Raw genomic sequence first — 55533 nt, forward strand, 5'->3', positions numbered from 1 at the left:
GGTTAAGATCTCGACTATTTACAGCTTGGCAACGCAAGGTACAATTAAAATCGTACTTGGAGCCGTTCAACTGATCGAGACTTGATCAACTTGTGCAGAGAATGATCATGCGTCGGCCCTGACAGTCAACTCGACTGTTCGGCAGGAGCTTTTGGTTTTCGGCGTTTTATAGCAACCATCTACCAGGGCCAGATCAACACGCAGTGTGCGTTTATCCAGGTCGATAGCCTCACGGCTAATTGCCAACAATTCGCTGATCCGCAGTCCAGTGGAAATACCAACCTGGATTATTGCTGCACCAATAGGGTTGATATGTTGATGTGCAATAAATAACTGGATCTCTGATTGCAGGAATGGCTGAGGCTCTACCACCTCAAATCGACAATTTTTGACATGACACATCGGATTGATTTTTATAATGCCATCTCGATAGGCCCTGTTAAATACCTGTCGCATAATGTCAATATACTGATTGACCGTGTTGCCTTTGAGGCGTTTTAGCAGTTTGGCTATATACATTTCGATGTCGGTTGCATTAATATCAATCAGCTTCTTTTTGCCCCATTTACGGATAAGCTGCCTGGCCTTTCTACACAAAACATCATAGGTTGCGTCTGATACCTGTTGATATTTTATGTTCAGGTGTTCCTCTACTGCGGTTTTGAACGTTTTTTCACGAGGATCTGATTTTAGATTTTTGTTGTTTTTCATGTGCACCCTGTTTTTATTATTATAATTTCGCGCAGGATTACACTCAGTAAAAATCAAGTCAAATAAAAAGTGAAACCTAACGAAAACTAATTTAATGTCAACCTTCAATATATTTGAAATAAATAAACTGTCAAATTAATGACCAGTAACATCAGAAGCAAGTCATACTATTTTAATGATGAAAACCAACATGTTACCTTGCCAGACAAGCACGTGAGTGGGTATACCTCACCCACTCAAATGCCTATTTCGCCTGATATTCAAAAATCGACTAAATCGTTGGGGATTGACTCGATTTTTTCTCGCAGCAACGCAATACCTAGTCGCTTGCCGTAGCGCCCAAACGTCAGGCCGTTTTTACTGTGTCCCGCAAGTTCGGCCACAAAATGCTCAGCGACATCCGCCTGCTGTAACTCATCGATGAAGCTATGCCGCAGCCCGTAAAGCGTGGGACGGCCCTGACCTACGATGCCAGCATCATTGAGGTGGCGTTGGAAGCGACAGGTGATGTTATGCGCCCAATCGTCGTCTTTGCCTGATGGTTGGTCATCGAACAAAAATACCTTCCCTTGACTGCGACGACTCTCCACATAGTCCAGGAATTGATGTCCGATCAGCGCACTGTGCAGTGGCACGGTACGGTACGCATTGACGGTTTTGAGCTGCTGATCCGCTTCTCCCGCATCGACCACCAAACACCAAATCCCCTCGACCTGTTTGATGTTGTGAGTTTTGAGTTGACAGGCCTCAGAGGGACGCAGCCCTGCGTACAGGCACAAGAGCGGTACCCACCAGTCCTGGATTTTCAATTTTTTACCTTTCTGGGATTGTTTGCTGCGCAGGCTGGCAAACAGCTGAGCCAGTTGAGGGCGATACCAACGCACTCGCTCCTCATCCGCCCGTTTGTTCGGTTTTTTACCTGCCGTCAGCCCATCGAATGGGTTACGACTGCAATAGTCCAGTGCCACGCACCAACGGAAGAACTGTTTCAGGGCAGCCAAATAATCGGTCTTAGTTTTGAAACTGATGCCGCTCTTGCGAAGCAAGCCGTTGCGATACTCCTGTGCTAGCGCGGGCGTCACCTCATCAATTTTGACGCCTTTGGCCCAGGTGACGAAGGCGTTGATCCGAAGTTGGAGCTGGCCCACCGACCTATGCTGGATCCCCTCACTGGTTTTAGTCTCGATGAATCTCGCCAATGCGTGGGTGAGCATGATCCCACTGCTGGGGCAAGCTGAGGCATCAACAGAAGGTTCACGAGGTGTGGAAGGTGTTTGAGGAGGGATGAACCCAGCAGCTTTGAAAGCGTCAAGATCGGCGCGGATCCAGCGATAGAAACTGCGAGGGGAAGTATCAGCAGGGGTAGCCGCGATCAGTGCGCGAGTGCGAGCTGCCACAGCCAGGTTTCGGTCTACAGCGAGCTGCCTATCTTTGGTGCAAAGGGAAGTACGGATAGCGAAGGGCAAGCCACGGTCACGTAGTGACTTAGGCAGCGGGAGACGAGTGTAGTAGGTGCCGGAGGCATTTTTACTCAGATACATGATTGTTCCACCCAGTTGATCCAGGAAAAAAATCACGTAAGTCTAGAAATGAAAAAACCCGTTGAAATTCAACGGGTTATATTTGGCGGTGAGGGAGGGATTCGAACCCTCGATACGTTGCCGTATACACACTTTCCAGGCGTGCTCCTTCAGCCACTCGGACACCTCACCAAATTTTACTGCTTGAAGTGGCTTTCGGAGCACGCTGTGCGTGCATCTTGCCGACTTCGTCGGTGGGCAGCCTCTCGGATACCGCACCAAATTTTTGTCTGTGGTTTAACGTGTTCAGCCAACACGATGTTCGCTGCGCCGTTGCGCTGGAACGGGGCGTAATTTAGGGGAAAGCCCCGCCGCCGTCAACGGCTTTTTAGCCGCAGCGAACCGTTCGCACATTAAACGCACAGTTCAGGTGCTGAAGTCAGTGAACGGATTCCGGTGCGACCTGGATTTCCGGCAGATTGAGGAAGCCAAGGCGTTCACATTCGGAAACCACTTCATGGGTGGCTGCCGTGGTGCTTTCAACGAACAGCAGGAACTGCTCGACGGTGAGACCCGCCTTGGTAAAGACGGTGTGACCCACAACGAGGCGTGGCAGGTTGTCATCGATGATGTCGAGGAACACCTTGAGGGACGGATATTGCATGTTGAGACGACCCAGTTCGGCCACCAGGGGCAGTAGCGATGAGGGGCGCACCTCCAGCTCGGATGAGAACAGCAGCCCTTCCTCTTCCACGAAGATCCGGCTCTCCTGGATGCCCTCGACGGACTGCAGGGAGACCATGTGGATGCCATGACACTGATCGCACACATAGTGCTCGATCCGGGCCTGTTGCAACCAACGCATTATCATTTCAGAGCTGGGGATATTCATCATTTTCACGACACGGTAGAGATCAAGGGGCGCAGTCTAAACCAATTTTCAGACAACCAAAAGCACACAGGCCGGATCCCCGTCGTCTCGCTTCTTTTTGACAGGCCCTGTGCCTATACTCAGCCATTCTCGTAGCGCACTCGCCTCCAAAGAGCCCGATGACCATCCAAGAAAAGTATCGCCTGCACCTCAAATCCCTCTCGGATGAACTGCTCGCCCTGCAAAAACCCATCCGCATCCTGGATGCCATCAAATGGCCCCGTCACCTGCAAAGCGACTTTCTGGTAAGTGGCGGCAAGGCACTGCCCGCCATCGACAGGCACTTCTATGAATCCCTCCCCCTGGGGTTCGATCCCCGCAACAAGTACCTTGAGCTCAAGGAGTTGAGGGACAGGATCCGCCGGCACCTCGGCCCTCAGGACGATCTCGGCCGGATCCTGCAAGAGACGGTGGATCAGTACATGGTGGTCATCGAGATGCTGCGCCAGCGCGGGCAGCCTGACTTCCAGCGCTACAGCCAGCGGCTCTACGGCTCGGCAAGCGATCACCTGCGCGGGGATCGCAAGACCCTGAAGGAGCTGGGGGCCAGATTGTGCGACATCTTCTCCCTGCCCGGCGCCCGCCACCTGGTGCGCCCCTACCCCAAGGAGTTCGAGGGGGAAGCCGCGGTGGCGAGGCTGCAGGGCAAGCTGTCGAGCTACTTCAGCGACGGCACAGTCCAGGTCAAGCTCAGCGATGGCATTGTCTCCGATGCCGCCGCCGGGGGGGATTACATCAAGCTCAACTCCCACGCCCGTTTCTCGGAACTCGATCTACAGGTGCTGGAGGTACACGAAGGCTGGGTTCACGTCGGCACCACCCTCAACGGCCGCCAGCAATCTTACGCCACCTGGCTCGGTGCCGGCTCGCCCCGCATCACCGCCTGTCAGGAGGGGTTGGCAGTACTCATCGAGACCCTCACGTTCAGCTCCTTCCCGGACAGGGCCAAGCGCATCTCGGATCGGGTCATGGCCATCGACATGGCAGAGCGTGGCGCCGATTTCATCGAGGTGTTCCGCCACTTCGTGGCCAAGGGGGCCAGCGAGCACGACGCCTACAAGATCACCCAGCGGGTGTTTCGCGGTGGCATGGTCGAGGGGGGCGCCTGCTTTACCAAGGATCTCTCCTATGTGAAGGGCTATGTGGAGACGGTGAACTTCATTCGCAGCGCCGTGCTGGAGGGGGTGCCGGAGATCCTGCCCATGCTGTTCGTCGGCAAGGTGACCCTGGACGACATCCCCGTGCTCTATCAGCACTATCTGGAGGGGCTCATCGACGCTCCTCGCTACCTCCCTCCCATGTTTCGCGACCTCACCGGGCTCTACGTCTGGTTCGGCTTCGCCTCCGGCATGTCCCTGGTGGACATAGGCCGGGTACAGCAGCATTTTCGCCAGCTCTTCCACCGCCTGCCGGCGGCCGACCCCATCATCGCCCCTGTCGACATCGAAATCGACTGACTCCCATAGACAAAGAGGGCGCCAGATGGGCGCCCTCTTTGGTGTCCAGGCTGCACGAGCCAGCCACGGGTTACTTGAAGGCCCGCCCTTCCAGATAGTGCTTGCGGCAGAGCGACACATAGCGATCGTTGCCGCCGATCTCCACCTGCTCACCGTCGCGCATCACCTGCCCCGCCTCGTTGACCCGCGAGTTCATGTGGGCCTTGTTGCCGCACCAGCAGATGCTTTTTAGCTCTTCGAACTTGTCCGCCAGACAGAGCAGGTGGTAGGAGCCGGGGAACAGTTCACCGCGAAAATCAGTCTTGAGACCATAGGCAATCACCGGAATGTCCTGCTCGTCGACGATGCGGGCGAGCTGGTAGACCTGCTCACGGGTCAGGAACTGCGCCTCGTCAACGATGAAGACATCGATGTGCCGCTTTGCGTGACGCGCCTTGACCATCTCGAAGAGATCGCAGCTGTCGCTGAACACCTCCACTTTCAGCTCAAGGCCGACCCTGGCACTGATGACGCCGGCACCGAAGCGATCGTCGATGGCGGGCGTCATGGCCAGCGGATACATGCCACGCTCCAGATAGTTGAAGTGGGCCTGGATGAGCTGGGTCGATTTGCCTGAGTTCATGGTGGCAAATTTGTAGTGCAGTGAAGCCATGATGGGGTTCCGAAACGGGAGTGATGGGGCGCATGCTAACCAAAGCCCCTGCCAAAACCAAGGGGCCCGCAGGCCCCTTGTTCTCTTATGCGACTGCCACGGCGCTATACGCCCGGGCTTTGCGCAAATGGTAACCGGAGAAGATCAGGAACCAGAGCCCGCTCACGGTGAAACCGGCCAGCGCGGAGTGCATCAGCCCCATCACCAGGTAGCCGAGCGCCGCGCCAAAGGCGATGGCCAGGGCATAGGGCAGCTGGGTCATCACGTGATCGATGTGATGGCAACCGGCCCCAGTGGCAGACAGGATGCTGGTGCTGGAGATGGGGGAGCTGTGATCCCCGAACACGGACCCTGCCAGTACGGCGGCCAGCATGGGCAGCATCAGACTGATGTCGCTGGCGGCCGCCATGTCGCCGGCGAGCGGCAGCATGATGCCGAAAGTACCCCAGCTGGTGCCGGTGGCAAACGCCATGGCGCAGGAGAGCACGAAGACCACGGCGGGCAGCACTTCCACCGGCAGATTGCCATTGGCCAGGGAGGCTAGGTATTTGCCGGTTTCCACATCGCGCACCACGGCGCCGATGGTCCAGGCGAACAGCAGGATGTTGATGGCGGGCAGCATGGCCATGATCCCCTGCGGAGCCGCCTTCATCCAGTTGCTTGCCCCGAGCTTGAGGCGCATGGCCAGACCGATGGAGACCACCAGGCTGCACAGGGCACCATAGACCAGGGAGGAGCCGACATTGGTGTTTTCGAAGGAGCCGAGCACGCTGAACGGCAGCCCCTTGTCGGCCAGCACCGCAGCCCCGGAGTCAATCATGAAATAGACGGTGGTCAGGGTGAGGGTCAGGATGGGCAGCACCATGTCAATCATGCCGCCATTGCTCTCTTCCGGACTCTCCATGTCGAGCCCGATGGGGCGCCCCTTGGATTCGTCCCACAGCTTGCCCTCCAGTGCCCACTGCTCATGCTGGCGCATGGGGCCGATGTCGAGCTGGAAGGCGATCACCACCAGCACCATGATCAGGGTGAACACCGCATAGAGGTTCATGGGGATCATTTCGACGAAGGCGGAGATGGGGCTCTGGTCGGTCAGACCATGAGCCGCCATGATGCCGCCGACGAGGGCGATGATGTAGGCCCCCCAGGAGGAGATCGGCATCAGCACGCAGACCGGCGCGGCGGTGGAGTCCAGCAGATAGGCCAGCTTGGCGCGGGAGATCTGGAAGCGATCGGTCACCGGACGGCAGATGGCCCCCACCGACAGGCTGTGGAAGAAGTCGTCGATGAAGAAGGCGAACACCATCAGACCGGTCAGGGACTTGGCACCCTTGCGGGTCTTGGCGCGGCGCTCCGCCCACTCGGCAAATGCCCGGGTCGCACCGGAGACGCTCATCAGGCTGATGAGGCCGCCCAGCAGCAACATGAAGAGGATCATGTTGACGTTGTCACGGTTGAGCGCACCGTCGACCCAGAAGATCCTGAGCACGGTATCGAGCATGTAATGCAGGGACGCAAGGGGAGAGAACTGGTTGAGCAGCAGGCTGCCTGCGACTATGCCCACCCCCAGCGACACCAGGACGCGGCGAGTGATGATCGCCAGCGCAACGGCCAGCAGGGGGGGAACGACGGACCAACCGGAGTCGGCGTAATGAACGATGTCCATGATCTCTTTGCACCTAAAGACAACAGGTGGAGATCTACCGAGAGGATCAAAGAAACAAAACCCATGGGGAGGGTATACTCCTCAGCCCCTTCAGGTAGCGCTCCATAGTGGATGACTATGGCAGTCCTGCACCTATTAGATGCAGAACCAGCAACCCGGTATGATGGCCTGGTCACTTCGGCGCCGACTCCTTTCATCGAGCATCGCAGGCATCACCCTCCGCTCGGTTACTCATAGGCAGCGCGCCTCTACTTAAAGGTATTCGCGGCACATTTTATCGAGCCGCCGGGTGATAGCAAGTTTTTTGATTAAATTTCAAGGTTTCTGAGGCACCCACATCTTCAAAGATAGTCAAATGGTTCATCAAAGACTCCACTGGCGATATTTTCATCTGACACGAGTCCATTCGAAGATGTTGGCCCGTCAAACGGATAAAAATATCCTTAATATCTATTTCAAGACTTAATTTATCAGCCTAATTAATTATTTGGCAGGCTTGACTTGGTGCCAAACACCCCTATAAATTATCGAAAAACCAGTTCTTCCCTTAATATTTTGCTCGCGTGGTAGCCAATATGAACGAATTTCTGAAAGTGCTGTTGAATATCCGTAGCCTGCGTGCAGTTTGCCGCGATTTGACGCTGGAACAACTGGAAGAAGGCTTGGAAAAGCTCTCCGCCATCGTCGATGAACGTCGGCAAGATGAATCCGCCGAACGCCAGGCCCGTGAAGAGCATCAAAAGAAAATTGCCGAATATGCCGAAATGCTGAAGGCCGCTGGGATCGATCCCGCCGAATTGGTCAACACCGTGGTGCCCGAGAATACCAAGGTCAGCAAACGTGCGCCCCGCCCCGCCAAATATCGTTATCTGGACAATGGCGTGGAAAAAACCTGGACCGGTCAGGGCCGCATGCCCTCGGTCATTGCCAAGGCCGTTGCTGAAGGCAAATCCGTGGAAGCCTTTGCTATCTGACAGCAATATCAGGCCCCTTTCCACAGCAATAAAAAAACCTCGCAAGGCGAGGTTTTTTTATTGCCGCTTCGAGCGGTTGTCAGCCTCTGTCAGCCGCCTTGACCCAGAGGATCTCCGGGGTGCCTGACGATACCAGCAAGTATCGGGCGATGGTGAAAAACCAGTCGCTCAGCCGGTTGAGATAGGGCAAAACGGCCGGATTTACCCGCTCTACGCGGCTCAACCCAAGCAGCAGGCGCTCGCAGCGACGGGTCAGGGTACGCACCACATGTGCCTGGGCAGCCGCCCGCGAACCGCTTGGCAAAATAAAATTGCGCAGCACCGGCAACCCGGCACTGTAGGCATCTATCTGTTGCTCGAGCCTGTTCGTCCAAGCCTCGTTCACCTGCCACAGCGCATCCGTTTGCGATTCACTGGAAAATGCCAGCTCCCCGCCCAGATCAAACAGCTCCTGCTGCAACAATATGAGATCGGCCAGGAGTGTCGTCTCCCCGGCGGGTATTTCAGCCATCAACAAGCCTATTTGGGAATTCAGCTCGTCGATGGCACCATAGGTCTCGACACGTTTATCGTCTTTGGCCAGGGAAGTGCCATCGGCCAGTCGCGTGAGCCCTTTGTCCCCTTGCCTTGTATATATTCTCATTCTGACATCCTGTTAATAATGGGAATAATCATGGACTCGAGTCCATTGAGCTTTATCTCGTAGGCCAGTGCCAGAGACTGGCCCAGGGTACCGGCCGGAAAACCGCTTCGCGCCATCCATACCAGATAGGGCTCGGGAATATCGATGATGCGCCGCCCCTTGTATTTTCCGTAAGGCATCTTGCTGGCCAGCGTCAGCAAGATGCGCTCATCACTGAGTCCATCCATATCAATCGATATTCAGGTATTTATGGGTCTGGATGGAGAGTCGCCAGTTACGGGCGATGCAGGTCGCCATGGCCAGCTCCGTGGCCCTGGCTTTCTGGCTGATGGGTTGCAGCGCAATCATCACATCGGGGCGCAGCCGGGCGGTGGCCAGCAGGGCATCCAGCTCCTCGATATGGTGCTCGGTGGCCACCGGGTGCTTGATCTCGTTGGCCCGCTCGAGGGCAGAGACCAGCACCGGCAACCCACCCTTCATACCGATCTTGGGGGAAACAGTCACCCAGGTCTGCTCATGGGTCAGCACCTCGCTGGTCCCGCTGGTTTCGATCTGCACCTGATAACCCGATGCCACCAGGGCCGAAGAGAGCTCGCGCAAGTCGTAGAGGCAGGGCTCACCACCGGTCAACACCACGTGACGGGCCCGGTAACCGAGCCGGGTAAAGCTGGCCAGGATATCTTCCGTACTCATCTTGCTCCAGCCGTCGGACTCATTGGAACGATCGAGCACCTCGCCAGGGGCCACCTCACGCTCGGGGTCCACCACCCAGGTGTGGCGGGTATCGCACCAGGGGCAGCCCACCGGGCAGCCCTGAAGGCGAACGAAGATGGCGGGCAGGCCGGTAAATACCCCCTCCCCCTGGATGGTCTGGAAGATCTCGTTGATTGGGTAATGCATCTTGGTCACGACTTGCTGCAAAAGGGGCGGATTATACCCCAAACCCGGGCTAGGCACAGGCTCAGGATCCGCTTTTCTCGCCCAGTCCGCTCTTCTCGTAAAGTCTGGCACGGATGCCGGTCTTGTCAGCCAGATAGTGATCCAGGCCACGGCGACGCAGCTCGCAGGCCGGACAGGCTCCGCAACCATCTCCCTGGATTCCGTTGTAGCAAGTGAGCGTCTGGTGACGCACGGTATCGAGGTGACCGTAATGATCCGCCAGCGCCCAGGTTTCGGCCTTGTCGAGCCACATCAGGGGGGTTTCGAAGCGGATGGGGCGATCCAGCCCCAGGGAGACCGCCTGATTGAGCGCCTTGACGAAGTCGTCGCGGCAATCGGGATAGCCGGAAAAGTCGGTCTCGCACACCCCGGTGATCACCGCTTCGGCACCCACCTGATAGGCATAGATGGCCGCCAGGGTCAGGAACAGGATGTTGCGTCCCGGCACGAAGGTGTTGGGCAGGCCGTTCTCCTGAAGCTCGAAGCTCACCGGTATGTCGTCCCGGGTCAACGCAGAGATGGCCAGCTCCCCGAGCATGGTCACATCCATTACCTTGTGGGCGGCGATCCCGAGCGCCGTCGCCAGATGGCGGGCGGTGTCAATCTCCGCCCGGTGGCGCTGGCCGTAATCGAAGGTGATGGCATGCACTTCGTCATAGCGGGCCTGTGCCTGCACCAGACAGGTGGTGCTGTCCTGCCCGCCACTGAAGACCACGACGGCTTTTTTCATGTTTTCACTCCTCTGGGCAACTCAACGGCGGCGGCCTTGTGCAAAGTCATGCCACTGCCGGTTCAAATGGGTAAACAGGGTCATCAGCGGGGCGAAGAGCTCAGGCTCTCCTTCCCACCGGGACAACAGATGGTAGCCCGCTTCCAGGGTGGACAGTGCCTCCTCAAAGGGCTTCTTGCGAATGGAATATTGCCCGGCAATGGCGCCGAGGGTGATCCGCGGCAACCCGAGCAGTGCAGGCGAGCTGTGCAACATGCGATAGGCTTTGCGCCAGGTACCATCGAGGAGGATGAAGTGGGCTCGCATGGTGCGTCCACGCCTCAGGAGATGCTCCCTTGCCTCTATCAGGGTCAGGGCCTCCTCATCGGGCCACAGCACGTAGCACTGGACAGCGGGGTCAGCAAGCAGGGCATTGAGCCCTTCGTCGTCGGAAAAGTCCTCCCCCACATGAATGCGTACATCGGTCAGGGACGCCGCCAGCAACGCAGCCGTCCCCTTGGGGTGACCTACTTCGGCAGGGTGTTGCAGGATATGGAGCGCAGCCAGGTTCGGCACACGCTGAATATAATCGCACAGGCACGCTTTGAGGGCCCGGGTACAGCGTGTACAGTATCGGCTCTCTTTGTCGTTGGGCTGCTTCATGTTGTCAGGAAAATCGGGTCTGCTCTGGGTCATCGCGCTTTCGCTCGTCACTGCCTTGCTCTTTTTCACCGTGCCAAATCATCAGCTCGCCTTCGATCGCGACCTGATCGCCCAGGGCGAAGGGTGGCGCATCATAACAGGCAATCTGGCACACACCAATGGATGGCATCTGCTGCTCAACCTGAGCGGTCTGGCCGTGCTCTACAGCCTGTTTCAGGAGTACCTGACGGGATGGCGCCTGCCCGTGCTGCTGCTGCTGCTGGGGACGGCGGTCGGACTCGGCATCTGGTGGGGCTGCCCGCAAACCCAGTGGTACATGGGACTCTCCGGCCTGCTGCACGGCTTGTTCGTATGGGGTGCCATGCAGGACATCCGCTTTCGCCGTCACTCCGGCTGGCTGATGCTGGCGGGCGTCGCCATCAAGCTCGGTGTGGACTTTTACAGTGCCGGCGAGAGCCCTGTCTCCGCCTTGATCGGTGCCAGGGTACACATCGAGTCACACTTCATCGGTGCACTCGCCGGCCTGCTCCTCGGCCTCTTCCCCATTCGTCTGGACGCCCAGGCCGTTCACTCCTGAGCTCCCCATAGGCAAGGCCAGCCCACGGCCAAAATGCAGCAGGCCGGATCTGGGATCCGGCCTGCGCTCATTCGCCCATTACGCCGTTACCGGCAAAGCTCGGCATTGATCGCCCCAAGCACGGCGGCGGGATCCGAGGACTGGGTGATGGGACGCCCGATCACCAGATAATCCGCACCCGCCTCCACCGCTGCCAGCGGCGTCATGACGCGGCGCTGATCGCCGGCAGCCGATCCGCTCGGACGAATGCCCGGCGTCACCAGCTTGAATTCGGCTCCCAGCAGCCCCTTCAGCACACTCGCCTCTTCCGCGGAGCAGACCACACCATCCAGCCCGGCCGTCTTGGCAAGGGTGGCCAGGCGGATCACCTGTTCTGCCGGCGTCACATCCAGACCCAGGGGCGCCATGTCGGACTGCTCCATGCTGGTCAGCACGGTTACCCCGATGAGCAGGGGCGCCTTGTCCCCGTATGGCAGCAACGCCTCTCTGGCGGCACGCATCATGCGTTCGCCACCGCTGGCATGGACATTCACCATCCAGACGCCCAGCTCCGCACTGGCCGCCACCGCCTTGGCGACGGTGTTGGGAATGTCGTGAAATTTCAGATCCAGGAAGACGTCGAACCCCTTGGCCACCAGTTGACGAACGAACTGGGGACCAAACAGGGTAAACATCTCCTTGCCTACCTTGAGGCGGCACTGGGCCGGTGAGATCTGCTCAATGAAGGCAAAGGCGTCGGCTTCGTGCTGATAATCCAGCGCGACCAGTACTTTGGGGTCTTGCATGTCACTTCCTATGGATTGTTATGCCACAGCCAGGCGCAGCAGAGCCGGGGCCCGGTTGCACGCTGGCATCTGAAATTCTTGGGTATCCGTGCTCGCCCGGGCGTGTTGGCCTCATTGGCGTTTACTCCCCATCCAGCCCTCGGATCGGCTTGATGGTGCCCCACTGCCGGCAGGAAGGGCATTGCCAGAACAGCGAATGGGTGGCAAAGCCGCACTGACGGCACTTGTGGGTCGACTTGATCTTGATCTGCTCGCCGACCAGCTGTTGCAGCAGCTCCAGGCTCTCTTTGGCAGGCCCCTCCTCGGCACTGGCCAACTGGAAACCGACCAGCTGATAAAAGCCCTTCATGGAGGGGTGGCGACGCAGTTGGCGCAGCACCAGGGCACGGGCCTGGCTCAACCCATCGCGGGCCTCCACCAGATTGGCCAGCGCCAGGGTCACGCTGACCCCCGCATGATCCTCTACCGCTTTTTCAAGCAGCGGGATCAGCTCCTGGCTGCGACCAAGCTGGCGATAGCATTCGAGCAGTTTTGGCATGGCTTCGGAGGCAAAGTCGATATCCTGCTCGAACACCCGCAGGAGCTCCTTGGCCGCATCCTCGAACCTGCCCTCCTCCATCGCCAGATCGGCCAGCCGCAAGCTGGCGCGGGCACAGGCCGGGTGGGCACCGAGCGCACGCTTGAGCTTGGCGATGCCCGCAGGCTTGTCGCCATCGCGCAAGGCACTCTCCGCCTGTTCGCAATAGAAGTGGGAAATGGGCTCGGCCAGCTTCTTGCCCTGGAATTTCTGCAGACGCACCGCCACGGCGATGGCATTGTCCCAGTCACGCAACTGCTGATGAATGATCAGGAGCTGTGCCAGAGCCGTCTCTTCGAAATCGCTGTCATCACACAGCTCTTTCCAGAGTGCTTCGGCCCGATCGAGCAAGCCAGCAGCCAGAAAGTCACGGGCCAGCTCCTGCAAGGCAAGCTGACGCTGCTCACGGGTCAGCTGACGGGCGACCAGGTTCTGGTGGATCTTGATGGCGCGATCGACTTCGCCCCGTTGACGGAACAGGTTGCCGAGGGAGAGGTGGGTTTCGATGGTTTCGCTGTCGACTTCCAGCAGCTGGATAAAGAGATCCACCGCCTTGTCCGACTCGTCAGAGAGCAAATAGTTGAGGCCCGCCACGTACTGGCGGGAAAACTGGTTACTCTGTTGCTGGGTGTCCTGGCGAACACTCCTGCGGCCCATGTACCAGCCATAACCGGCAGCGATGGGCAACAGCAGGAAAAGCAGTTCAAGCATCGAGGGACATTATTCCTTGGTTGTCGACCGGGCAAGCTCCAACTCGCGAGATTGACGACGCATGGTTCGGTTCAGGGTGCGATTTTGCAGTTTGAGACGCAGGAACAGCAGACCAAACACCAGCCAGCCCAGCAGAAAACCGCCGGCGAAGAAGAACCCCAGCAACATGGAGAGCGAGAACTCCCCCTGGGCAATCAGGTAGTTGAACTGCACCAGCTGACCATTTTGAGAACCGATGGCAAGAGTCAGGACAAACACCAGCACCAGTGGAATGAGGGCCAAGATACGCTTCATGGGAGCTCCCTGTCTGTAGCGAATGAGTGACTGATTATCCTTAAAATCACAGGCAGACTCTAGCGCGAATGGGAAAAGAGTGTGAGAAACCCGACAACGGGCAGACTCCAGAACATAAAAATGAAAAAGGCATACTCAGGTATGCCGTTTTCTGCATTATTCGATGATGTTGACGCGTTCGCGCAACTCTTTGCCAGGTTTGAAGTGCGGGACATATTTCCCGGTCAGTTCAACCTTGTCCCCGGTCTTGGGGTTGCGACCCACGCGGGGCGCACGATAGTGCAGCGAGAAACTGCCAAATCCTCGGATTTCAATCCGGTCGCCGTTTTGCAAGGTCGATGCCATCTGCTCAAGGATCTCCTTGATTGCGGCTTCGACATCCTTGGCCGGCATATGCATGCGGCTGGCTGCCAGTTGTTCGATGAGATCTGATTTGGTCATAAGGTTAAATCTCCTTCCCCGATCACATGCAATAATCATTTTGCCAAGATAAAAAAGGGCGGCGCAATGCCGCCCTTTTCTTGCATCAAGGATTACTCACCCTTGGCGGCTTTGAACGCTTCCATCATGGCATTGCTGAACACAACTTCTTCTTGTTGGTTCAGGCTGTCGATGGCAACACGCTCGTCAGCCTCGTCCTTGGCACGGACAGACAGGCTTACGGTACGGTTCTTGCGATCAACGCCCATGAATTTGGCTTCAACTTCGTCACCAACAGACAGCACCAGAGTGGCGTCTTCTACGCGGTCACGAGCAGCGTCGGAGGCACGCAGGTAGCCTTCTACGCCGTCAGCCAGTTCGATCACGGCACCCTTGGCATCAACCTCGGTAACCTTGCCCTTCACAATAGCACCTTTCTTGTTGTCAGACAGGTACTTATTGAACGGGTCTTCTTCGATCTGCTTGACGCCCAGGGAGATGCGCTCACGCTCCGGGTCCACTTGCAGAACAACGGCTTCGATCTCGTCGCCCTTCTTGAATTCACGCACGGCTTCTTCGCCCTGGTTGTTCCAGGAGATGTCAGACAGGTGAACCAGGCCGTCGATGCCGCCATCCAGACCGATGAAGATACCGAAGTCAGTGATGGACTTGATCTTGCCGGAAACACGGTCACCCTTGGCGTGAGTTTCGGCAAACAGCTGCCACGGGTTGGATTTGCACTGCTTCAGACCCAGGGAGATACGACGACGCTCTTCGTCGATGTCCAGAACCATCACGTCAACCACGTCGCCAACGTTGACAACCTTGGACGGGTGGATGTTCTTGTTGGTCCAATCCATCTCGGATACGTGTACCAGGCCTTCCACGCCTTCTTCGATTTCAACGAAGCAGCCGTAGTCGGTCAGGTTGGTCACGCGGCCAGACAGACGGGTGGTCTCCGGGTAACGCTTGGCGATAGCAACCCAGGGATCTTCGCCCAGCTGCTTCAGGCCCAGGGATACACGGGTACGCTCGCGGTCGAACTTCAGAACCTTGACAGCGATCTCGTCGCCAACGTTGACGATTTCGGAAGGATGCTTAACGCGCTTCCACGCCATGTCGGTGATGTGCAGCAGACCGTCAACACCGCCCAGATCTACGAATGCACCGTAGTCGGTCAGGTTCTTGACGATACCCTTAACTTCTTGACCTTCTTGCAGGTTGGCCAGCAGGCTTTCACGCTCGGAGGTGTTCTCGGTCTCGATCACGGCACGACGGGAAACCACAACGTTGTTGCGCTTCTGGTCCAGCTTGATGACTTTGAACTCGAGTTCTTTGTTTTCCAGGTGAGCGGTGTCACGGATCGGACGCACGTCAACCAGAGAACCCGGCAGGAAGGCACGGATGCCATTCAGTTCAACGGTGAAACCACCCTTGACCTTGCCGTTGATGATACCGATAACGGTAGCTTGCTCTTCGTAAGCTTTTTCAAGCTGCAGCCAGGCTTCGTGGCGCTTGGCTTTTTCGCGGGACAGCTTGGTTTCGCCGAAACCATCTTCGATAGAGTCCAGAGCCACGTCAACGGAGTCACCTACGTTGATTTCCAGCTCGCCCATGGCGTTCTTGAATTCTTCAGCCGGGATAGCAGACTCGGATTTCAGACCGGCATCAACCAGTACGAAACCGTTCTCGATAGCAACGACAGTGCCCTTGACGATGGAACCTTGACGGGTTTCAACGGCGTTCAGGGACTCTTCAAAGAGTTGAGCAAAAGATTCGATCATTGTTTATGTCACAAATGAAACATCCACTTGCAATCCGGCACAAGCGGGGTTGTTTTAAATTATCTGCGCCATCCTTGGTGCAGACGACTGACATCAGTTTGCGCTGACATCACCAAGTTGTTGCTCTGCATAGGCAAGCACCGTTGCCAGCACTTCATCTATGGTCATGGACGTTGAGTCTACAACAAGAGCATCTTCCGCGGGTTTCAGGGGAGCGACGGCGCGATTTCTGTCGCGATCATCACGTTCCCGAATCTCGGTTAAAAGACGCTCAAAGTTAACATCAAAGCCCTTATCTTGCAACTGCTTATAGCGGCGCTGGGCCCGCTCCTCGGCGCTGGCGTCGAGGAAAATCTTCACATCCGCCTCGGGGAAAACCACGGTGCCCATGTCGCGACCGTCGGCGATGAGACCGGGGGCCTGGCGGAATGCACGCTGACGGCGCAGCAGGGCTTCACGTACCCGGGGAAACGCCGCGATTTTGCTGGCCGCGTTGCCCACTTCTTCAGTACGAATGGTGCGGGAAACATCCTCCCCTTCGAGGATCACCTTGACCAGCTCCCCTTCTACCTGGAATTGCACATCCAGATTGGCGGCCAGGGGAACCAATGCGGCTTCGGAATCGAGCTCCACATCGTGATGCAGGGCTGCCAGGGAGAGCACCCGGTAGATGGCACCGGAATCGAGCAGGTGCCAGCCCAGTTTTTCAGCCAGCAACTGGCACAAGGTGCCTTTTCCTGCTCCACTTGGGCCATCAATAGTCATCACGGGGGCCATCTGAGCCATAACGTTTCTCCTGCGCACTCGGCATCTTGACTGGTTGCACACATCCCTGTCGGGATGGGGTAATGGGCGCCGATTATACCCGAATGCGCCGTCGCTGGCAGTTGTCAGGGCACACAATTGCGCAAAAGTCGTCGTGATTGCACCTATTCTGACCAATCGGGTTAACCCACTTCTCACGCAAGGTTTTGTTCTTATGGTTGTTCCGGACAATGCGCGCTAAACTGGCCGCCCTTTTTTAAGCAGCTGTAGTCAGGAGCAACCATATGAGCAGCGTTACCCTCGTGGCCAAATCCAAGTTGCCGACCCCCTGGGGCACTTTCACGCTGGTTGGTTTTCAGGAAACCGGCACGGGCAAGGATCATGCCGCGCTGGTGATGGGCGATATCGCAGACGGCGAACCCGTGCTGGGACGCATTCATTCCGAGTGTCTGACCGGGGATGCCCTGTTCAGTCTGCGTTGTGACTGCGGCTTCCAATTGCAGGCCGCGCTGGAAAACATCGCCAAGGCGGGCCGCGGCGTCCTGCTGTATGTCCGTCAGGAAGGGCGAGGCATCGGCTTGCTCAACAAGATCCGGGCCTATCATCTGCAGGATCAGGGGGCCGATACCGTGGAGGCCAACGTGGCGCTTGGCTTTGCCGCCGACATGCGTGACTACACCATCTGCGCCGACATGCTCAAGGCGCTCGAGGTCAAGTCCCTGCGCCTGATGACCAACAACCCGCGCAAGTTGAAGGCGATGGAATCCTTTGGCATCCCGGTGGCGGAGCGCGTGCCCCTTCAGGAAGGTCGCAATCCCCACAACGAGTTTTATCTCTCCACCAAGGCAAACAAGCTGGATCACCTGTTCAAGAAATAAGGTTGCATCCACCTTGTCAGCATACGCCTCCAGATTGGAGGCGTTTTTATTGGTGATACCACTCAATCATTCAGTATCTGTAGCGCAATGGTGAGAAACATCCCCTTGCGCCAGCAAAAAATCCCGCAACGCTCGGTTCGCCATGGAGAGCGGATCCCCCCGTCGCCAGGCTACGCAGAGATCCAGGAAGATAGGGGGTGAAAAAGGGATGCCGGTGAGGGCCGGCTCCTCTTCCAGCGCCATGCGCAGGAAGGTGGTCACGGCGAATCCCTGACGCACCACCGCCTTGAGCAGCGGGATGAGATTGCTTTCGAACGCGATGTCAGGCTCTACCCCCAACCCCTGCGCCAACACCTCCATGTGTTCCCTGTGGTAGAAGCCTCGCCGGAACATGGCGAGCTCCTGGCCGAAGAACTGTGGCAGCGAGACCGACTCAGCGCCGCGCAGCGGGTGCTCCTCCCCCACCACCATCAGCATCTCTTCCCGCAGCAGTTGCGCCCCCTCGAGGGCCGGTGGCAGATCGCTGGTGATGAGGATGGCGAGATCCAGACTGCCATCCACCATGCGGCTGAGCAGCTCGCGGGTGCCCGCCTCCTCCACCCGGATCTTCAAGCCGGGGTAGCGATGCTTGAACGCCATCAGGATTGGCGGGAAGTAATAGGATCCCATCATGTAGGGGATGCCGATGCGCACCTCCCCCCGTTCCAGCCCCTTGAGCTCGGCCATCTCGGCCTCGGTCTGGTGCATCTGGCGCAGCAGCCGTTCGGCGTGGCGGCAAAGGACCTCTCCCTCCGGGGTGAGGCGCACGCTGCGGTCCTGCCGGTCAAACAGCCGCAGATCGAGCTGCTGCTCCAGCTTGGCGATGGCCATGCTGACGGCAGGCTGGGCCACGTTCAGCCCCTGGGCCGCCCTGGTGAAGGAGCCGGCATCGCGCACCGCCAGCAGGTATCCGAGCTGTTTCAGGTCCATATCAATTTCATTTATCAGGGTGATAACTTAAATATATTATATTTATACGTTTCGTCGCACTACCCTGCACAAAAGTCGTCGGGACAACTCCATATGATCGAAGTAGGCAGTCGCGAATGGATACGCGCCACCCTGGCCCTCAGCCTGGGTTCCTTCCTGGTATTCCTCAATCTCTACCAGACTCACCCCCTGCTCCCCCTCCTGGCCGAGGTCTTCTCGGTCAGCGCCCTGTCCGCCAGCTGGACCCTCGCCGGCTGCACCGCCGGGCTCGCGGGCTCCCTGCTCATCTGCGCCCGTCTGGCGGACCGATTCGGACGGCGGCGGATCATGTTGTGTAGCCTGATCGGCGCCATCCTGCTCTCCCTGTGCATCCCCTGGGTGACCCGCTTCGATCTGCTGGTGAGCCTGCGCATCCTGCAGGGAGCCCTGCTGGCGGGGTTGCCGGCCACCGCCATTGCCTACATGGGGGAAGAGTTCAGCAAGCGTGCCCTGATCGTCGCCGTCGGCGTCTATATCGCCGCGAACTCCCTCGGCGGCATCGCGGGCCGGGTGGTCGGCGGCCTGCTGGCCGGCTGGTTTGGCGACTGGCAGCACACCTTCCTCGGCATCGGGGCCATCAGCCTGACCCTGTTGCCCCTGGTCATCTGGCTGCTGCCAGCCCAGACCCGCTTCGTGGCCGTGGAGCCCGCCCCCGGCCAGCTGCGCCGCGCCATCCAGAGTCACCTCGGCAACCCCCTGCTGGCGGGGGCCTACCTCATCGGCGGCCTCAACTTCATGGTCTTCCTGAACCAGTACAGCTACCTCACCTTCCTGCTGGCCAAGGCCCCCTTCTCCCTGCCGACCCAGTGGCTCGGCATGCTGTTCCTGACCTACCTCACCGGCACCCTAGCCTCCTCCCTGAGCGGCCGCGGCGCCCATCGCTTTGGGGCACAGCGCATGCTGCTGGCGGGAATAGCCCTGATGGCGCTCGGCAGCCTCGCCCTGTTGCAGGGAACCCTGGTCGCCATCATAGGGGGACTGCTGGTCTCGAGTTTCGGTTTCTTCCTCGCCCACGCCTGCGCCAGCGCCTGGGTCGGCCAGCACGTGGAGCACGACCGGGCGCTCGCCTCGTCGCTCTATCTGGTGGGGTACTACCTGGGGGCCAGTCTGGGTGGGCTCTATCTGCATCCCTTCTGGGAGCGGGGGGGACTAGGGGGATTGGTGCTCGGCATCGAGCTGGTGCTGGGGGTGACCGCCGCCTTGAGCCTCTGGCTCGGCTGGTTGAAGGGGCGCATGGCGCCGCCCCCTCCCGTCACCCGGCACGGCGTTCGGCCGTCAGTTCACAGGCCGTCGTAATAGTCCTGCGGGACCGGCACCACGGCGCCGGTGCACAGCTCTTCGTCGATCACCTCGCTCAGAGGGCGCAGATGAAACTTGATCTGCCCCGAGGGCAACATCAGGCCCACGTCCGGGTTGCGCCTGTCGTCGATGTTGGCCGTCTTGAAGGCCACGCCGGGATGGGCCGCCACCAGGGCGTGCAGTGACGGCACCACCAGCTCGATATGCTCGAGACCGGCCTGATGGCTGCGACCCGCCTTGGGGGCCGCCAGTTCGATGCAGGGCACGGTGACCTGTTGCCAGCAGACGGGCTGGTGCAGGCGATAGGTGGCAATGGGGCGGTCTCCTATCATCCCCTCCACCAGTAAGACCCCGTGGGCAGCCAGTGCCTCTTTCAAGTCCAGGTATTCCGGCAGGGTGGCAGCCCGGTAGCAGAGGTGATCCACCACGGGGAACGCGGAGCCCCCCATGACGGCCTGCATTTCCGTGAGCAGTTGGCAAACGAATGGGGCCATGGGCCCCAGCGTGGAATCCAGTGGATGAGACATGATCACCATTTCTTCTTCGGTTGGAACAGGACGTCCAGTTCGTCCGCCTCTTTGTCCTTGATGTTCTGCAGCTCCTTCTCGCTGTGCTGCTGCAGGTGTTCTTCCAGCTGCCGCATCCCCTGGCGCATGTCCTCTTCCCGCGCCAGCAGGTAGGGATCCTTGTCGGAGACATTGGCCAGGGCGCCGAGCCCCTTAGTGTAGAGCTGACGGCAGGTGCCGTACTGCCCCTGGATCTGGGCATCCATGGCCCGCTTGAGCAGATTGGCGATGTTGATCTTGAGCTGCATCAGCTCGAGGCGGCGATCCTCCTGGGCGAACCCCTGGGGATCTATCTTGCCCTTGTTGTGCTCGACCCGCAGCACGGCTCGCATCTTCTTGGCCAGCTGCAGCATCTGGATGGCCTGGCGGTCGGACTCCGGCGTCTTGAAGTGCCCCTCGTCCTGGCTGCTGTAATTCTCCTGCACATTCTTGATCTGGGTCTGGACGTCGGCGATGCGCTGCTTGACCTGCGCATTGGGCATCACCAGGGCGATGGCGCGATAGGCATCCAGGATGCGGTGCTGCATCAGCAGTACCATGTTCTTGGAGAAGGGCACCAGGTTGACGTTCAGCAGCAGCTCTTCGGTCTCGTCCGCCACGGCCTTGTGACGGGCGATGGCCTGGCGCTTGTCGGCCTCGGCCTTCTGTTTGTATTGCTGCACCACGTTGTAGGCGATGACCAGAAACAGGAGTGCGCCGATTGACAGCAATATCAAGGTTAAAATCATAGGGTGTTCACACTCCAGTCCCAATCCAATTGCGAGATCCTACAACAGCTTAACCCCGTAGGGTAGCGCCCAGATCCCAGCTTGTCTCACAACAACGCAACCAAGTGACAGCCATCTCCATGGCGTCATGCTCCATATCGCCCGCCGCCTCCATTACTTGAGGCAAAAACCCTTCGACTGCAGGAAGCCCAGCATGAAGGGTCTGGCCTCCTTCCCGAGGATGGCCTTGATCTGCCCGCTCCAGGTCTGCTCCTTGTTGTTGCTGCTGCGCGCCTGGTAGTAGTCGTGGATCTGCCGATCATATTGGGCCAGCAGGGCGCGGTCCAGGGTGGCAGGATAGCGGTTCTCGTGCACCACCAGCGCCCGGGGCAGCCGCGGTTTTTGCTCCGGCCGCTGGGCGGGATGGCCCAGGCAGAGGCCAAACAGCGGTATCACCTGATGGGGCAGACCCAGCACCTCGCTCACCTCGGCCGGATTGTTGCGAATGCCGCCGATATAGACCCCGCCCAACCCAAGTGACTGGGCCGCCAGCAAGGCATTTTGCGCCATCAGGGCACCGTCGATGGCCCCGATCATGAGCTGCTCCACAAAGCCGGTGCGGGCCTCCGGCACTATCTGGCTGTGACGATGGTAGTCGGCACAAAACACCAGAAACTCCGCCGCTTCGACCACATAGGCCTGATGACCGGCCAGCTCCGCCAGGGTGGCCCGCAGCCCCTTGTCGGTGACCCGGATGATGCTGTTGGCCTGGAGGAAGCTGGAGCTCGCGGCGCTCTGGGCGGCGCTCAGGATCTGATCCAGCTGCTCTGCGCTGACGGGCTCTGGGGTGAACTGGCGAATGGAGCGATGGGAAAGAATGAGATCGATGGTCGGGTTCATGGTACCTCCGGGATGAAGGTCACACTCTACCCAAAAAAAGCGGGGGGCCCAAGGCCCCCCGTCACCCTCAAGGGGCAGGATAGACATAGGGGGCCTGCAACCCAAGCGGGAACCCCAGCGCCCAGTAGATCAGCAGGAAGCCCGTCCAGCTCACCAGGAAGGCCAGGGAGTAAGGCAACATCATGGAGACCAGGGTGCCGATGCCTGTGCTCTTTACATACTGTTGGCAATAGACCACCACCAGGGGGAAGAAGACCATCAGCGGGGTGATGATGTTGGAGGCGGAATCTCCCACCCGATACGCGGCCTGAGTCAGCTCGGGCGAAATCCCCACCGCCATCAGCATGGGCACCAGGATGGGGCTGATGAGGGCCCACTTGGCGGAGGCCGAACCCACCACCAGGTTGACGGTGGCCGTCAGCAGTATGATGCCGACGATGGTCACCTCTCCCGGCAACGCCAGGGCGTGAAGCACCTCGGCACCGGAGAGCGCCAGCAGGGTACCAAGGTTGGAATCCCCGAACGCCTTGATGAAGAGGGCGCAGAAGAAGGCCATCACCATGTAGGAGCCCATCTTGTTCATGGTGGCCGACATGGCGTCGATCACATCCTTGCCGCTCTTGAAGCTGCCGGCGACAAAGCCATAGACGATCCCGGGCAGGATGAAGAGCAGGAAAATGAGGGGCACGATGGACTTCATCACCGGCGCGGCGAAAGTGGTGAGGGAACCGTCCGGTGCCCGCATCGGCGAGTCGCCGGGGGCCAGCGCCAGCCCCAGCAGCAGCACGGCCGCCAGCATGGCGAACCCGGCCCAGTTGAAGGCTCGGCTCTCCTGAGCGCTGTAACGACCCATCTCGTCGGCGCTCTCCAGATCCTCGTTGAGAGGCACCTGCTTGAGGCGTGGTTCGACAATCTTCTCGGTGACAAACCAGCCCACGCAGATGATCAGCAAGGAAGAGGCGCCGGTGAAGATGATATTGCACAGGGTGTTGACCATGTAGTCAGGGTCGAACAACTGGGCTGCAGACTGGGTGAAACCCTGAAGCAGCGCATCCCCGCCGGAGGGCAGGAAGTTGGCGGCAAACCCGCCGGAAACCCCGGCAAAGGCTGCGGCAATCCCCGCCAGCGGGTGGCGACCCGCCGCATGGAAGATGATGCCGCCAATGGGGATCACCAGCACATAGCCCGCATCGGCGGCGGTATGGCTGACGATGGCCACCAGGATCAGCATGGGGGTCAGAAAGCGCGCCGGCGTCACCTTGAGCAGCTTCTTGAGCCCGGTGTTGATGAAACCGGACTGTTCAGCCACCCCGACCCCCAGCATGGCCACCAGCACGATGCCAAGGGGAGCAAACCCGGTGAACGTGGTGACCATGCTGGCGAGAAAGTCCGCCAGCCCTGCCCCGGTCAACAGGTTGTTGATGACCACGGCCTCTCCGGTGCGGGGATTGACCAGATCGAAGGAGAACTGGGAGCCTATCCAGGAGCCGACCCAGACGATCAGCAAAGCATAGAGGAAGAGCATGGCGGGATCCGGCAGCTTGTTGCCCGCCTTCTCCACCCCGTTCAGAAAGCGGTTCAACCAGCCGTTGGGAGGGGCCGGACGCTCGTTCACTGCAGCTTGACTCATTATGGTGATACTCCATTACCAAGGAATGAGCGCGCATACTAGCGATAACGTCTAATGGATCCCATGATATGAGACAAAAATTCGATTAATTATGTTTAATTTGGCATCTCGCACTTCATAAATGGGAGATGCCGCACATTTATCGACAACTTTCTCAATGGTTTGCGAGGGGATAGCGGCCCAGCCGGCACTGTACTGCGAACCCCGCCGCCGCCACCTCTTCCGGTGTCATGGGACGGCTGAACAGAAATCCCTGGAAGACATGGCAACCCTGGGTCTGCAGGGCCGCGAGCTCGTGCTCCTCCTCCACCCCTTCCGCCAGGATCCCGAGCCCCAGACTGGTGGCCATGGCCACCGTCGCCCGGATCACCGGCAGGTTGAGCCCCACCACGAAGGAGCGGTCCAGCTTGATGGTGTCGATGGGCAACCGGTTGAGGTAGGCAAGCGACGAGTAGCCGGTGCCGAAATCGTCGATGGCGATCTTGATCCCCTGCTCGCTCAGGGCGTCGAGGATCTCGATGCACCCCTTCATGTCCAGCATCAGCACCGTCTCGGTCAGCTCCAGGGTCAGCAGTGCCGCCTCCACCGAGAATGCCTCGAGCAGTTGGGCCACCAGCTCCGGCAAACTGGCAGAGAGCTGAAAGCCCGAGAGATTGACCGACACCGGCACCCTCACCCCGTCCTGTCGCTGCCACTCCCCCATCTGGGCCAATGCGGTGGAAAGCACCCAGCTTCCGATTTCCCGGATGAGCCCCATCTCTTCGGCCAGCGGAATGAACTCCGCCGGCGACACATGGCCAAGCACGGGATTGTACCAGCGTACCAAGGCCTCGAAACCGATGACCCAACCTTGCGCCACATCCACCTGGGGCTGATAGCGCAGGCTGAGCTCCCCCCGGCCGACGGCCTTGGCCAGAAACTGCTTGAGGGTCAGCTTGCGATGCAGGCTTTGCTGCATGCTGGGGGTGAAGCGCTGCCAGCGAAGCCGCCCCATCTGCTTGGCCTGGTACATGGCCATGTCGGCACGGGTGATGAGATTGTCGCCATCATCCGCGTCGTCCGGGTAGATGGCGATGCCGATGCTGCCGCCGATGGTGACCTCGGGGACACCACTCAGCTGCAGTGGCTTGCTCATCTGGGAGAGCATGAGATCCGCCACCTCCTGGGCCCGATCGCTCGCCTGGTTGAGGGGCACCAGGGCGGTGAACTCATCCCCGCCAAGGCGCGCCAGCTCCACGTCCCGCGGGCAGATCTGCTTGAGCCGTCCGGCGACCCGCTCCAGCAGGCGATCCCCTGCCTTGTGGCCGTAGTTGTCATTGACAAGCTTGAAGTTGTCCAGATCCATGAACACCAGGGCAAAGCGCCCCCCGAGGCCGCAATAGGCTTCCAGGGATTTCATCAGGCCGTAGCGGTTGAGCAGCCCGGTGAGGGAGTCGTGCCAGGCCAGGTGGCGATGCTCCAGCTCTTCGAGCTTGCGATCCGTGATGTCCCGCATGGTCAGCAGGATCCGTGCCCCCTGCTGGATATGGCGAAACTGGTACTGGAACCAGCGCATCCCCTTCTGGGTGCGACACTCCCCTTCAGCCACCACTTCGTCCAGACGGGAGAGGCGACGATAGAAGGCCTCGTCCGCACCGGAGAAGATCTGGGGCAGCGTCAGAATGCCGGTGCCAAAGCACATGTCGAAGTGATGGTTGCCGCTCTCGAGGCGCCCCTCGTTGTCAAAGAGACAGGCCAGGGTGTCGCCAGTGGCGAGGGAGGACTCCTGATAGAGGGTGTCGGCATCGATGACCGCTTCCGCCATCATCATCTGCCGTCCGGCAAGCTGGATCCCGGAAAGACGCAGATAGACCTGCTTCTTGACCCCCTTGGGTGAGAGGGTCCACCACTCGTTGTAACTGCGCTCCTGCTGGAAATCGCCGAGATAGCGTTGCAGCAGCAGATCGATGGCGGCGGCCATGTCGGCGGAGAAATCCCGGGACTTCAGCTCGGCCAGGGAGCTCGCCTCCCAGAGCCCGAGGGCAGCATCGTTGGCCCAGTAAATATGATGACGCTGGATGTCATAGACCCAGACCGGCGTGTGGAGGACATCCATCACGGTGAGCAGGCGTTCGTCTAGCGTATTCATGTTGAGTGATGATTCATGCTGAAAGCTCATGGTCGAACCAGTCGCTTGCGCCCCCTGACAGGAGCATTCGCGCTGGTACAAAATCCGTTCCGGCCCATAATCGGATAACAAACGGATGAAAAAAGGCCGAAATCATATGAAAACGCTACATGTGATCCCCATGGTAAGAAGAAATGGACTCACACTGGTATTGTTGGGCATGGTGATAACCATTGCTATGATTTTTATACTTTTTTTTCTTCGTGAACAACTACTAATCCCCGCCATTTCCCTCCTCCTGGCGGGCCTGATGACAATTCTTGTCGGGGCTTGGAAACTGGGTGAGCCTCATTTTAGTCTCTCTTTGTGTCAGGACTGCCTGCAATACCATCACAAGTACGGCGGCTGGATCCTGAAATGGAGAAATATTCAGCGAATTGACCAACCACGTATCCATTTGGGGTGGGATCTGGTGGAGCTGCCCTACATCGGTTTGAAAATAAAGGATTACGACGCTTTTTTGACGCTGATCACACCCCGGCTCGCCGTCCGTCTGCTCACCGAGCAGCGCGCCGTGCTGATGCAGGCCATGCGAAGCGAGCGCTCCGACTGCCCGACCGGAGGGTGCGGCAGTGGGCTCCTGGGAGAGGGACTGCTGGAGGAGAGCCGCTTCTGCTCACCCGCCGGCCAGCGCTATGAGGGGGTGATCGCCATGCTCGGCAACCGCATGGCACGGCTGCGGGATCTGCTGGGGTACGATCTGCTGGTGCCCGACAACAGCCTGGACAGATCCCCGAAAGATTTCGTCCATCTGCTCCAGCAATACCAGCGCGAGTCGAATCTAATCCAGATCAATTAAACGCCGGATTGCGCTTGCCAAGCCCGGTGACTCTTCATAAGGTCACTGGCTTGTTACAGCCAGAACACCCCCTAAAACCGCTTATGAAGTACATCGAAGAGTTCTATCTGTTCGTCAAGGTGGTGCAAGAGGGCGGTTTCTCCCACGCCGCCGCTGCGCTGGGCATGCCGACCGGCACCATCAGTCGACGTATCTCCCAACTGGAAGAGCAGCTCGGATGCAGCCTGCTGCACAGATCCACCCGCAAGCTGCGTCTCACGGACGAAGGGCTGCGCTATTACGAGCGCCTCTGTACCCCCCTTGCGGAAATAGAGCAGGCCACCGGCGAAATCCGGGGTGAGGAGACTGACATCAGCGGCCTCATCCGCCTCGCGGCCCCCATCGCCCTCTCCAACACCATCCTGGTCGACATGCTGGCGGACTTCGGCCTGCGCTATCCCGGGGTACAGTTCGACATCCGCCAGTCCAACGATCATGCCCTCCAGGCAGATCAGGACAGGGACCTGGTCTTTTTCAACGGCGAGCTCCCCCAGACCCTGCCCAACGCCCTCTGTCTGGGTCACATCCAGTACGGTCTGTTCGCCTCCCCCCTCTATCTGGAGAAGATGGGTGTGCCCTCCCACCCGACCCAGCTGGAAGAGCACGATCTCATCTACTGCTGGCCCCACCAGCACTGGCAACTGAGCGGGCGGGACGAACAGACGATCTGCATCAAGCGCACTCCCCGCCTTTGCATCGACCAGACCCAGGCCGCCGTGCGGGCAGCCCAGCGCCACCTCGGCATCGTCAACGCCCCGCAGCACTATGTGCACCCCTTCCTGCAAGATGGTCAGCTCGTCCCCGTCCTGCCGGACTGGCAGTCGGGAAAACGTCCCTTCTACATGCTCCATTGTCAGCCCCGGTTCACCCCGTTGCGTGTTAAGATGTTCGCCGATTTCGTCGAGAAGCACTCTGAGCGCTATCGTACCCGCCAGCAGAACGATCAATTTTCACCGGCGCAGCCGCTGCCCGTTGCATCTGACGGCTGATGACCCACACTTAGCGCAATCCTCGTTACACAGGTCGGCTAACACTATGAATGTATTGATATGTGATGACTCCGGGTTCGCGCGCAAACAGCTGGTGCGCGCCCTGCCCGCCGATTGGGGTGTCACCTTGCACCAGGCCGCGGACGGACTGGAAGGGGTCGAGCAGATCCTGATGGGGCACGGGGACCTGATCTTTCTCGATCTCACCATGCCGGAGATGGACGGTTATGGCGTGCTCGAGACCCTCAAGCGAGAGGGGGTGCGCAGCAAGGTGATCGTGGTTTCCGGCGACATCCAGCCGGAAGCCTATGAGCGTGTCATGGCTCTTGGCGCCCTCGATTTCATCAAGAAGCCGGCTTCCCCGGACACCCTCCTTGCCTTGCTCAAGCGCCACGGTCTGTGGCAATCAGCCACCCAGGTGACGGCCATCCAGCACCAGCCCGTCGCCAGCCACCAGGCTGCCCAGAGCAGCATCCAGTTCACCCCCGAGCTGCGGGATGTCTATCAGGAGCTGGCCAACGTCGCCATGGGCCAGGGGGCGGATCTGCTGGCCCGCCTGCTCGGCGCCTTCGTGCTGCTCCCCATCCCCAACGTCAACGTGCTGGAGGTCTCCGAGCTGCACATGGCGCTCTCGGCCGCCGCCGAGTCGGAGACGCTCTCTGCGGTCTGTCAGGGCTTCATCGGGGCCGGGATCGCCGGGGAGGCCCTGCTGCTGTTCCACGATGCCAGCTTCCAGGACCTGGCCCGCCTGATGAACCATCAGGGGGAGCTGGATCACGGCGCCGAGCTGGAACTGCTGATGGACACCGCCAACGTGCTGATTGGCGCCTTCTTGCGCGGCTATGCCAACCAGCTCGACACCCCTTTTAGCCAGGGTCACCCCGTGGTGCTGGGCCAGCACAGGCCCATTCAGGATCTCATTCGGACCAACCAGAGCCGCTGGCGCCGCACTCTGGCCATCGAGATCAACTATCGGGTGCAGGGCTATGCGGTGCAGTGCGATCTCTTGCTGCTGTTTACCGAAGATTCCATCGCCACCATGAACAACAAGATCATGCACATGCTCTGACCGCTCCGCGGCAGCAACCACCAGGAGTGACCATGGACATTCGGGAATTTCATTGGCTGATGAACATCGTCCAGAATCTGGACGTGGGGCTGGTCGTGCTCGACAGGGAGTACCGGATCCAGGTGTGGAACGGCTTCATGGAGAGTCACAGCGGCCGGTTGGCAGGCGAGGTGCGCGATCAGGGGCTGTTCTCGCTCTTCCCCGATGTGGACAAGGCCTGGTTCGAGCGCAAGGCCAACATGGTGTTCAAGCTCAACAACCGTGCCTTCAGCACCTGGGAGCAGCGCCCCTACCTGTTGCGCTTCTCCAACTACCGCCCCATCACGGGATCGGCCCCCTACATGTACCAGAACCTGACCCTGGTGCCGCTGGCCGACTTCGCCGGAGAGGTCACCCACCTGGCCATCATGATCTATGACGCCACCGACGAGGCCATGCTGATCACCGGCCAGCGACAGGGATGACCGACCCGGCCATGACAACAAGGGCGCCCGATGGCGCCCTTGTTGTTGCGATGGGGAATGGCGTCAGCCACTCAGGTACTCGGTGAAGGCGTCGATCACCTCGTCGATGTCATCGTCGGTGATCTGCAGGTGGGTCACTAGCCTGAGCTCCCCGTAGCCGGAGAAGAGAATACCGCGCTCCTTCATGAAACCCAGCAAGGTGGCGGGATCCCCCTGAGTCAGGCGCAGGAATACCATGTTGGTCTGCACCTCACCCATGTTGAGTGTGATGCCTGGCAACGCGGCCAGCCCCTCTGCCAGACGCCTGGCGCGGCGATGATCATCCGCCAGCCGGGCAACGTGCTGATCCAGCGCGAACAGGGCGGCCTGGGCCAGGATCCCTCCCTGGCGCATGCCGCCCCCCAGCATCTTGCGCAGCCGTCTGGCGCGGGCGATGAACGCAGCCGATCCCACCAGCAGGGAACCCACCGGTGCCCCCAGTCCCTTGGAGAGGCAGACAGAGATGCTGTCAAAAGGCGCCGCGATGGCGGCCACCGGTTCCCCGCTCGCCACCACCGCATTGAAGAGGCGAGCCCCGTCCAGGTGCAGCTTCAACCCCTTCTCGTCGACGAATTCGCGCATGGCGCGCAGGTAGGTCAATGGCAGCACCTTGCCGTTATGGGTATTTTCCAGGCAGACGAGGCGCGTCTGGACGAAATGGGGATCATCGGGAGCGATGGCCCCCCGCACATCCTCGATGGCCAGAGTGCCGTCCGCCTGCATGGGGACCGATTGCAGGGCCACCGAGCCCAGCACGGCAGAGCCCTGGGCCTCGTAGCGATAGATGTGGGAAGCCGCCCCCAGCACGGCTCCTTCCCCACGCTGGCAGTGACTCATCATGGCCAGCAGGTTGGACATGGTGCCGGAGGGCACGAACAGAGCCGCCTCCTTGCCAAGCAGTTCGGCGCCGCGGCGCTCCAGCGCATTGATGCTGGGATCTTCCCCATAGACATCGTCTCCCACCTCGGCATGCAGCATGCTCTGGCGCATGGCTTCCGTGGGTTGGGTCACGGTATCACTTCGTAAATCGATATAGCGCATGTCATCCTCCTGATGCAGGACGATGACATTAACCAGCCGACACCCGGCTGGCAAGAAACGGCAAGCGGGAATGTGAGCCCGGCGGCTCACCAGGGCAGCGACTGACCCTGCAGATCCACGAAACGGCCCGAGTGCGCGGGCGTCAGTGTGGCCATCAGATCCAGCAGGCGGACGGCGACCTCGGCGGGGTCCTGCAGCAAGGTGGGATCCATCTCCTGAAGAAAAGGTTGCTGCATGGGGGTATTCATGAGGCCGGGATGCACGGTGATGACACCGGCGCCGGGAAAACGTCCTGCCCACTCACCCGCCAGGATCCGGGATCCCATGTTGAGGGCGGCCTTGCTCATGCGGTAGCTGTAGTGGCACATGGCCTCCTCGCCCCCCTTCTCCAGGCTTCCCGCCCGATCCGAGAGAGTGCAGAGCCAGAGCGTGCTCTGGGACATCATGCGCCGGCTGAGGTTGGCACCAAGGGCCAGGTGGGGCCAGGCATTGGCCAGCAGACTCTCTTCGAGCCATTGGGGGGTCACCTCCTCCACCCGCCGCTCCGGCATGTGGGCAAGATCATGGAGCAGGCCTATGGTGTTGATCACTACCGTCGGCAGGGTGGTGCTGTCATAGAGGGTAAAGAGGGCCTCAAAGGAGAGCGGGTCCACCTCCTGCAGCGGAAAGTAGCAGGCGGGATCCAGCCCCCTGGGCAGTTGCCTGCCCGCCAGCAACCACTCTTCGCCCCGTCTGGCCAGCTCCCGTGCCAGCGCACTGCCCAACCCGCCACTGCCCAGGATCAGATAGCTCATCTGCGTGTCCTTGGATTTGATCACTGCTTAGAGGGTATCAGAAGAATGGCGGACTGCCGGGAACACTCGTCAGGCTCAGGCCTCGGCCAGATGGCGCCCAAACTCCCGCGCCCGGGCCAGGTCCAGAAAACCGTCCGCCTGCTTGTGGCTGCGCAGGAACTGATAATAGGCGAGCAGGGTCACCAGTTGCTCCTCGTCCGGCATGGGCTTTCCCGGACGGGTCTCCTGCACCAGCGCCCCCGCCGCCGCCAGCGCGTCCCTGTCCACCACCTCGGCCTGACGATAGAGATACCCGCAACCGGTGGCGAGCCACTCCAGCGAGCAGTTGGCCCCCATGGCAATCTGGTTCGCCTTGCCAAGGCCGGGCTCGGCCCCTTTCAGATACTTGCGGATCAGGGCTTCACTCAACCCCACCTTGCGGGCAAAAGCGCTCACGCTCCCCTCCCCGATCAGGCTTTGCAGCCTGGCGGCAAATCCTTCCATCACCCCTTCTCCTCTCACTGACACCGGGAGCTTGACCCGTCGGAGTCAGAACCATAGTTCGAATTCGCGAAGGGGGCATTATTGCCTTGTCCGCCGGAAGAGACCAAGATGCTGGCACATGATTTTGCCCCTTTGTTTTCGCATTGTTATCTCCAGAGGAGTCACCATGTCCGTATCCCGTCTAGCCCTGCACGAGCAAGGCCCCACCTTCTCCCGCCTCATCATGGGCTACTGGCGCCTGATGGAGTGGCAGCTTTCCCCCGCCGCCCTGCTGGACCTGATGAAATATCACCTTGATCTCGGGGTCACCACCATCGATCACGCCGACATCTACGGTGGCTACCAGTGCGAGGAGGCCTTCGGCCATGCCCTGCGCCTGGAACCCTCCCTGCGCGATCGGATGGAGATCGTCAGCAAGTGCGGCATCGCCCTCACCGCCAATCCGGCCCACGCCCTGAATCACTACAACACCGGCAAGGGACACATCGTCGCCAGTGCCGAAGCCTCCTTGCAAAAGCTCGGCACCGATTATCTGGATCTGTTGCTGATCCATCGCCCCGACCCCCTGATGAACGCCGACGAGGTGGCCGACGCCTTCATCACCCTCAAGCAGGCAGGCAAGATCAAGCACGCCGGGGTCTCCAACTTCACGCCCCATCAATTCGCCCTGCTGCAATCCCGCCTGCCCTTCCCCCTGGTCACCAACCAGCTGGAGATCTCCCCGCTCCATCAGGAGGGGACGCTGGATGGTGCCCTGGATCAATGCCAGCAACTGCGCATCAAGCCCATGGCCTGGTCCTGCCTTGGCGGCGGGCGGCTGTTCCATGCCCCCGACTATGTCCCGCTGCGAGCGGAACTCGAGCAGATCCGCCAGGAGGTGGGCGCCGACTGTCTGGAGCAGGTGGTCTACGCCTGGGTGATGATGCTGCCGAGTCAGCCGCTGCCCCTCATCGGCTCCGGCAAACGGGAGCGGATCGCCGCCGCCGTGGCAGCCGAGTCCATTGAGCTCACTCGCCAGCAGTGGTTCCGCATCCGCAAGGCCGCTCTGGGTTATGACGTTCCCTGAGTCTGCACCAGACCCTGAAAACAAAAACGGCATGGAGGATTCCATGCCGTTTTCCGTTATCGAGACGATTCAACGATGGCGCTGGGGGCGACCACGGGGTGCATCCGTCTTCGGTTTGGCCTGATTGACCGTGATGGTGCGGCCGCCGACCTCGGTGCCGTGCAACTCGGCGATGGCCTTCTCGGCCTCACCATTGACCGGCATTTCAATGAAACCAAACCCCTTGGACTGACCGGTATCGCGGTCGATGATGATATCGACCTTGTCTACCTGCCCAAATTGGCTGAACACGGTTGTCAGTTCGTCGGCCGTCATCCGGTACGACAGATTACCTACGTAAATCTTCATGCCATCCACTCTCGATTCAAGGTGCCTTATCTATGCATCCACCGACCTGGGAGTAAGGGCACAACCCCCCTGCCGGACCAGCCACGGCATCATGCCATGGCACTTCCAGCTTCGTATCCCAAGTCCTTGATCTCTTGGGTTATCAGAGCAGGAAAGATCAAATCGAATCAGAGGCAGTATCTGAGCATTGGGATGAATTGTCGAGAAAATAGTCAGAGTGGGTGCAGTTCGGCCAGCAATGTGCCGAGGGCACGACGCCCATGCCAGGCACGTTTGAACCCGAATCGATAGACCCCGGGGGCCACTTCGTGAGTCCCTTCCCGGGACAACCCGAGCAGGCTGGTGGCCGTCGCCAGGGTCACCTCATCCAGCCCGAGATCCAGGCTGAAATCGAGCCACTGGCCATCGTGTCCCACCTTGCGATCCCGCTCCATGCCCACCAGCACGGCCCTGGGCAGCGCCAACGCCCGGTCTTCGCCACCATTGAGCAGATAGAGATGGCGTTCATCCCAGGCAAGCTCCGCCAGACGCCAGCGCTGCCAGTTGCGCGGCAACACCATCATCACCAGCACGATACCGCCAAAGACCACCCCGACCCAGGGCAGCAGGCCCATGTCGGGATATCCCAGCCAGAGGGCGGCCACCACAGTGGCGAGACTCGCCAGCAACAGGCAGATCATCACCCCGTAAAACCGCCGGGCCGGGGGCATCAGCCAGCGCACGTTCTCTTGCGCTGCCAGCTCACTGACTCTCATCTTCTCTTCTCCTTCTGTGATGCGAACGGCCTTGCCGTCGCTGCGTTGCCGCGCATTGTGCGCGAGCGACGCGCCGCGATGCAACCGCCACCGCGACACGGATGACGGCCAGCCGCCACTCTTGGTATGCTTGGGGCTGTCTGAGCCCGCACTGGGCGCCATCCCGGGAGTCCCATGTTCGCCACCGCCCTGCTCTTGTCCGCGAGCACACTCTATGCCGAGGCCATCGGCGGCTACTCCGCCGGCTGCCTGAAAAATGCCGTGGCCCTGCCCCTCGAAGGTCCTGGTTATCAGGTGATCCGCACCAAACGGCTGCGCTATTACGGTCACCCCGACCTCATCCATTACCTGCAGCATCTGGCCAACCAGACCAGACTGGCCGGCATGCCGGATCTCTATATCGCAGACCTCGCCATGATGCACGGGGGACCCTTTACCTCAGGTCATCGCAGCCACCAAACCGGCCTGGATGCCGACATATGGTTCAGGATGGCTGACAGGCCCATCAGCCGCTGGGAGCAGGATGCCCCCAGGGAGTGGGCGCTGATCGACGAACCCAGCTACCGGATACTGCCCGGCCGATTCGGCCCCAGGCAACTCAATCTGCTGCGCCTTGCGGCTGATCGCCCCGAGGTGGCGCGCATCTTCGTCAACCCCGTCATCAAGGCCGAGGTGTGCAAACAGGCACCCGGTGAAGCCTGGGTCGGCAAGCTGCGCCCCTGGGTCGGCCACTTCAGCCACTTTCACGTGCGCCTGCGCTGCCCGGCAAACAGTCCGGACTGCCAGCCCCAGGCTCCCATTCCCCCTGGCAATGGCTGTGGGGAGGAGCTGGCCTCCTGGCTCAAGGACAAACCCCAGCTGCCCAAGGTGTCGATGAGCTACCGCGCCCCCCTGTTACCCAGGCGTTGTGAGGGCTGACCACAAGCTGTTATGGTGAACCTATTTCCGAGAGAAATATCAATGGAGAACAACAAGATGGCCACTTCACTCTGGCAGCGTGGTACCCGTGCCCTGCTGACCCTGACCCTGCTGCTGGGCTTGACCGGCTGCGGCATGAACACCATTCCGACCCTGGATGAGCAGGTCAAGGCGAGCTGGGGACAGGTCGAGAACCAGTACCAGCGCAGGGCCGATCTCATTCCCAACCTGGTGGCCACCGTCAAGGGGTACGCCAGCCACGAGCAGGAGACGCTCAAGGCGGTCACCGATGCCCGTGCCCGAGTCGGCAGCGTGCAGGTAAGTGACCCCTCCCAGCTCAAGGCGTTCGAGGCGGCGCAGGAGCAGCTCTCCAGCGCCCTCTCCCGGCTGATGGTGGTAGTCGAGCGCTACCCGGATCTGAAGGCCGATCAGCAGTTCCTGACCCTGCAGGCCCAGCTGGAAGGCACCGAGAATCGCATCGCGGTGGCCAGACGGGATTACATCGAAGCAGTACGCCAGTTCAATACCGAGATCCGTACCTTCCCCGGGGTCATCTGGTCCAAGCTGCTCTACTCCGATCTGGAAGCCAAACCCACCTTCAGCGCCAAACCCGGTGCCGATGAGGCGCCCAAGGTCAGCTTCCAATGAACGTGATGAGACGCTGGCTGGCGCTCTGTCTGCTGCTCTGTGCCACGGCGCTGCATGCCGCCCCCGATTTCCCGGCCCTGACAGGGCGAGTGGTGGACGAGGCCAATCTGATGTCCCGCAAGCAGGCTCACCAGCTCGCACAGCAACTGGCCGTCTTCGAGAAGCGCAGCGGCGTCCAGCTGGTGGTGGTCTCCATCGACACGCTGGCGGGGGATACCATCGAAGAGTACGGCTACCAGCTCGGTCGCCACTGGGGCATCGGCCAAAAAGGCAAGAACAACGGCGTTCTGCTGATCATCGCCCAGGACGAGCGCAAGGTGCGCATCGAGGTGGGTTATGGCCTGGAAGGTGCCCTGCCCGACGCCATCGCCGCCAATATCATCCAGACCCGGATCCTGCCCGCCTTCAAGCGCGGTGACATGGTGGCCGGCATCCTCGCCGGCAGCCAGGGCATCATGCAGGCCCTGGCCGGGGAGTATCAGCCCGTGGACAACACCAGCAACGCCGACAAGCAGGGAGGTCCCTGGCTCTTCATCCTGGTGGTGATTGCGATGATCGTGCTGCACAACCTGCGCGGCGGCGGCGGTGGGCCGGGAGGACGTCGCCGGGCCGCCTACATGGCCGGTGGATTCGGTGCCGGCTCCTTTGGCGGCCGCACTGGCGGTGGTGGTGGCGGTTTCAGTGGTGGCGGCGGCAGCTTTGGCGGCGGCGGTGCATCTGGCGGTTGGTAATCAGGGAAAAAGAGACAACAAGATGATTTCGAAACAGTTTTTCCACACCTTGCAGGCCAGGGTTCGACAGGCCGAGCAGGCCACGGATGCCGAACTGGTCACCGTGCTGGCCCCGGCCAGCGATGGCTATCGCTATATCCCGACCCTGTGGGCCGCCCTGCTGGCCATGCTCACCCCCCTGCTGGTCTTCCAGCTCGGCTTCTGGCTTGGCTGGTACGAGATCCTGCTGGTGCAGTGGTCGGTCTGGTTGCTGCTGAGCCTGCTGTTCCACTGGACGCCCATCAAGATGCGGCTCATTCCCAACAAGGTACGCCGTCACCGGGCCGCCCTGATGGCCCGCCTGCAGTTTGTCGAGCAGGGACTTCACCGCACCCGGGACCGGCTCGGTGTGCTCATCTTCGTCTCGGTGGCGGAGCACTATGTGGAGATCCTGGTAGACGACGGGATCGCCCAGCACATCGACAACACCCTGTGGCAGCAGATCATCGACGACTTCGTGGTTCGGGTACGCAACAAGGAGGTCGAGCAGGGGTTCCTGGAGTGCGTGGAGCGCACCAGCGCCATTCTGACCGACGCCTTCCCCGCAACCCGGGATCAGAACGAGCTGCCTGACAGCCTGATCATTCTCGACAAGCCTTGAACGGGATTAAAAAACCGGCATTCTGTTCAAGGGATAGGCACTCGATAAAGATTATGAAAAATAAGGGGAAAAGTGGTTGACCCAGGCAGCCCTTTCCCCTAAATTACGCCCCGTTCCAGCGCAACGGCGCAGCGAACACCGTGTTGGCTGAACACGTTAAATCACAGACCGAAATTTGGTGAGGTATCCGAGAGGCTGCCCACCGACGAAGTCGGCAAGATGCACGCGCAGCGTGCTCCGAAAGCCACTTCAAGCAGTAAAAATTTGGTGAGGTGTCCGAGTGGCTGAAGGAGCACGCCTGGAAAGTGTGTATACGGCAACGTATCGAGGGTTCGAATCCCTCCCTCACCGCCAAATTTTAAAAACCGACCTCAGGGTCGGTTTTTTGCATCTGGGCTTACCGTATCCCCTGATACCCATAGAGGGAGGGTGAGAACCCTCGCCGGGTTCGACAAGGGGGCAGGACAGCCCCCTTGGACAGCCGCAGGCTGCCCGCAGGGCGAGCGCCAGGGACGGCGCGAGTCAATCCCGACCCAGCACCAAATTGTAAAAACCGACCTCAGGGTCGGTTTTTTGCATCTGGTGACATGGCAACATCCGATGCCGATGGAGAGAAGGTGAGAAGCCTCGTCGGGTTCGAGCAGAGCAGCTTGCTGCGATGAACGGCCGCAGGTCGCCCCGAAGGGGTGAGCCACGCAGGGGGGAATAATCCCTCCCTCACCGCCAGATAAAGTAAAAGGCCCCGTCTTGCGACGGGGCCTTTTACTTTATCTGGCGATGGGCGGCTCGGTTCGACCCCTGTTGACAGGCGGGCAGGATAGCCCGACTGGACGGCCAGGGGCGAGCGCCAGGGATGACGCGAGTCAATCCCGACCCAGCGTACAGCTTGAAGAACTGACCTCAGGATCGGTTTTTGCTTCAAGGTGTCTGCCAACCCCCTGGCAGGAGAAACCCGTCATCGGCGGAGCCAGAAAAAACGGTTTGCCGCGATACCTGGCCGAGTGCCGCCCAGCCAATCCCATCCCTTCCGCCTCTCTGATCTCTGCCGACAGGGGAGATGCCCCGAGGGCAGCCAGCCCTTTCTCGTTGACAGCTTATCACGCCAAGCAAAGAGAAAATGACGATATAAATAACCAACATACTCTCACGAATAGCACAGTATATTGTGATATCACCTGGATAACTGCCTCGTCCTGCCATACCAGCGCCGTCAACCTGCTCTGCTGACCAGGCGGCACAGGCCGATGCCACCGGACACTACCGGGTCTGCGCAACCTCTCGGATATTGCTCACCGATTGGATATCGTTTTGAAAAACTGATAGTTAAATGGCTACACTAGCCTCACACATCGCATAGGGATATGGACAAATGAGTCTTATTGGCTTGCTGCTGGCCCTGGCAGCCATTCTGGGTGGCAACATGATAGAAGGGGGGCACCCCAGCGCCCTGCTCGATCTGCCCGCCTTTCTCATCGTGATCGGCGGTACCGTCGGTGCCGCACTGACCCAGTTTCCTTTCTCCGTGGTTGGTAAAACCCTCAAGCGCTTCAAGTGGCTCATCACTCCCCTGCGCCTCGACATGCTGGAGCAGGCCCAACTGCTTGAAACCCTGGCGGGCAATGCACGGCGCAGTGGCATGCTGGCACTGGAGGGCATGATCGACGACATCAAGGATCCCTTCCTGCAAAAAGGGGTACAGATGATGGTCGATGGCTACGAGAAGACCAAAATCCACGAGGTACTGGAAAACGAGATCGAGTTCGAGCAGGAAGATATCGAACAGACCGTCAAATTCTACGAGGCCATGGGGGGCTACTGCCCGACCATGGGGATCGTCGGGGCCGTATTTGGCCTCATTCACGCCATGGGCCTGCTGGATGCCCCCGACAAGCTGGGGGGCGCCATCGCGGTGGCCTTTATCGCCACCATCTACGGGGTGTCGGCCGCCAACCTCATCTTCCTGCCCTTCGGCAACCGCTACAAGTCGTTTGCCCACCAGATCCGCCACTACAAGGAGATGACCCTCACCGGCATCCTCTGCATCGTGGACGGCGAGTCACAGCAACGGCTGCAAGTGACCCTTGAGCCTTACCTCGGAGGCCACAGTGGCGAAAAAGAAAAAGGCTGAGGCGCCGGAGAACCACGAACGCTGGCTGGTCTCCTACGCCGACTTCATGACACTGCTGTTCGCCCTGTTCGTGGTGCTCTACTCCTTCGCCATGGCCAAGCAGTCGGAGACTCGCGTGCTCATTCAGGGCTTTATCGAATCTCTTGGCAAGATAGGGCTGGTTTCCCTTCCCGCCGGCTCCCCCGTGATGCAGGGGGGCACAGGCATACTGGAACCCGAGTCCAAGACCACCCCCAATACCTCCCAGAAAGAGCAGGTGCTGGATACCCAGACGCCCGCAGCGGCGGCCGACCCTTTCAACGAGACCATCGGCTCCTCGGAGAAACCTACGGCCACGGAGTCCTGGCCCCACAAGACCAAGGAGCAGGATTGGGTCACGGTCACCAAGCAGAAGCTGGATCAGCAGCTCAAGAGCCAAATCGAGTCCAAAGAGATCGAGGTGGAGCAGCTTGGCAGCCAACTGGTGATCCGCATCGGCGAGAAGACCTTGTTCCCGGCCGACTCCGCCTTCTTGCAGCCCCAGTTCATTCCCCTGGTCAACAAGGTCTCGGACGTGCTGGCGGACATTCCCGGCATGGTGGTGGTCACCGGTCACACCGACAACTCCCAGGCGCCGGTGGAGCTCTATCGCAACAACTGGGAGCTGTCGGTGCTGCGGGCGGCCACCATCACCCACACCCTGCTGACCAACCCCAAACTGGATTCACGACGGCTGATCGCCCAGGGGGTGGCGGATACCCAACCCCGTTATCCGAACGATACCCCGGCTCACCGCCAGGCCAACCGCCGGGTGGAGATCGTGCTCTCCCAGGGCAAGGCGGCAGAGCAGAGCCTCCCCGTTCTCCAACCCTGAAACAGACCCCGCCATGCGGGGTCTTTTGTTTCCTGCCATCCACCGGATTTTCAAACTATCCGTTTTTTTTCTGCTACATAAAAACGATTGAAAACAATTCTCAAACGAGAAAGTTGACCCCGCTAGCAAAACACAATTTTCATCCCGTTGATTAATAATTAATCCTTTGAAATGACATGTAAATCAGTACGAAAGTGGCATACTACGTAACGTCATTGTTAAGTCACATGATTAATTTGGTTAGGGAAAAACCTATATGTTTGCTGATATTGCCGTCCAGCACTGGGCTTTTGCTGTCTATGTCATTGGCGCCATCTGTATCTGCTTGACCATGATAGGCCTGGCGGCCTTGCTGGGGGGACGCGCCTATGGCCGTGCCAAGAACAAACCCTTCGAATCCGGGGTGGATTCCGTCGGCAACGCCCGCCTGCGCTTCTCCGCCAAGTTCTACCTGGTCGCCATGTTCTTCGTCATCTTCGATGTCGAAGCCCTCTATCTCTTTGCCTGGTCCGTCTCCGTTCGGGAGAGCGGCTGGGTCGGCTTCATCGAAGCCACCATCTTCATCACCCTGCTGCTGGTAGGCCTCCTCTACCTGTGGCGCATTGGTGCCCTCGACTGGGCCCCGAAAAAGCGTGTCCTGACTGACAAGAAACCAGACTGAACTACCGATTATCTCTTTGAGGTTGCACCATGAAGTACACCCTGACCCGGATTGACCCGGATGCGCCCGTTGAGCGCTACCCCCAGGAACAGCGCCAGACCGTCGATGATCCACTGGCGCAGCAAGCGACCCGCGGCATCATGATCGGGCGCCTCGAAGAGGTGCTGCAAGACACCGTCAACTGGGGCCGCAAGAACTCCCTCTGGCCCTACAACTTCGGCATCTCCTGCTGCTACGTGGAGATGTGTACCGCCTTCACCTCTCCCCACGACGTGGCTCGCTTCGGCGCAGAGGTCATACGAGCCTCCCCCCGTCAGGCCGACTTCATGGTGATTGCCGGCACCCCCTTCATCAAGATGGCCCCTGTCATCCAGCGGCTCTATGAGCAGTTGCTCGAGCCCAAGTGGGTCATCTCCATGGGGGCCTGCGCTAACTCCGGCGGCATGTATGACATCTACTCCGTGGTACAGGGCGTCGACAAGTTCCTGCCGGTCGACGTCTACATCCCGGGCTGCCCGCCCCGCCCCGAGGCCTTCCTGCAAGCCCTGATGCTGCTGCAGGAGTCCATCGGCAAGGAACGCCGCCCCCTCTCCTGGGTGGTGGGGGATCAGGGGATCTACCGTCCCCAGATGCAATCCGAGAAGGAACGCAAGCGCGGCGAGCGGATCAACGTGACCAACCTGCGCACGCCGGATGAGATCTGATCATGAAACTGACTCGAGAATTCCCAAGCAATTACACCATGGCCCAGTGGCAAACCGCCGATCACGCCGATGCCCAGGTGGTCGGCGAGCTGTTCGCCCACTTCGGTGCCGAGCGCTTCACCGTGCAGAGTACCCGTACCGGCGTGCCGGTCATCTGGCTCTCCCGGGATCTGCTGCTGGACGTGATGGGCTTCTTGCAAAAGCTGCCCTCCCCCTTCGTGATGCTGTTCGATCTCAGCGCCACCGACGAACGGATGCGCAGCCATCGCCACGGCCTGCCAGAGAGCGACTTTACCGTCTTCTATCACCTCATCTCCATCGACCGTAACGCCGACGTGATGCTGAAAGTGGCGCTCAAGGAGAGCGATCTCCATCTGCCCACCGTCAGCCGCCACTTCCCCAACGCCAACTGGTACGAGCGGGAAGTGTGGGATCTGATGGGGATCACCTTCGATGGCCACCCTCATCTGACCCGCATCATGATGCCCAAGAGCTGGCAAGGGCACCCCCTGCGCAAGGACTACCCGGCGCGCGCCACCGAGTTTGATCCCTTCATGCTCGATGCGGTCAAGCAGGATCAGGAGCAGGACAACCTGCTGTTCAAGCCGGAAGAGTGGGGCATGGCCCGCGGCAACGAGAACGAGGACTACATGTTCCTGAACCTCGGGCCGAACCACCCCTCCGCCCACGGCGCCTTCCGCCTAGTGCTGCAACTCGACGGGGAAGAGATCCGCGACTGCGTGCCCGACATCGGCTATCACCACCGCGGCGCCGAGAAGATGGGCGAGCGCCAGTCCTGGCACAGCTACATCCCCTACACCGACCGGGTCGAATACCTGGGCGGCGTGATGAACAACCTGCCCTATGTGCTGGCGGTCGAGAAGCTGGCCGGCATCAAGGTGCCGGCGCGGGTCGACATGATCCGGGTGATGATGGCGGAGCTGTTCCGTATCCAGAGCCACCTGCTGTTCCTTGGCACCTACATTCAGGACGTGGGGGCCATGACCCCGGTCTTCTTCACCTTCACGGACCGCCAGAAGATCTACACCATCATCGAGGCCATCACCGGGGCCCGCATGCACCCGGCCTGGTTCCGCATCGGCGGCGTGGCCCACGATCTGCCTGCCGGCTGGACCCGCCTCATCCAGGACAACCTGTTGAGCTGGCTGCCCAAGCGGTTGATGGAGTATGAAAAGGCGGCCATGCGCAACAGCATACTGCGGGGCCGCACCATAGGCGTCGCCGCCTACAACACGGCCCAGGCCCTGGCCTGGGGCACCACGGGGGGCGGTCTGCGGGCCACGGGGCTCAACTTTGACGTGCGCAAATGGCGCCCCTATTCCGGTTACGATCAGTTCGAGTTCGAGGTGCCGGTGGGTAGCAACGGGGACGCCTACGACCGCGCCACCGTGCGCATCGAGGAGATCCGCCAGAGCCTGTCCATTATCGAGCAGTGCATGAAAAACATGCCTGAGGGCCCCTTCAAGGCGGATCACCCGCTCACCACGCCACCGCCCAAAGAGCGCACCCTGCAGGACATCGAAACCCTGATCACTCACTTCCTGCAAGTCTCCTGGGGGCCTGTCATGCCGGCCGCCGAGTCCTTCCAGATGATAGAGGCGACCAAGGGGGTCAACAGCTATTACCTGACCAGCGACGGCTCCACCATGAGCTACCGGACCCGGATCCGCACCCCGAGCTTTGCTCACCTGCAGCAGATCCCCTCGGTGATCCGCGGCCAGATGGTGTCGGATCTTATCGTCTACCTAGGCAGTATCGATTTCGTTATGTCAGATGTGGATCGTTGAGTCCTCTCGCCCCGGCAGCCGGGGCGAAGGGCAAGACGCGCAGTAAAGGGACAAGCCACAAAAGGTCAAGTCATGAGCCAATGTCAGTGTCACAATAACCAGACCCCACAAGGGCAAGGGGCATGCAGCAGCCAGCAGGGAGATTTCGTCCTGAGTCAGGCTGAGCGCGATGCCATCGAACACGAGAAACACCACTACGAAGATCCCCGTGCAGCCAGCATCGAAGCGCTCAAGATAGTGCAACAGGCCCGTGGCTGGGTGCCTGACGGCGCCATTCACGCCATCGGCGCCGAGCTCGGCATCCCCGCCAGCGACGTGGAAGGGGTCGCCACCTTCTACAGCCAGATCTTCCGCCAGCCGGTGGGTCGTCACATCATCCGCGTCTGCGACAGCATGGTCTGCTACATCAACGGCCACGAGCAGTTGCTTGCCGGTCTGAAAGAGGTCGTCAATCTGGCCCCCGGTCAGACTTCCCCGGATGGCCGCTTCACCCTGTTGCCCGTCTGCTGCCTCGGCAACTGCGACAAGGGGCCGGCCATCATGATCGATGACGATACCTATGGCGGACTCGATGCCGTCAGCCTGCTGAAAACCCTGGAGGCTTACCCATGAGCATTCAGCCAGGCAAGACGCTTGCCTCCCTCGGCACCGCCAACCGCATCCCCCGCACCGCCGAGACCCACCCTCTCACCTGGCGCCTGCGGGACGACGGCCAGCCGGTCTGGCTCGAGGAGTATCAGGCAAAACAGGGCTATGAGGCCGCCCGCAAGGCCCTTGGCCAGATGAGCCCGGATGACATCGTCAGCACCGTCAAGGATGCCGGCCTCAAGGGACGCGGCGGCGCCGGTTTCTCCACCGGCGTGAAGTGGGGCCTGATGCCCAAAGACGAGAGCATGAACATCCGTTACCTGCTCTGCAACGCCGACGAGATGGAACCCAATACCTACAAAGACCGCATGCTGATGGAGCAGCTGCCCCACCTGCTGATCGAGGGGATGATCATCAGTGCCCGGGCTCTCAAGGCCTATCGCGGCTACATCTTCCTGCGCGGCGAGTACGTGGATGCCGCCATCCACCTGCGCCGCGCCGTGGAAGAGGCCAAGGCCGCGGGGCTGCTTGGCAAGAACATCCTGGGCTCGGGCTTTGACTTCGAGCTGTTCGTCCACACCGGCGCAGGTCGCTACATCTGCGGCGAAGAGACGGCCCTCATCAACTCCCTGGAAGGACGGCGCGCCAACCCGCGGGCCAAACCCCCCTTCCCCGCCGTCTCCGGCGTCTGGGGCAAGCCGACCTGCGTCAACAACGTCGAAACCCTGTGCAACGTCCCCGCCATCATCGGCAACGGTGTGGCCTGGTATCAGGGGCTGGCACTGCCGGGTTCGGAAGATCACGGCACCAAGCTGATGGGTTTTTCCGGCAAGGTCAACAATCCCGGCCTGTGGGAGCTGCCCTTTGGCATCACCGCCCGCGAGCTGTTCGAAAACTACGCCGGCGGCATGAAGCCCGGTTATCGCCTGAAAACCTGGCAACCGGGCGGCGCCGGCACCGGCTTCCTGCTGCCCGAACACCTGGATGCCCAGATGTACGCTGGCGGCATCGGCAAGGTGGGCACCCGCATGGGTACGGGCCTTGCCATGGCGGTGGATGACAGCATCAACATGGTCTCCCTGCTGCGCAACATGGAGGAGTTCTTTGCCCGCGAATCCTGCGGCTGGTGCACCCCCTGCCGCGACGGCCTGCCCTGGAGCGTCAAGATCCTGCGGGCGCTGGAGCGGGGCGAGGGCCAACCCGAGGATCTCGCGACCCTGGAACAGCTCGTCAGTTTCCTGGGCCCGGGCAAGACCTTCTGTGCCCATGCCCCCGGCGCCGTCGAGCCCCTTGGCAGTGCGATGAAGTATTTCCGGTCCGAGTTCGAGGCCGGGGTCAAGGCCCCCCATGACAATCACAAGCTGTTCAAGGGTATCCAGCCCAACCTGCTGGGCGAGCGCTGGTAAGCGCCAGGACGCATCGGGCAATAGCCGATTTCATAAAACAGGTTTCAGGGAAGTTGTATGGCAACCATTCATGTAGACGGTAAAGAGTACGAGGTAGACGGGGCAGACAACCTGCTGCAAGCCTGTCTGTCGCTGGGTCTGGACGTCCCCTATTTTTGCTGGCACCCGGCGCTCGGTAGCGTCGGTGCCTGCCGCCAGTGCGCGGTCAAACAGTATCAGAATGCCGACGACAAGCGCGGCCGCCTGGTCATGTCCTGCATGACCCCCTCCACCGATGGCACCTATATCTCCATCGAGGATGAAGAGGCGAAGGAGTTTCGCAAGACGGTGGTGGAGTGGCAGATGACCAACCATCCCCACGACTGCCCGGTGTGCGAAGAGGGTGGCGCCTGCCACCTGCAGGACATGACGGTGATGACCGGCCACAACAGCCGCCGCTACCGTTTCACCAAGCGCACCCACCAGAATCAGGATCTGGGCCCCTTCATCAACCACGAGATGAACCGCTGCATCGCCTGCTACCGCTGCGTGCGCTATTACAAGGATTACGCCGGTGGCGAGGATCTCGGGGTCTATGGCGCCCACGACAACGTCTACTTCGGCCGGGTCGAGGATGGCACCCTGGAGAGCGAATTCTCCGGCAACCTGGTGGAGGTCTGTCCCACCGGCGTCTTCACCGACAAGACCCACTCCGAGCGTTACAACCGCAAGTGGGACATGCAGTTCGCCCCCAGCATCTGCCAGGGGTGCTCGGTCGGCTGCAACATCAGCCCGGGTGAGCGCTACGGCGAGCTGCGCCGCATCGAGAACCGTTTCCACGGCGCCCTGAACCACTATTTCCTCTGCGATCGCGGCCGCTTCGGCTACGGTCACGTCAATCTGACCGACCGCCCGCGCCAACCCCTGCTGCAGGATGGCAGTGACAAGCTGGCCATCACGGTGGATGGTGCCCTGAACCGGGCCGCGGATGCGCTGCGCACCGCCAGCGGCGTCATCGGCATCGGCTCACCCCGCGCCTCCTTGGAGAGCAACTTCGCCCTGCGCGAACTGGTGGGGGCCGCCAACTTCTACTCCGGGGTCGAGCAGAGCGAATGGAAATGCCTGCAGAAGATGCTGGACATTCTGGAGCACGGCGGCGTGCGTACTCCCAGCCTGCGCGACATGGAAGAGGCCGACGCCGTGCTGGTGCTCGGGGAAGATGTCACCCAGACCGCCGCCCGCATCGCCCTGGCCCTGCGCCAGGCGGTGAAAGGCAAGGGGCGCGAAATTGCCCGCAAGCTGAAGGTGGATCTCTGGCAGGTCGCCGCCGTGCAGACCCTGGCCCAGAACCAGCGCTACCCCTTGCTCATCACCAGTCTGGATGCCACCCGCCTGGATGACGTGGCGAGCAGCACCCTGCACGCCCCCCACGCGGATCAGGCGCGCCTCGGGTTTGCCATCGCCCACCTGCTGGATGCCAGTGCACCGGCGCCAACGGATCTCTCCCCCGAACAGCAGGCCCTCGCCGCCCAATGGGCCGATCTGCTTGGCAACGCCAAAAAGCCCCTCATCATCGCAGGCAATGGTGCCCGCAACGAGGCGCTGATCGAAGCGGCCAGCAACATCGCCCGCGCTCTCAAGGGCCGTGGCCAGGCCGCGGAGCTTGCCCTGGTGGCTCAGGAAGCCAACAGCCTGGGACTGGCCATGCTGGCCCGGCATGCCGCCCCGCTGGAGTCAGCCCTCGAGCGCATGGAAGGGGAAGAGAGACTTGCCTTGGTCGTTCTTGAGAACGACCTCTACCGCCGAGCCCCCCGCAGCCGGGTGGACGCCGCTCTGGATCGCCTGCAACACCTGCTGGTCATCGACCATCAGGAGACGGCCACCGCGAAGAAGGCGGATCTGGTGCTGCCTGCCGCCAGTTTTGCCGAAGGCGATGGCACCCTGGTGAACATGGAAGGCCGCGCCCAGCGTTTCTTCCAGGTCTATGCTCCCGCCTTCTACAACGCCGATATCCAGGTGCGCGAGAGCTGGCGCTGGCTGGATGCCCTGCAAGGGAGCCAGCAACCGCGTTCGGTTCGCTGGAACACCTTCGACGATGTGAGTCGCGATTGTGCCGCCAGCGCCCCGCTGCTCACCACCATGGGGGAAGCTGCACCCAACGCCGGCCTGCGCATTCGCGGCATGAAGCTCGCCCGGGAGCCGCACCGCTACAGTGGTCGCACCTCCATGCTGGCGAACCAGAACGTGAGCGAGCCCAGAGTCGCCCAGGATCCCGATTCGCCGTTCGCCTTCTCCATGGAAGGCTACGCCGGTGCCCGCCAGCCCCTCTCCCAGGTACCGTTTGCCTGGGCGCCGGGCTGGAACTCCCCCTCCGCCTGGAACAAGTTCCAGGAAGAGGTGGGTGGCAACCTGCGTGCCGGGGATCCCGGTCGCCGCCTGCTGGAGCCGGGCGAAGGCAATCTGGGCTGGTTTGGTGCCATCCCGGCCCCCTTCCAGCCCGCCGCATCCTTGCAGGTGGTGAGCTATGACCAGCTGTTCGGTGGCGAGGAGCTCTCCGCCAGAAGCCCGGTCATCCAGGCTCGCATGGGGGAACCCACCCTGGTACTGAACCCGGCGGATGCCGCGCGCCTGGCTCTGTCCCCTGACGCACTGGTGGCCTTCTCCTGGGGTGGCAACCACTGGCGCCTGCGTCTTCGTCTGAGCGATGCGCTGGCTCCGGGCCTGGCAGGGTTGCCACTCGGGGTGAACGGCCTGCCGACCGCCCTGCACCACGCCCTGATCGATAACCTGCAGGAGGTCATCGCATGAGCGACTCTCTGATGGATCTGCTGATCGAGGTCGGCAAGGCCCTGGTCGTGCTCGTGGGGATCGTGGGGGCTGGCGCCTTCATGAGCTTCATCGAGCGCCGCCTGCTGGCACTGTGGCAGGACCGTTACGGCCCCAACCGGGTTGGCCCCTTCGGCCTGCTGCAACTGGCCGCCGACATGGTCAAGATGTTCTTCAAGGAGGACTGGATCCCGCCCTTTGCGGATCGCCGGATCTTCGTGCTGGCCCCCATCATCGCCTTCACCGCCTTCATCCTGGCGTTTGCGGTGGTGCCCATCACCCCCACCTGGGGCGTGGCGGATCTCAACGTGGGGCTGCTCTATATCCTGGCGATCGCCGGGCTGGCGGTCTATGCCGTGCTCTTCGCAGGCTGGTCGAGCAACAACAAGTACTCCCTGCTCGGCAGCCTGCGCGCCTCGGCCCAGACCCTCTCCTACGAGGTGTTCCTTGGCCTCTCGCTCATGGGCATCGTCATCCAGACCGGCAGCTTCAACCTGCGTGACATCGTCGAGGCCCAGGCCGGCATGTGGAACGTGATCCCCCAGATCCTGGGCTTCGTCACCTTCCTGTTTGCCGGGGTCGCCGTCACCCACCGCCACCCGTTTGACCAGCCGGAGGCCGAGCAGGAGCTCGCCGACGGCTATCACATCGAGTACGCGGGCATGAAGTGGGGTCTCTTCTTCGTGGGGGAGTACATCGGCATCGTGCTGATCTCTTCCCTCATCGTGACCCTCTTCTTCGGTGGCTGGCACGGCCCCTGGCTGCCGCCCTTCATCTGGTTCGCCCTGAAGACCGCCTGTTTCATGGTGTTCTTCATCCTGCTGCGGGCCTCCCTGCCCCGCCCGCGCTTCGACCAGGTGATGTCCTTTGGCTGGAAAGTGTGCCTGCCCCTGACCCTGCTCAACATGCTGGTCACCGCTGCCGTGGTGCTGATGAATGCGTGAGCAAAACGAGATGGACATGACGATGATTCGGCCGTCTGCGGCAAGGAAACGCCCAGACGCCAGTGCTGATAAATGTGCAGTGAGGCACCTATGAAAATTACGAGCATTATCAAGGGTGTTGGCACCCAGTTGCGCAGCCTTGGGATGGTCTTCTCCCATGCCTGGCGCCCCCGTGAAACCCTGAGCTACCCGGAGCAGCCGGTCTACGCCGCCCCCCGCTTTCGCGGTCGCATCGTACTGACCCGGGATCCTGACGGCGACGAACGCTGCGTGGCGTGCAACCTGTGTGCGGTCGCCTGCCCGGTCGGTTGCATCTCCTTGCAGAAGTCGGAGCGGGAAGATGGCCGCTGGTACCCGGAGTTCTTTCGCATCAACTTCTCCCGCTGCATCTTCTGCGGCCTGTGCGAGGAGGCCTGCCCCACCACCGCCATCCAGCTGACGCCGGATTTCGAGATGGGGGAGTATCGTCGCCAGGATCTGGTGTACGAGAAAGAAGATCTGCTGATAAGCGGCCCCGGCAAATACCCGGACTACAACTTCTACCGCATGAGCGGGATGGCCATCGACGGCAAACCCAAAGGGGATGCCGAGAACGAAGCCAAGCCCATCGATGTCAAGAGCCTGCTGCCCTAGGAGTCAATCATGGAACTGGCATTCTATGCCGCGGCCCTGGTCGCCGTTTACAGCACGCTGCGGGTGATCAGCACCAGCAACCCCATGCATGCGCTGCTCAATCTCATCATCTCCCTCATCGCCGTGGCCATGATCTTCTTCTGCCTGGGCGCCGCCTTTGCGGGGGCCCTGCAGGTGATCGTCTACGCCGGCGCCATCATGGTGCTGTTCGTGTTCGTGGTGATGATGCTGAACCTGGGGAGCGCCCAGGATCAGGAGAAGAAGTGGCTCACCCCCATGACCTGGGGTGGCCCGGCCCTGCTCTCCCTCATTTTGCTGGGCTTTCTGGCCCACGGCATTCTCGGCGTGACCGGCGGTGAACTGGGTCTGACCGAGGTCAGCGCCAAGGAAGTCGGTATCGCCCTGTTCGGCCCCTATGTGCTGGCGGTGGAGCTCGCCTCCATCCTGCTGCTGGCGGGTCTGGTCACCGCCTATCACCTGGGCCGCGAGGACAAGAGCGGGGAAGTGCTCTCCGTGCCTCGCACCACACAGGAAGGAGGTCAGCAATGAGCGACATCCCCGTGGTGAGGCATGGCCTGCTGCCGGCAGCCCGCCCCCTTTCCATCCAGCAAGCACAAGGAGCATGGCGATGAGTGGAATTCCCATGGAGCACGGCCTCCTGCTGGCGGCTATTTTGTTTGCCATCGGCCTGTGCGGCCTGCTGATACGCCGCAACCTGTTGTTTATCCTCATGAGTATCGAAATCATGATGAACGCGTCCGCCCTGGCATTCGTGGTGGCGGGTAGCCGCTGGGCCCAGGCCGACGGCCAGATCATGTACATACTGGTGATTTCTCTGGCGGCAGCGGAGGCCAGTATCGGCCTCGCCCTGTTACTGCTGCTCTATCGTCGTTACCACACCCTGAACGTGGACACTGTGAGCGAGATGCGCGGATGAGCCTCCTATATCTGACTTTCCTGTTCCCGCTGCTGGGATGGCTGCTGCTGGCCTTCTCCCTCGGCCGCCTCGGCGAGCGCACCTCGGCGCTCATCGGTGTCGGCAGCATCGGTCTCTCGGCCCTCACTACCCTGTGGGTCGGCATCGATTTTCTCAATACCATGCCGGAAGGCGGCGTCTATACCCAGACCCTGTGGCAGTGGATGACGGTGGGCGAGTTCCAGCCCGCCTTCCGTCTCTCCCTGGATGGGCTGTCGCTGACCATGCTGGGGGTCGTAACCGGGGTGGGCTTCTTCATCCACCTGTTCGCCTCCTGGTACATGCGCGGGGAAGAGGGGTATTCGCGCTTCTTCACCTACACCAACCTCTTCATCGCCAGCATGCTGTTCCTGGTGCTGGCCGATGACCTGCTGTTCGTCTACCTGGGCTGGGAAGGGGTGGGGCTGTGCAGCTACCTGCTGATCGGCTTCTACTACAAGGATCGCAACAACGCCGCCGCCGCCCTCAAGGCGTTCGTGGTGACCCGGGTCGGCGACGTCTTCCTCGCCATCGGGCTCTTCGTGCTCTATCGCGAGCTCGGCACCCTCAACATTCACGAGCTGCTGGTGCGCGCCCCCGCGATGTTCGCAGAAGGCTCCCCTGCCCTGTCGTTCGCCTGCCTGATGCTGCTCGGCGGCGCGGTCGGCAAATCCGCCCAGCTGCCGCTGCAGACCTGGCTGGCGGACGCCATGGCGGGCCCGACCCCGGTCTCGGCGCTGATCCACGCGGCCACCATGGTGACCGCTGGTGTCTATCTCATCGCCCGCACCCACGGCCTCTTCCTGCTGGCACCGGAGATCCTCCATCTGGTGGCGCTGGTTGGTGCCATTACCCTGGTACTGGCGGGCTTCGCCGCCCTGGTACAGACCGACATCAAGCGGATCCTGGCCTACTCTACCATGAGCCAGATTGGCTACATGTTCCTGGCCCTCGGCGTTGGTGCCTGGGAAGGGGCCATCTTCCACCTGATGACCCACGCCTTCTTCAAGGCGCTGCTGTTCCTCTCCGCCGGGGCCGTCATAATCGCGACCCACCACGAGCAGAACATCTTCAAGATGGGAGGCCTGCGCAAATCGCTGCCGCTGGTCTACGCCTGCTTCCTGGTGGGGGGCTCGGCCCTGGCCGCGCTGCCGCTGGTGACCGCCGGTTTCTACAGTAAGGACGCCATCCTGTGGCAGGTGCAGGCCAGTGGCCAGAGCGCCCTGCTGTGGGCCGGTCTGGGGGGGGCTTTCCTGACCTCCCTCTACACCTTCCGCCTCATCTTCATCGCCTTCCACGGCAAGGAGCAGACCCAGACTCACGCCGGACAGGGCCTTGCCCACCATCTGCCACTGCTGGTGCTGCTGGTGCTCTCCACCGGAGTCGGCGCCTTGATCGTGCCACCGCTGGCCGGAGTACTGCCGGCAGGCCCCGGGGATCATATCGAGGAGGGTCGCCATGGCCTCGAGATCCTCTCCGGCGTCATCGCCGTGGCAGGCATTGCGCTGGCCGCCTTCCTCTTCCTCGGCGAACGTCGCCTGGCGAAGGGGATCGCCGAGAGTGCACCGGGGCGGGCTCTGTCCACCCTCTGGTTCAATGCCTGGGGCTTTGACTGGCTTTATGACCTGATTTGGGTCAAGCCCTACCTGCTGGCGACTCGCCTGCTCGGCAAGGATCCGCTGGACAGGATGATGAACCTGCCCGCCGTGCTGGCCCAGGGGGGGCATCAGCTGCTGGCCTGGACCGTCTCCGGCAAGTTGCGCTGGTACGCAGCCTCCATGGGGATGGGCGCCGCCCTGATCCTGGCCCTGCTGCTGCTCGGCTGATCCATGAGCCCAATATTGTGTGGCAGGCTCAGCGCCTGCCCGACTAGAACCTAGATGAGAGCTGATATCGTGACCTTACTCTGGATCTTGCTAATTCCCTTCATCGGCGGCTTGCTCTGCTGGCAGATGGAGCGGCTCGACGGACAGTTTGTCCGCTGGGTGGCCCTCGCCTCCATGAGCGCCTGTCTGGTGCTCTCCAGCGCCATCTGGCTCGGTGGTGACTTCACCCTCGCCAACCCCGGCCTCCCCGTCTGGGCAGCCGAGTGGCAACAACCCTGGATCCCCCGCTTCGGCATCTCCCTGCACCTCGCCGTGGACGGGCTGTCGCTCCTGATGGTGATCCTCACCAGCTTCATCGGCGTGCTGGCCATCCTCTGTTCCTGGAAGGAGATCGTCCAGCGCATCGGCTTCTTCCACCTCAACCTGCTGTGGATCCTGGGGGGCGTGCTCGGCGTCTTCATGGCGGTGGATCTGTTCCTCTTCTTCTTCTTCTGGGAGATGATGCTGGTGCCGATGTACTTCCTGATCGCGCTCTGGGGCCACTCGGTCACCGATGGCAAGTCGCGCATCAACGCCGCCACCAAGTTCTTCATCTACACCCAGGCGAGCGGCCTCATCATGCTGGTGGCCATCCTGGGCCTGGTACTGACCCACCACGCCGCCACCGGTGTCTTCACCTTCAACTATCAGGAACTGCTCAACACCCCCATGAGCAGCACGGTACAGTGGCTGCTGATGCTGGGCTTCTTCATCGCCTTCGCGGTCAAGATGCCCCTGGTGCCGCTCCATGGCTGGCTCCCTGATGCCCACAGCCAGGCGCCCACCGCAGGCTCCGTGGATCTCGCGGGCATCTTGCTGAAAACCGCGGCCTACGGCCTGCTGCGCTTTACCCTGCCGCTCTTCCCCGAGGCGTCCGCCGAGTTTGCTCCCTACGCCATGGTGCTCGGCCTCATCGGCATCGTCTATGGCGCCCTGCTGGCCTTTGCCCAGACCGACATCAAGCGGCTGGTTGCCTACACCAGCATCTCCCACATGGGCTTCGTGATGATCGCCATCTACTCGGGCAGCGAGCTCGCCCTGCAAGGGGCAGTGGTACAGATGATTGCCCACGGGCTCTCGGCCGCCGGCCTCTTCATTCTGTGCGGTCAGCTCTACGAGCGTCTGCACACCCGGGATCTGCGCCAGATGGGTGGTCTCTGGGGACGGCTGCGCTACCTGCCCGGCGTGATGCTGTTCTTCTCCGTCGCATCCCTCGGGATGCCGGGGACCGGCAACTTCGTCGGCGAGTTCCTGATCCTCATCGGCAGCTTCCAGGTGGCCCCCGTCATCACCGTCATCGCCACCTTCGGGCTGGTGCTGGCCTCGGTCTACTCCCTCATCATGCTGCAGCGGGCCTGCTTCGGGACGCCCCGGGAGGAGAGCATGCTCAAGGGGCTGGATACCCGGGAACTGACCATGATGCTGACCATCGCCGGCCTCTTGGTGCTGCTCGGTCTTTATCCCCAGCCGGTGCTCGACACCGCCAGCAGCAGCCTCCTGAGCGTGCTGCACTGGTACGCGCTGCCGGGCACGGGGGCGCTGCAATGATGCTTTCTCTTTCGCCTTCCTTGTCCATGTCGGGAGCACTGTCATGACGTTTACTGTTTCTCAACTGCTGGCCCTGCTGCCCCTGTTGCTGACCACGGGGGCCATGGTGGCCCTGATGCTGGCCATCGCCTGGAAGCGCTGTGACGACACCGCCTTCGTGGTCACCATCATCGGCCTAAACCTCGCGCTCTTCTCTCTGCCCATCGTGATGGCCCAGGGGGATCAGGGGGTCACTCCCCTGCTGCAAGTGGACGCTTACGCGGTCTTCTACATGGGGCTGGTGCTCATCGGGGCCCTGGCCACCTGCACCTTCGGTCGCACCTGGCTCAAGGGCTATCCGGACAACCGGGAAGAGTTCTACCTGCTGCTGCTCATCGCCACCGCCGGTGGTCTGGTGCTGGCAGCCTCCCGTCACCTCGCCTCGCTCTTCATCGGGATCGAGATGCTGACCCTGCCCATGTTCGGTCTGGTGGGGTATGCCTATCGCGAGCGGCACTCGCTGGAAGCCAGCATCAAGTACATGGTGCTCTCCGCCAGTGCCACCGCCTTCCTGCTGTTTGGCATGGCACTGCTCTACGCCCAGGCCGGAAGCCTGAGCTTCAGCGATCTCGGTGTGACCCTGGCCCAGAGCCCGGCTCACCATCCGCTGCTGATGGGGGGCTTTGGCCTGATGCTGGTCGGCTTTGCGTTCAAGTTGTCCCTCGCCCCCTTCCACCTCTGGACCCCGGACGTCTATGAAGGGGCGCCGGCACCGGTGGCCACCTTCCTCGCCACAGTGAGCAAGATAGCCGTGTTCTGCGTGCTGCTGCGCTTCTACCTGGCGGTACCCGCCACCTCGGATCCCATGATCCACTGGCTGCTGGCGGCCATGGCGGTCGTCTCCATCGTGGTCGGCAACCTCCTGGCGCTGATCCAGACCAACATCAAGCGGATGATGGGTTACTCCTCCATCTCCCACTTCGGCTATCTGCTGGCGGTGGTGGTGGCAAGCCGCCTCGGCGAGATGCCGGTGGAAGCGGCGGGTGTCTACCTGCTGATGTACCTGTTCACCAGCCTGGGTGCCTTCGGCGTCATCAGCATGATGTCCAGCCCCTATCGCGGCAAGGATGCGGACTCCCTGCACAGTTATCGCGGTCTGTTCTGGAAGCGCCCCTATCTGACGGCGGTGATGACGGTAATGATGCTCTCCCTCGCGGGTATCCCCATGACGCTGGGCTTCATCGGCAAGTTCTACCTCATCGGCGTCACCGTCGATGCCAAGCTGTGGTGGCTCTCCGGCGCCATCGTGCTCGGCAGTGCCCTGGGGCTCTACTACTACCTGCGGGTCATGGTCACCCTCTACCTGCGTGAACCCGGCATGCAACTGCGCGATGCCAGGGCCGACTGGGCCTTCTCCTCCGGGGGCCTGGTGGTGCTGCTCTCCGCCATTCTGGTGGTATTGCTCGGCATCTACCCCCAGCCCGTCATCAGTCTGGTGCAGGGCTTCCAGCACGTGGTGCTGCGCTAGCTTCAGGTTCACAGTCCACAGTTCACACAGCAAAACCGGCCTCCGTGGCCGGTTTTTTATGTCCGCCAAGGCTCGGTCCGGCTTGCCCGTCTGGCAGGCGATACCAGATCGGCCCCCTCAATCCATGACATATCCTCCAGCAAGCAGCTGGCGGAGCAGTGGGCTGAAGACGGCCTCGCCCCCATCGTGATCGTCTCCTCCTGCCCTCCCCATTCTCAGACACATGCCCATAAAAAAACCGGCCACTGGGGCTAATGCCAGTCAGTTAAGCCTGACTGGCATTGTTTTTACTAGGTTTTCTCGTCGCATACTTCTGTGGTTTGGCTTTGATGCACCTTGGGTAACTTCGTTCTCGGCGGGCGGGTAACTTGA

The 55533-nt window shown here is 60.8% G+C and carries 55 protein-coding genes, 2 tRNA genes, 1 other RNA gene, 1 pseudogene and 1 riboswitch; of the genes and pseudogenes, 31 read left to right on the forward strand and 28 right to left on the reverse strand.

What is annotated here, in order from left to right:
* Window positions 1–105: 105 nt before the first annotated feature.
* The 4 genes from ACNPAA_RS10980 to ACNPAA_RS10995 form a co-directional block, all read right to left on the reverse strand.
* Window positions 106–711 carry a tyrosine-type recombinase/integrase gene (locus ACNPAA_RS10980; RefSeq protein WP_201871615.1) on the reverse strand — a complete coding sequence of 202 codons (606 nt, stop codon included), beginning with the start codon at window positions 709–711 and terminating at the stop codon, window positions 106–108.
* Between the two features lie 260 nt (window positions 712–971).
* The gene (locus ACNPAA_RS10985) at window positions 972–2252 is read right to left on the reverse strand and encodes a tyrosine-type recombinase/integrase (RefSeq protein WP_234924899.1); all 1281 of its coding nucleotides are present in this window, start codon (window positions 2250–2252) and stop codon (window positions 972–974) included.
* Window positions 2253–2335: 83 nt separating this feature from the next.
* Window positions 2336–2423 (reverse strand) — tRNA-Ser (locus ACNPAA_RS10990).
* Between the two features lie 247 nt (window positions 2424–2670).
* Window positions 2671–3126 carry a YbjN domain-containing protein gene (locus ACNPAA_RS10995; RefSeq protein WP_160839247.1) on the reverse strand — a complete coding sequence of 152 codons (456 nt, stop codon included), beginning with the start codon at window positions 3124–3126 and terminating at the stop codon, window positions 2671–2673.
* A 155-nt stretch (window positions 3127–3281) separates the two neighbouring features.
* On the opposite strand from ACNPAA_RS10995, the gene ACNPAA_RS11000 reads away from it, so the two are divergent.
* Window positions 3282–4619, forward strand: coding sequence for a flavohemoglobin expression-modulating QEGLA motif protein (locus ACNPAA_RS11000; protein ID WP_201871621.1), 1338 nt, complete (start codon window positions 3282–3284; stop codon window positions 4617–4619).
* A 70-nt stretch (window positions 4620–4689) separates the two neighbouring features.
* On the opposite strand, the gene ACNPAA_RS11005 is transcribed toward ACNPAA_RS11000, so the two are convergent.
* Entirely contained in the window at window positions 4690–5271 is a 582-nt protein-coding gene (locus ACNPAA_RS11005) for a thymidine kinase (protein WP_010674989.1), read from the reverse strand.
* A gap of 85 nt (window positions 5272–5356) precedes the next feature.
* Entirely contained in the window at window positions 5357–6937 is a 1581-nt protein-coding gene (locus ACNPAA_RS11010) for a Na+/H+ antiporter NhaC family protein (protein ID WP_042016617.1), read from the reverse strand.
* Between the two features lie 87 nt (window positions 6938–7024).
* Window positions 7025–7196: riboswitch (Lysine riboswitch) on the reverse strand.
* A gap of 316 nt (window positions 7197–7512) precedes the next feature.
* Between ACNPAA_RS11010 and ACNPAA_RS11015 the strand changes: the two genes are divergently transcribed.
* A complete protein-coding gene (locus ACNPAA_RS11015) occupies window positions 7513–7911 on the forward strand; it encodes an H-NS family nucleoid-associated regulatory protein (protein ID WP_041211546.1) in 399 nt (132 codons plus the stop codon).
* Window positions 7912–7990: 79 nt separating this feature from the next.
* On the opposite strand, the gene ACNPAA_RS11020 is transcribed toward ACNPAA_RS11015, so the two are convergent.
* The 5 genes and pseudogenes from ACNPAA_RS11020 to ACNPAA_RS11040 form a co-directional block, all read right to left on the reverse strand.
* Window positions 7991–8554 (reverse strand): cob(I)yrinic acid a,c-diamide adenosyltransferase, encoded by a 564-nt coding sequence (locus tag ACNPAA_RS11020; protein WP_045524470.1) that lies wholly within the window; start codon window positions 8552–8554, stop codon window positions 7991–7993.
* Window positions 8551–8781, reverse strand: a complete 231-nt coding sequence (locus tag ACNPAA_RS11025) for a DUF3820 family protein (RefSeq protein ID WP_039038687.1) — start codon at window positions 8779–8781, stop codon at window positions 8551–8553. The genes ACNPAA_RS11020 and ACNPAA_RS11025 overlap by 4 nt, the downstream gene beginning before the upstream one ends.
* Window position 8782: 1 nt before the next feature.
* A complete protein-coding gene (gene queE, locus ACNPAA_RS11030) occupies window positions 8783–9454 on the reverse strand; it encodes a 7-carboxy-7-deazaguanine synthase QueE (RefSeq protein ID WP_010674994.1) in 672 nt (223 codons plus the stop codon).
* A 61-nt stretch (window positions 9455–9515) separates the two neighbouring features.
* Window positions 9516–10232: pseudogene (gene queC, locus ACNPAA_RS11035) on the reverse strand (7-cyano-7-deazaguanine synthase QueC); the annotation flags it as partial.
* A 12-nt stretch (window positions 10233–10244) separates the two neighbouring features.
* Window positions 10245–10898, reverse strand: coding sequence for a tRNA-uridine aminocarboxypropyltransferase (locus tag ACNPAA_RS11040; RefSeq protein ID WP_201871622.1), 654 nt, complete (start codon window positions 10896–10898; stop codon window positions 10245–10247).
* Here ACNPAA_RS11040 and rrtA point away from each other — a divergent pair.
* Window positions 10864–11442 carry a rhombosortase gene (rrtA, locus tag ACNPAA_RS11045; RefSeq protein ID WP_223915160.1) on the forward strand — a complete coding sequence of 193 codons (579 nt, stop codon included), beginning with the start codon at window positions 10864–10866 and terminating at the stop codon, window positions 11440–11442. The two genes, ACNPAA_RS11040 and rrtA, sit on opposite strands and share 35 nt — an antisense overlap.
* A gap of 86 nt (window positions 11443–11528) precedes the next feature.
* Here the strand turns inward: rrtA and pyrF are convergent, their stop codons facing one another.
* The 6 genes from pyrF to cmk form a co-directional block, all read right to left on the reverse strand.
* The gene (gene pyrF / locus ACNPAA_RS11050; protein ID WP_069785130.1) at window positions 11529–12227 is read right to left on the reverse strand and encodes an orotidine-5'-phosphate decarboxylase; all 699 of its coding nucleotides are present in this window, start codon (window positions 12225–12227) and stop codon (window positions 11529–11531) included.
* A 121-nt stretch (window positions 12228–12348) separates the two neighbouring features.
* The gene (lapB, locus tag ACNPAA_RS11055) at window positions 12349–13515 is read right to left on the reverse strand and encodes a lipopolysaccharide assembly protein LapB (RefSeq protein WP_010674999.1); all 1167 of its coding nucleotides are present in this window, start codon (window positions 13513–13515) and stop codon (window positions 12349–12351) included.
* Window positions 13516–13524: 9 nt separating this feature from the next.
* Complete coding sequence (locus ACNPAA_RS11060; protein ID WP_010675000.1) at window positions 13525–13809, reverse strand: LapA family protein; 285 nt, start codon at window positions 13807–13809, stop codon at window positions 13525–13527.
* 156 nt (window positions 13810–13965) lie between these two features.
* Window positions 13966–14250 (reverse strand): integration host factor subunit beta, encoded by a 285-nt coding sequence (ihfB, locus tag ACNPAA_RS11065; protein ID WP_005299934.1) that lies wholly within the window; start codon window positions 14248–14250, stop codon window positions 13966–13968.
* Between the two features lie 92 nt (window positions 14251–14342).
* Window positions 14343–16013, reverse strand: coding sequence for a 30S ribosomal protein S1 (gene rpsA / locus ACNPAA_RS11070; RefSeq protein WP_010675001.1), 1671 nt, complete (start codon window positions 16011–16013; stop codon window positions 14343–14345).
* A gap of 93 nt (window positions 16014–16106) precedes the next feature.
* Window positions 16107–16799 (reverse strand): (d)CMP kinase, encoded by a 693-nt coding sequence (gene cmk / locus ACNPAA_RS11075; protein WP_041215039.1) that lies wholly within the window; start codon window positions 16797–16799, stop codon window positions 16107–16109.
* A 263-nt stretch (window positions 16800–17062) separates the two neighbouring features.
* Here cmk and ribA point away from each other — a divergent pair, with 263 nt between their 5' ends.
* The gene (gene ribA, locus ACNPAA_RS11080) at window positions 17063–17656 is read left to right on the forward strand and encodes a GTP cyclohydrolase II (RefSeq protein WP_010675003.1); all 594 of its coding nucleotides are present in this window, start codon (window positions 17063–17065) and stop codon (window positions 17654–17656) included.
* A 66-nt stretch (window positions 17657–17722) separates the two neighbouring features.
* On the opposite strand, the gene ACNPAA_RS11085 is transcribed toward ribA, so the two are convergent.
* Complete coding sequence (locus tag ACNPAA_RS11085; RefSeq protein WP_417891765.1) at window positions 17723–18625, reverse strand: LysR family transcriptional regulator; 903 nt, start codon at window positions 18623–18625, stop codon at window positions 17723–17725.
* 93 nt (window positions 18626–18718) lie between these two features.
* Here ACNPAA_RS11085 and ACNPAA_RS11090 point away from each other — a divergent pair, with 93 nt between their 5' ends.
* Complete coding sequence (locus ACNPAA_RS11090; RefSeq protein WP_417891766.1) at window positions 18719–19960, forward strand: MFS transporter; 1242 nt, start codon at window positions 18719–18721, stop codon at window positions 19958–19960.
* On the opposite strand, the gene ACNPAA_RS11095 is transcribed toward ACNPAA_RS11090, so the two are convergent.
* The 5 genes from ACNPAA_RS11095 to ACNPAA_RS11115 form a co-directional block, all read right to left on the reverse strand.
* Entirely contained in the window at window positions 19945–20499 is a 555-nt protein-coding gene (locus ACNPAA_RS11095; protein WP_270830421.1) for a VOC family protein, read from the reverse strand. The two genes, ACNPAA_RS11090 and ACNPAA_RS11095, sit on opposite strands and share 16 nt — an antisense overlap.
* Window positions 20493–21257 carry a DNA repair protein gene (locus ACNPAA_RS11100; RefSeq protein ID WP_417891767.1) on the reverse strand — a complete coding sequence of 255 codons (765 nt, stop codon included), beginning with the start codon at window positions 21255–21257 and terminating at the stop codon, window positions 20493–20495. Before ACNPAA_RS11100 ends, ACNPAA_RS11095 begins: the two co-directional genes overlap by 7 nt.
* 153 nt (window positions 21258–21410) lie before the next feature.
* On the reverse strand, window positions 21411–22136 hold the full coding sequence (nfsA, locus tag ACNPAA_RS11105) for an oxygen-insensitive NADPH nitroreductase (protein ID WP_279966019.1): 726 nt from the start codon (window positions 22134–22136) through the stop codon (window positions 21411–21413).
* Between the two features lie 67 nt (window positions 22137–22203).
* Window positions 22204–23766, reverse strand: coding sequence for an AbgT family transporter (locus tag ACNPAA_RS11110; RefSeq protein WP_261999577.1), 1563 nt, complete (start codon window positions 23764–23766; stop codon window positions 22204–22206).
* Between the two features lie 154 nt (window positions 23767–23920).
* Window positions 23921–25861 carry a putative bifunctional diguanylate cyclase/phosphodiesterase gene (locus ACNPAA_RS11115; RefSeq protein WP_417891771.1) on the reverse strand — a complete coding sequence of 647 codons (1941 nt, stop codon included), beginning with the start codon at window positions 25859–25861 and terminating at the stop codon, window positions 23921–23923.
* A 322-nt stretch (window positions 25862–26183) separates the two neighbouring features.
* Here ACNPAA_RS11115 and ACNPAA_RS11120 point away from each other — a divergent pair, with 322 nt between their 5' ends.
* The 4 genes from ACNPAA_RS11120 (at window position 26184) to ACNPAA_RS11135 (ending at window position 29293) form a co-directional block, all read left to right on the forward strand.
* Window positions 26184–26732 (forward strand): DUF2982 domain-containing protein, encoded by a 549-nt coding sequence (locus ACNPAA_RS11120; protein WP_417891768.1) that lies wholly within the window; start codon window positions 26184–26186, stop codon window positions 26730–26732.
* Window positions 26733–26815: 83 nt separating this feature from the next.
* Window positions 26816–27760 carry a LysR family transcriptional regulator gene (locus ACNPAA_RS11125; protein ID WP_104453020.1) on the forward strand — a complete coding sequence of 315 codons (945 nt, stop codon included), beginning with the start codon at window positions 26816–26818 and terminating at the stop codon, window positions 27758–27760.
* Between the two features lie 46 nt (window positions 27761–27806).
* On the forward strand, window positions 27807–28829 hold the full coding sequence (locus ACNPAA_RS11130) for a response regulator (protein ID WP_161470303.1): 1023 nt from the start codon (window positions 27807–27809) through the stop codon (window positions 28827–28829).
* Between the two features lie 32 nt (window positions 28830–28861).
* Complete coding sequence (locus ACNPAA_RS11135) at window positions 28862–29293, forward strand: PAS domain-containing protein (protein ID WP_039038700.1); 432 nt, start codon at window positions 28862–28864, stop codon at window positions 29291–29293.
* Window positions 29294–29356: 63 nt separating this feature from the next.
* Here ACNPAA_RS11135 and ltaE read toward each other — a convergent pair whose 3' ends face one another.
* The 3 genes from ltaE to ACNPAA_RS11150 form a co-directional block, all read right to left on the reverse strand.
* Entirely contained in the window at window positions 29357–30373 is a 1017-nt protein-coding gene (gene ltaE, locus ACNPAA_RS11140) for a low-specificity L-threonine aldolase (protein WP_113070137.1), read from the reverse strand.
* 86 nt (window positions 30374–30459) lie between these two features.
* Window positions 30460–31167 carry a short-chain dehydrogenase gene (locus ACNPAA_RS11145; RefSeq protein ID WP_200163642.1) on the reverse strand — a complete coding sequence of 236 codons (708 nt, stop codon included), beginning with the start codon at window positions 31165–31167 and terminating at the stop codon, window positions 30460–30462.
* A gap of 75 nt (window positions 31168–31242) precedes the next feature.
* Window positions 31243–31650, reverse strand: a complete 408-nt coding sequence (locus ACNPAA_RS11150) for a transcriptional regulator (RefSeq protein WP_039038703.1) — start codon at window positions 31648–31650, stop codon at window positions 31243–31245.
* Between the two features lie 166 nt (window positions 31651–31816).
* Here ACNPAA_RS11150 and ACNPAA_RS11155 point away from each other — a divergent pair, with 166 nt between their 5' ends.
* Window positions 31817–32716, forward strand: coding sequence for an aldo/keto reductase (locus ACNPAA_RS11155; protein WP_200163641.1), 900 nt, complete (start codon window positions 31817–31819; stop codon window positions 32714–32716).
* Window positions 32717–32785: 69 nt separating this feature from the next.
* On the opposite strand, the gene ACNPAA_RS11160 is transcribed toward ACNPAA_RS11155, so the two are convergent.
* Together ACNPAA_RS11160 and ACNPAA_RS11165 are read right to left on the reverse strand one after the other, a co-directional pair.
* On the reverse strand, window positions 32786–33064 hold the full coding sequence (locus tag ACNPAA_RS11160) for an RNA recognition motif domain-containing protein (protein ID WP_029314670.1): 279 nt from the start codon (window positions 33062–33064) through the stop codon (window positions 32786–32788).
* A 212-nt stretch (window positions 33065–33276) separates the two neighbouring features.
* On the reverse strand, window positions 33277–33819 hold the full coding sequence (locus ACNPAA_RS11165; protein WP_039038705.1) for a hypothetical protein: 543 nt from the start codon (window positions 33817–33819) through the stop codon (window positions 33277–33279).
* 174 nt (window positions 33820–33993) lie between these two features.
* Here ACNPAA_RS11165 and mepA point away from each other — a divergent pair, with 174 nt between their 5' ends.
* The 21 genes from mepA to nuoN all read left to right on the forward strand — a co-directional run bounded on the left by mepA (window position 33994) and on the right by nuoN (window position 55161).
* Window positions 33994–34737 (forward strand): penicillin-insensitive murein endopeptidase, encoded by a 744-nt coding sequence (mepA, locus tag ACNPAA_RS11170; RefSeq protein WP_128296954.1) that lies wholly within the window; start codon window positions 33994–33996, stop codon window positions 34735–34737.
* 42 nt (window positions 34738–34779) lie between these two features.
* Complete coding sequence (locus ACNPAA_RS11175) at window positions 34780–35385, forward strand: LemA family protein (RefSeq protein WP_010675022.1); 606 nt, start codon at window positions 34780–34782, stop codon at window positions 35383–35385.
* Entirely contained in the window at window positions 35382–36116 is a 735-nt protein-coding gene (locus tag ACNPAA_RS11180) for a TPM domain-containing protein (protein ID WP_124243908.1), read from the forward strand. Before ACNPAA_RS11175 ends, ACNPAA_RS11180 begins: the two co-directional genes overlap by 4 nt.
* A gap of 22 nt (window positions 36117–36138) precedes the next feature.
* The gene (locus ACNPAA_RS11185) at window positions 36139–36756 is read left to right on the forward strand and encodes a TPM domain-containing protein (protein ID WP_069785146.1); all 618 of its coding nucleotides are present in this window, start codon (window positions 36139–36141) and stop codon (window positions 36754–36756) included.
* 266 nt (window positions 36757–37022) lie between these two features.
* A tRNA-Ser gene (locus ACNPAA_RS11190) sits at window positions 37023–37110 on the forward strand.
* A 243-nt stretch (window positions 37111–37353) separates the two neighbouring features.
* Window positions 37354–37482, forward strand: a non-coding RNA gene (locus tag ACNPAA_RS11195) — RtT sRNA.
* A gap of 643 nt (window positions 37483–38125) precedes the next feature.
* Complete coding sequence (locus ACNPAA_RS11200) at window positions 38126–38884, forward strand: flagellar motor protein (protein WP_039038709.1); 759 nt, start codon at window positions 38126–38128, stop codon at window positions 38882–38884.
* Entirely contained in the window at window positions 38862–39737 is an 876-nt protein-coding gene (locus ACNPAA_RS11205) for a flagellar motor protein MotB (RefSeq protein WP_010675026.1), read from the forward strand. The genes ACNPAA_RS11200 and ACNPAA_RS11205 overlap by 23 nt, the downstream gene beginning before the upstream one ends.
* A 256-nt stretch (window positions 39738–39993) precedes the next feature.
* Complete coding sequence (locus tag ACNPAA_RS11210; RefSeq protein ID WP_039038710.1) at window positions 39994–40398, forward strand: NADH-quinone oxidoreductase subunit A; 405 nt, start codon at window positions 39994–39996, stop codon at window positions 40396–40398.
* Between the two features lie 29 nt (window positions 40399–40427).
* The gene (locus ACNPAA_RS11215; RefSeq protein WP_010675028.1) at window positions 40428–41102 is read left to right on the forward strand and encodes a NuoB/complex I 20 kDa subunit family protein; all 675 of its coding nucleotides are present in this window, start codon (window positions 40428–40430) and stop codon (window positions 41100–41102) included.
* Between the two features lie 2 nt (window positions 41103–41104).
* A complete protein-coding gene (nuoC, locus tag ACNPAA_RS11220; RefSeq protein WP_041211563.1) occupies window positions 41105–42910 on the forward strand; it encodes an NADH-quinone oxidoreductase subunit C/D in 1806 nt (601 codons plus the stop codon).
* 72 nt (window positions 42911–42982) lie between these two features.
* Complete coding sequence (gene nuoE / locus ACNPAA_RS11225) at window positions 42983–43522, forward strand: NADH-quinone oxidoreductase subunit NuoE (protein WP_010675030.1); 540 nt, start codon at window positions 42983–42985, stop codon at window positions 43520–43522.
* The gene (gene nuoF, locus ACNPAA_RS11230; RefSeq protein WP_042016644.1) at window positions 43519–44904 is read left to right on the forward strand and encodes an NADH-quinone oxidoreductase subunit NuoF; all 1386 of its coding nucleotides are present in this window, start codon (window positions 43519–43521) and stop codon (window positions 44902–44904) included. The genes nuoE and nuoF overlap by 4 nt, the downstream gene beginning before the upstream one ends.
* Window positions 44905–44961: 57 nt before the next feature.
* Window positions 44962–47691 carry an NADH-quinone oxidoreductase subunit NuoG gene (nuoG, locus tag ACNPAA_RS11235; RefSeq protein ID WP_417891769.1) on the forward strand — a complete coding sequence of 910 codons (2730 nt, stop codon included), beginning with the start codon at window positions 44962–44964 and terminating at the stop codon, window positions 47689–47691.
* Window positions 47688–48653 (forward strand): NADH-quinone oxidoreductase subunit NuoH, encoded by a 966-nt coding sequence (nuoH, locus tag ACNPAA_RS11240; RefSeq protein ID WP_010675033.1) that lies wholly within the window; start codon window positions 47688–47690, stop codon window positions 48651–48653. The genes nuoG and nuoH overlap by 4 nt, the downstream gene beginning before the upstream one ends.
* 90 nt (window positions 48654–48743) lie before the next feature.
* Window positions 48744–49286 (forward strand): NADH-quinone oxidoreductase subunit NuoI, encoded by a 543-nt coding sequence (nuoI, locus tag ACNPAA_RS11245; protein ID WP_010675034.1) that lies wholly within the window; start codon window positions 48744–48746, stop codon window positions 49284–49286.
* A 9-nt stretch (window positions 49287–49295) separates the two neighbouring features.
* On the forward strand, window positions 49296–49835 hold the full coding sequence (gene nuoJ / locus ACNPAA_RS11250; RefSeq protein ID WP_010675035.1) for an NADH-quinone oxidoreductase subunit J: 540 nt from the start codon (window positions 49296–49298) through the stop codon (window positions 49833–49835).
* Between the two features lie 79 nt (window positions 49836–49914).
* A complete protein-coding gene (nuoK, locus tag ACNPAA_RS11255) occupies window positions 49915–50223 on the forward strand; it encodes an NADH-quinone oxidoreductase subunit NuoK (RefSeq protein WP_010675036.1) in 309 nt (102 codons plus the stop codon).
* Entirely contained in the window at window positions 50220–52067 is a 1848-nt protein-coding gene (gene nuoL / locus ACNPAA_RS11260) for an NADH-quinone oxidoreductase subunit L (RefSeq protein WP_417891770.1), read from the forward strand. Before nuoK ends, nuoL begins: the two co-directional genes overlap by 4 nt.
* A gap of 69 nt (window positions 52068–52136) precedes the next feature.
* Complete coding sequence (nuoM, locus tag ACNPAA_RS11265; protein WP_113977594.1) at window positions 52137–53654, forward strand: NADH-quinone oxidoreductase subunit M; 1518 nt, start codon at window positions 52137–52139, stop codon at window positions 53652–53654.
* A gap of 43 nt (window positions 53655–53697) precedes the next feature.
* A complete protein-coding gene (nuoN, locus tag ACNPAA_RS11270; RefSeq protein ID WP_113977582.1) occupies window positions 53698–55161 on the forward strand; it encodes an NADH-quinone oxidoreductase subunit NuoN in 1464 nt (487 codons plus the stop codon).
* The last annotated feature ends 372 nt before the right edge of the window (window positions 55162–55533 follow it).

This window comes from Aeromonas sp. PS2Canimalfood6 (assembly GCF_048276795.1).
GTDB classification, from domain to species: Bacteria; Pseudomonadota; Gammaproteobacteria; order Enterobacterales; family Aeromonadaceae; genus Aeromonas; species Aeromonas caviae.

What these genes read in the sequence shown, in the direction of transcription:
- ACNPAA_RS11010 (WP_042016617.1), bottom strand. Translation starts at nt 6,937, where the DNA reads ATGGACATCGTTCATTACGCCGACTCCGGTTGGTCCGTCGTTCCCCCC.
- ACNPAA_RS11005 (WP_010674989.1), bottom strand. Translation starts at nt 5,271, where the DNA reads ATGGCTTCACTGCACTACAAATTTGCCACCATGAACTCAGGCAAATCG.
- ACNPAA_RS11095 (WP_270830421.1), bottom strand. Translation starts at nt 20,499, where the DNA reads ATGGTGATCATGTCTCATCCACTGGATTCCACGCTGGGGCCCATGGCC.
- ACNPAA_RS11215 (WP_010675028.1), top strand. Translation starts at nt 40,428, where the DNA reads ATGAAGTACACCCTGACCCGGATTGACCCGGATGCGCCCGTTGAGCGC.
- ACNPAA_RS11175 (WP_010675022.1), top strand. Translation starts at nt 34,780, where the DNA reads ATGGAGAACAACAAGATGGCCACTTCACTCTGGCAGCGTGGTACCCGT.
- nuoN (WP_113977582.1), top strand. Translation starts at nt 53,698, where the DNA reads ATGACGTTTACTGTTTCTCAACTGCTGGCCCTGCTGCCCCTGTTGCTG.
- rrtA (WP_223915160.1), top strand. Translation starts at nt 10,864, where the DNA reads ATGTTGTCAGGAAAATCGGGTCTGCTCTGGGTCATCGCGCTTTCGCTC.
- ACNPAA_RS11200 (WP_039038709.1), top strand. Translation starts at nt 38,126, where the DNA reads ATGAGTCTTATTGGCTTGCTGCTGGCCCTGGCAGCCATTCTGGGTGGC.
- nuoF (WP_042016644.1), top strand. Translation starts at nt 43,519, where the DNA reads ATGAGCATTCAGCCAGGCAAGACGCTTGCCTCCCTCGGCACCGCCAAC.
- queE (WP_010674994.1), bottom strand. Translation starts at nt 9,454, where the DNA reads ATGCATTACCCAATCAACGAGATCTTCCAGACCATCCAGGGGGAGGGG.
- ACNPAA_RS11155 (WP_200163641.1), top strand. Translation starts at nt 31,817, where the DNA reads ATGTCCGTATCCCGTCTAGCCCTGCACGAGCAAGGCCCCACCTTCTCC.
- nuoJ (WP_010675035.1), top strand. Translation starts at nt 49,296, where the DNA reads ATGGAACTGGCATTCTATGCCGCGGCCCTGGTCGCCGTTTACAGCACG.
- ACNPAA_RS11125 (WP_104453020.1), top strand. Translation starts at nt 26,816, where the DNA reads ATGAAGTACATCGAAGAGTTCTATCTGTTCGTCAAGGTGGTGCAAGAG.
- ltaE (WP_113070137.1), bottom strand. Translation starts at nt 30,373, where the DNA reads ATGCGCTATATCGATTTACGAAGTGATACCGTGACCCAACCCACGGAA.
- nuoK (WP_010675036.1), top strand. Translation starts at nt 49,915, where the DNA reads ATGAGTGGAATTCCCATGGAGCACGGCCTCCTGCTGGCGGCTATTTTG.
- ACNPAA_RS11145 (WP_200163642.1), bottom strand. Translation starts at nt 31,167, where the DNA reads ATGAGCTATCTGATCCTGGGCAGTGGCGGGTTGGGCAGTGCGCTGGCA.
- nuoL (WP_417891770.1), top strand. Translation starts at nt 50,220, where the DNA reads ATGAGCCTCCTATATCTGACTTTCCTGTTCCCGCTGCTGGGATGGCTG.
- ACNPAA_RS11040 (WP_201871622.1), bottom strand. Translation starts at nt 10,898, where the DNA reads ATGACCCAGAGCAGACCCGATTTTCCTGACAACATGAAGCAGCCCAAC.
- ACNPAA_RS11210 (WP_039038710.1), top strand. Translation starts at nt 39,994, where the DNA reads ATGTTTGCTGATATTGCCGTCCAGCACTGGGCTTTTGCTGTCTATGTC.
- rpsA (WP_010675001.1), bottom strand. Translation starts at nt 16,013, where the DNA reads ATGATCGAATCTTTTGCTCAACTCTTTGAAGAGTCCCTGAACGCCGTT.
- lapB (WP_010674999.1), bottom strand. Translation starts at nt 13,515, where the DNA reads ATGCTTGAACTGCTTTTCCTGCTGTTGCCCATCGCTGCCGGTTATGGC.
- ACNPAA_RS10980 (WP_201871615.1), bottom strand. Translation starts at nt 711, where the DNA reads ATGAAAAACAACAAAAATCTAAAATCAGATCCTCGTGAAAAAACGTTC.
- ACNPAA_RS10995 (WP_160839247.1), bottom strand. Translation starts at nt 3,126, where the DNA reads ATGATGAATATCCCCAGCTCTGAAATGATAATGCGTTGGTTGCAACAG.
- nuoG (WP_417891769.1), top strand. Translation starts at nt 44,962, where the DNA reads ATGGCAACCATTCATGTAGACGGTAAAGAGTACGAGGTAGACGGGGCA.
- ACNPAA_RS11090 (WP_417891766.1), top strand. Translation starts at nt 18,719, where the DNA reads ATGATCGAAGTAGGCAGTCGCGAATGGATACGCGCCACCCTGGCCCTC.
- ACNPAA_RS10985 (WP_234924899.1), bottom strand. Translation starts at nt 2,252, where the DNA reads ATGTATCTGAGTAAAAATGCCTCCGGCACCTACTACACTCGTCTCCCG.
- ACNPAA_RS11015 (WP_041211546.1), top strand. Translation starts at nt 7,513, where the DNA reads ATGAACGAATTTCTGAAAGTGCTGTTGAATATCCGTAGCCTGCGTGCA.
- ACNPAA_RS11120 (WP_417891768.1), top strand. Translation starts at nt 26,184, where the DNA reads ATGACAATTCTTGTCGGGGCTTGGAAACTGGGTGAGCCTCATTTTAGT.
- ACNPAA_RS11085 (WP_417891765.1), bottom strand. Translation starts at nt 18,625, where the DNA reads ATGGACCTGAAACAGCTCGGATACCTGCTGGCGGTGCGCGATGCCGGC.
- ACNPAA_RS11110 (WP_261999577.1), bottom strand. Translation starts at nt 23,766, where the DNA reads ATGAGTCAAGCTGCAGTGAACGAGCGTCCGGCCCCTCCCAACGGCTGG.
- ACNPAA_RS11150 (WP_039038703.1), bottom strand. Translation starts at nt 31,650, where the DNA reads ATGGAAGGATTTGCCGCCAGGCTGCAAAGCCTGATCGGGGAGGGGAGC.
- nuoC (WP_041211563.1), top strand. Translation starts at nt 41,105, where the DNA reads ATGAAACTGACTCGAGAATTCCCAAGCAATTACACCATGGCCCAGTGG.
- ACNPAA_RS11000 (WP_201871621.1), top strand. Translation starts at nt 3,282, where the DNA reads ATGACCATCCAAGAAAAGTATCGCCTGCACCTCAAATCCCTCTCGGAT.
- pyrF (WP_069785130.1), bottom strand. Translation starts at nt 12,227, where the DNA reads ATGCAAGACCCCAAAGTACTGGTCGCGCTGGATTATCAGCACGAAGCC.
- mepA (WP_128296954.1), top strand. Translation starts at nt 33,994, where the DNA reads ATGTTCGCCACCGCCCTGCTCTTGTCCGCGAGCACACTCTATGCCGAG.
- cmk (WP_041215039.1), bottom strand. Translation starts at nt 16,799, where the DNA reads ATGGCTCAGATGGCCCCCGTGATGACTATTGATGGCCCAAGTGGAGCA.
- ACNPAA_RS11135 (WP_039038700.1), top strand. Translation starts at nt 28,862, where the DNA reads ATGGACATTCGGGAATTTCATTGGCTGATGAACATCGTCCAGAATCTG.
- ACNPAA_RS11180 (WP_124243908.1), top strand. Translation starts at nt 35,382, where the DNA reads ATGAACGTGATGAGACGCTGGCTGGCGCTCTGTCTGCTGCTCTGTGCC.
- ACNPAA_RS11115 (WP_417891771.1), bottom strand. Translation starts at nt 25,861, where the DNA reads ATGGATGTCCTCCACACGCCGGTCTGGGTCTATGACATCCAGCGTCAT.
- ACNPAA_RS11060 (WP_010675000.1), bottom strand. Translation starts at nt 13,809, where the DNA reads ATGAAGCGTATCTTGGCCCTCATTCCACTGGTGCTGGTGTTTGTCCTG.
- ACNPAA_RS11020 (WP_045524470.1), bottom strand. Translation starts at nt 8,554, where the DNA reads ATGAGAATATATACAAGGCAAGGGGACAAAGGGCTCACGCGACTGGCC.
- ACNPAA_RS11025 (WP_039038687.1), bottom strand. Translation starts at nt 8,781, where the DNA reads ATGGATGGACTCAGTGATGAGCGCATCTTGCTGACGCTGGCCAGCAAG.
- ACNPAA_RS11100 (WP_417891767.1), bottom strand. Translation starts at nt 21,257, where the DNA reads ATGATTTTAACCTTGATATTGCTGTCAATCGGCGCACTCCTGTTTCTG.
- ACNPAA_RS11185 (WP_069785146.1), top strand. Translation starts at nt 36,139, where the DNA reads ATGATTTCGAAACAGTTTTTCCACACCTTGCAGGCCAGGGTTCGACAG.
- ihfB (WP_005299934.1), bottom strand. Translation starts at nt 14,250, where the DNA reads ATGACCAAATCAGATCTCATCGAACAACTGGCAGCCAGCCGCATGCAT.
- ACNPAA_RS11160 (WP_029314670.1), bottom strand. Translation starts at nt 33,064, where the DNA reads ATGAAGATTTACGTAGGTAATCTGTCGTACCGGATGACGGCCGACGAA.
- ACNPAA_RS11130 (WP_161470303.1), top strand. Translation starts at nt 27,807, where the DNA reads ATGAATGTATTGATATGTGATGACTCCGGGTTCGCGCGCAAACAGCTG.
- nuoH (WP_010675033.1), top strand. Translation starts at nt 47,688, where the DNA reads ATGAGCGACTCTCTGATGGATCTGCTGATCGAGGTCGGCAAGGCCCTG.
- nfsA (WP_279966019.1), bottom strand. Translation starts at nt 22,136, where the DNA reads ATGAACCCGACCATCGATCTCATTCTTTCCCATCGCTCCATTCGCCAG.
- ribA (WP_010675003.1), top strand. Translation starts at nt 17,063, where the DNA reads ATGAGCAGCGTTACCCTCGTGGCCAAATCCAAGTTGCCGACCCCCTGG.
- ACNPAA_RS11165 (WP_039038705.1), bottom strand. Translation starts at nt 33,819, where the DNA reads ATGAGAGTCAGTGAGCTGGCAGCGCAAGAGAACGTGCGCTGGCTGATG.
- nuoE (WP_010675030.1), top strand. Translation starts at nt 42,983, where the DNA reads ATGAGCCAATGTCAGTGTCACAATAACCAGACCCCACAAGGGCAAGGG.
- nuoI (WP_010675034.1), top strand. Translation starts at nt 48,744, where the DNA reads ATGAAAATTACGAGCATTATCAAGGGTGTTGGCACCCAGTTGCGCAGC.